The organism is Moorella naiadis (nom. illeg.) (assembly GCF_051020825.1).
Lineage (GTDB): Bacteria > Bacillota > DSM-521 > Neomoorellales > Neomoorellaceae > Neomoorella > Neomoorella naiadis.
The window spans coordinates 1-47,217 of record NZ_JAXGFQ010000025.1; the positions used below are offsets into that span (position 1 = coordinate 1).

Below are 47,217 nucleotides of genomic sequence, written 5' to 3' on the forward strand. Positions count from 1 at the left end.
AAACGCCGTGGCGAATATGCCCACGCCGGCGAGCCCCTGGCCGTCTTTCACGTCAACGACCGGACCAACCTGGAGGCGGCCCGGGAGAGATTCCAGGCGGCCTATACCCTGTCCGCCGCACCGCCCACCCCGCAGCCCCTGGTGTATGAAATAATCGGGGGGTAAGTCTGGCCGGCCGGAGGAGTCATTGTTTTACGTCGCCTCAGCAAGGTGGGCGATCTGCCGGGAATCTATGCCCATAGTTTCCCGGTAGCAGTTTTGCTAACACCGAAAAGAGCGGCAGGACGGTGGCCCCAGCCGCAAATTTGTCCCGACAGGCCGGTACTACCGGGGCTCCCAGCCGTGACCCGGGCTAGACTGCTGCCCGCCTCCTGGCAGCTAAAAACCGTCGCCGGGGGTAGCCCGCTGCCGCAGGCCGCCAACACGTGTTTTATTCGTCCGGGAAGGGCTAATGACCTTGAATGGCTTTACCACAACGTCGTAGCCACTGCATACAGGGCTGTGCCCAGCACCAGCAGGGGTACACCACGCTGAAATTGGGCCTGGGGGATAAGGGGAAACAAACGGCAGCCCAGCTGGCCACCCAGGATAGCGAAAGGGATTAAAGAAAGGGCTGTAAGGGTGATGCGCCCGTCAATGGCCCCCAGCAGGGCCAAAAGCAGGAGACTGGCCGGGTAGACCAGGGTGAAATAAGCTGCTGTGGTGGCCCGGAAGTGATCTTTCGGCAACTGTTGGTTGCTGAGAAAAAGTATAATAGGTGGTCCCGGCATACCGACACTACCAGTCAGGAAGCCGGAGATGCTGCCGGTAAAGCCCTCCCAGTAACGGCCGGTGGCCTTTTTTATGGTTACGCCGCTCAGGAGCAACAAACTGCAAAGGGCAGTAACAAGACCGATGCTCAGTTTTAGTTCCTGGAGGTTAAAATGTAAAAAAACATAGGCTCCCATGGGGATACCCAGGATACTACCCAGGAACAGATTTTTCACCAGCGGTCGCTGGATGGCTTTATGAACGCGTAGCGTCAGCAAGAAAAGGGAAACGAAGGAGATAATAATGTTAATGCCCACGACCATGTGGGGGTCGTAGACGATGAGTAATAAAGGTACAGAAATAAGGGCAAAACCAAAACCGGTTACTCCTTGTAAAGTGGCAGCCAGGCAGACTATGGCTGCCGCTATCAACCAGGGGCCAAAACTACCGGACATGAGGGGTCTCCTTTCTCACAGGGCTGCTTTCTATTTTTTCTTTGGTGCCAGTTTTACTGGAGCTCAGGCCGAAATTTATTTAGAAGCGCTATAAAAGTTTTTTCTGCGATCAGTATATTTAAGCCGCAGCCTCATTTTAACAAAGGGTACCACTAATAGCAATTAAATCTTCTATTTACTTTATCTCTTTATGAGGAGGTGTTACAACAGTTTGTTACCTGTAGTAAATAAAAAAATTTATGGCCAAAGCAGGAATATCAAAATTGATGTAGAATATATCATATATCATAGATGATAAATCGGGAGTGGGGTGAAAGACTTGATACAGCAAGAAACAAACCATTACCTTCTGGAGATAACCCAACCGGAAGCAGAAGCAATCCTTAGACGGTCACACCTGGTGATAATTCCCACCGGCAGTGTAGAGCAACATGGGCCCCACCTACCCTGTGGTACTGATCACTATGCCATTATGGCTATTGCCCGGAAAGTATCTGTTGGTTTAGACGGCCTCTTGCTTCCCTTTAGCCATACCGGCGTTACACCCTTCCATGCCACCATTGCCGGCACCTTAACCCTGCGCCAGGAAACTTATATTAATCTTTTGCTGGACACTGCTGCCAGCGTAATCAGGCATGGGGCTCAAAAAATTCTCGTGATCAACTGGCATGAAGGTAACACCGCCGCCATTAATTATGCCGCTTCTCAACTCCAGCAGGAATATGGCGTCCGCTGTGTTATCGCCCAGGCTTGCTATATAGCGGCGCAACTCTATCAAGATGAAGCAGAGTTAACCCATGCCGGCGCTTTAGAAGCCTTGCCGGTCCTGGCTTACCGTCCCGAACTGGTGAAGTTGGAGCGGGCCACCAATCCCTCCCCTTACGCGGCGGCCAAAGAAATGGATACTTTACGGCGTTCACGATCAGTGTATCCCTTGCTGGCCGATATCCGGCAGATAGCACCGACTGGATGGTACGGTGACCTGAGCATTGTTAATGATAAAAAGGCGCAGGAACTGGTAGAGCGCGTGAGTGCGGAAATTGTTCAGGCGGTGCAAAGGGTGTTTGCCCGTCTGGAAAAAAACATTTAAAAAGCGGGAGCTGGATGGATATGCTCACCAAGATCAATACTAAAGAAGCCGTTTTCCAGCAGGCAACCGGGCGCAGGGTGGCTGAACTGGTGTCGGCCAGGACGACCGGTGCTGCTGGCGTGACCTGCCGCCTTGTTGAGATCTTCCCTGAAACCCGGGGTGGTGCCCGGCCACCCCATGTTCATGATGACCTGGAAGAAGTAATCTTTGTACTGCAGGGGCAGGGTAAGGCTTGGGTTGATGGTGAGGAAATAGCTATCATGGAGGGGGATCTCCTGGTTATACCCATGAAATCCAGCCACCGGATTATTAACCCCGGGACGTCTGGCCTTTGCTTACTCTGCTTCTTCCCGGCGGCAACAGTGCGGATACCTTAATCACCCCGTGAGGGGTTTGAACCCAAAAGCATCAAAAGAAAGGAGTTAAAAACAATGTCTTATGAACCGGTACGCGTAGCTTCAATCGGCCTAGGGCGCTGGGCCAATATTATGGCCAATGGTATTGAACGCAGCGAGAAGTTAAAAATAGTCGCCTGCTATTCCCGTAGCGCCGGCAAGCGGGAGGCTTTTGCAGCCAAACACCATTGTGACATGGAGGAGAGCCTGGAGGCTTTGCTGAAACGGGATGATATTGAGGGAGTGATTGTCACTACCCCTAACGACCAGCATGCACCGGTTATTGAAGCCGCTGCTGCTGCCGGCAAGCATGTTTATGTTGATAAACCTATTGCCGTCGAACTCACCCATGCCAGGCGGATTGAAAAAGCCGTCCGCGATGCTGGTGTAGTCTTTACAGTCGGCCACAGTGCCCGCCGCCTGGCCGGTGTGCGCAAAATCAAGGAACTGATGGACAGCGGCCGGATCGGGGAAGTATCCATGATCGAAACTAATTTTTCCAATGAACGTGGCCTGGACTTGCAGCCAGGGAACTGGCGTGGCGATCGGTCCATGGCACCGGGCGGCCCCTTGACTCAACTCGCCGTCCATCACGTCGATAGCCTACAATACTTAATGGGACCGGTGACCCGTGTTTTTTCCTTTATGAAGTCCATATACACGAAGGTTGATCAGGATACGGCTACGATGACCATATGTGAATTTGCCAACGGCCGGCTGGCCTATGTTGGAGCCAACTGGGCCTCGCCGGGGGTATTCTTCATGAATGTTTACGCTACCAAAGCCACCCTCTTTTATGACCTGGATTTCGGCTGGTGGAGTAAAGCCAATGTTGTAGATGATCACAGCAAGCTTATCCTGAGGGAGTTTACCAGCAAGGGTGATGATCCCGATAATCGCTTTCTTCATGACGTACCAGTACCTTTGCAACGCGGTGATATGTTTCGTGAGCAGTTTGAAGACTTTGCTGACGCCATTCGAGGTCTACACCCGGCGCCGGAGATTGATGCCACACAGGCCATTCATAACATCGCCGTTGTTTTAGCGGCGGTAGAATCCGCTAAAACAGGAAAAGCGGTGGCCATCGCCGATATTTTAAACAGTTAACCCAATTTCCCATAAAGTAAAGCAGGTGGCTCGAAATAGGCCACCTGCTACCCTGGGGATGGTACGGTAAGCTCTAATTTACCGGGCCCAGGTTTTCTATTGCCAAAATAGGATCTTCAAGCACAATGGTACCAAAAACAGGAGGGACGGCCTTGAAACGCTATACGGTGTTATCTACTTCGCCCACTTTTACCAAATACTCCCACAAGGCCGCGCAAATTTTAGAGGAATCCAACTGTCGTCTGGTAATGATACCACCCAGTGAAATGCACCAGCGGGAAGATTTTAAAACAGTTTTAGCTGAGGCCGATGCCTGGGTGGTAGGAATTAATAAAGTCCTCGCGGCAGATTTAGAGCAGGCCCCCAGGCTCAAGGTGATTGTCAAGCATGGCACTGGTATTGACAGCATCGATTTGGCTGCGGCAGCCAGGCGGGGGATTATTGTCGCTAATGCTCCGGGTACTAACGCCAGCGCGGTAGCCGATCTGGCCATGGGACTCATCATTGCTGGGGCCCGGCAAATCGTTGCAGCGGACCAAAAAACCCGGCAGGGATTTTGGGGACCAGTGATGGGTTATGATGTCTTTGGAAAAACCCTGGGTGTCCTGGGCCTGGGGAAAATCGGCAGGGGAGTTATCCAGCGGGCACTAGGCTTTGCGATGAATATCCTGGGTTACGATGTAGTTCATGATGAAGAATTTGAAAAAGAATACCGCGTTCGTCCGGCTAGCCTGAAGGAGATCCTATCGGCTGCTGATTTTATTACCATTCATTTACCTTTAACTCCGGAAACTCGCCATATTATTGGGGCCTGCGAGTTAGAACAAATGAAACCAACGTCCTTTTTAATTAATACCTGCCGGGGCGGGGTAGTGGATGAAACAGCTCTTTATGATGCCTTGAGTCAGAAGAAAATCGCCGGCGCTGCCCTGGATGTTTATCAGGTAGAACCGCCGTTGAGTTCGGCCCTATTAAAACTGGATAATGTCATCCTCACACCTCATATGGGCGGCTATACTTATGGCGCCATGGCTTTAACCAGTGAGGTTGTAGCTCAGAGTGTAGTCAATGTTTTGCAAGGTAAACCGCCCTTATATGAAGTGAAAATCAACTAGGAGGCGCGAAAGAACATGCAGGAACCCTGGCATCAAGAGAAGTGGTGGGTGAGTGAATATAACTTTGCGGCACCGGTAAGGGAACAGCAACAGTTACCGGCACGGATTATAGTGCATGATGCTACCTTGCGTGACGGGGAACAAACGCCGGGTGTGGTGTTTCGCCTGGAAGAGAAGGTGGCTATAGCACGCATGCTCGATGAGTTGGGCATAGACAGGATTGAGGCCGGCATGCCGGCGGTAGCGGCAGAAGATGCCCAGGCCATCCGGGAGATTGCCCATGCAGGTTTGAGAGCCAAAGTTATGGCCTTTTCCCGGGCTATGGCTGCGGATATTGATCGAGCGGCGGATTGCGGTGTATGGGGCGTTGTGTTGGAAATACCGTCGGGATATCCCAAGCTGCAGTACCAGTTCCACTGGAGCGAAGATGAGATTATCAGCAAAAGTATAATGGCTATTAAACATGCCCATGACCGCGGGCTTTATGTCACCTATTTCCCCTTTGATACTACTCGTGCTAGAATGGACTTTCTTAAAAGATTATTTGCTGAGGTAATGGCTAAAGAGCCCCCGGACAGTATTGCAGTCGTTGATACCACCGGAACGGCAACCCCCATGGCCATGGGTTACCTGGTCCGGGAAATCAAAAAAATGGTTTCCGTACCCCTGGAAGTACACACCCACAATGACCTGGGTCTGGGAACGGCAACTACCCTGGCAGCAGTAGAGGCTGGTGCCGAAGTAGTCCATGGCTGCATCAACGGTTTGGGGGAACGGGCAGGGAATACTGCTCTGGAAGAAGTAATTCTTTGCTTGGAGGCCCTTTACGGATTTAAAATGAATGTTGATTTATCTAAACTGGGAGCGGTTTCCCAACAGGTAGTAGCGATGGCTGGCCAGCCCCTGGCAGGAAACAAACCGGTGGTCGGCACGTTGCCCTTCACCAGGGAAATTGGTTTGGGGATGGAGGTATTGCAGGAAGCCCCTCTGGCGATCTTCCCGTTCCTACCAGAAACGGTAGGGAAGCGGATGGAGATTGTTATGGGCAAAAAGACCGGTAAAGGCTCAGTGAAGGTCAAACTGGAGGAACAGGGAAGGACGGCTACCGATGAAGAGATCGACGCCATCGTCAAACGAGTTAAGGAGTTAGGAATTGCCAAAAAGGGAATTTTGACTCCCGCAGAATTTGAACAAATTGTAGCCGGGGTTTTAGGAAGGTAAATACCAGGGGGGTCAAGATCTTGTATCTATATGAGTACCAGGGTAAGGAGCTATTTGCCAGGCAAGGATTGTCTATCCCCCAGTGGGAAGTGGTAGCAACGCCGACGGCCGCCCGTGAGGCAGCAGGCCGCCTGGGGGGCAAAGTGGTAGTTAAGGCTCAGATAAGGGCCGGTGGTAGGGGTAAGGCGGGTCTGGTTCGTTTCGCTATTTCCCCTGAGGAGGCAGCTGCCGCGGTTGAAACAATCCTGGGGGTTACCCACAAAGGAGAAACGGTACAGAGGGTTCTTATAGAGGAACAGCTAGAGGTTGAACGGGAACTTTACCTCGGGGTAACGTTGGATTACAGCCAGGGTCACCCGGTGGTTTTGGTTTCCAACCAGGGTGGCATGGACATAGAGGAGGTGGCCAGACGAGACCCCAGCTCCTTGGTCAAAATGGCCTTAAATGCGTTTGCACCGCCGCCTCTGTATCAATTGACCGAGGTATGTCGCCAGGCCGGTTTACATGGTAAAGAGTTGTTACAGGCTAGGGATATGCTACGCCAATTAATCAAACTGTTTTACCACTTTGACGCTGTAACAATTGAGGTTAATCCGGCGGTTTTATGCCGGGATGGGCGACTGTTGGCCGCTGATGCCAAGGTAATCATTGATGACGCTGCCACGAGCCGCAACGGGGAATTGGATTGCTGGGCGGTAGTGCCGGCGGACCCCTGCCAGCGTAAGGCGCAAAGCCATAACCTTAGTTACATTAGTATTGATTCCGGTGGCGATATAGGGATTATAGCCGGCGGTGCGGGCCTTTGCCTGGCGACTATGGATAGGTTAATCGAGATGGGGGGTCGGCCGGCCAGTTTTCTTGATCTGGGTGGGGGTATTAATGCAGATCAGATGAGAGCTGCTTTGGAGATTACGTTAATGAAACCCGGGGTCAAAGGGATTATTGTTAATGTTTACGGTGGGATTAATAATTGTTATACCATGGCGCAGGGTATTGCAGCTTTTATAGATAAAGTACCGGCGGCGAAGGAGGTGTGTTTGGTAGTCAAGATGCGGGGACATTCCCAGGACGAGGGCTGGTCCCTGCTAGAACGGTATGGGTTGACGGTAGTCAAAAACGGGACGACGGAGCAGGCAGTGCGGCAGTTGCTGGGGCAACTAGCAGCCGGCGAAGGGGGATGGGAGAATGGCTATCCTGCTTGCGGCTGACAGCAAGGTAATAATCCAGGGTATTACCGGCAGTCAGGGGGCTTACCACGCGAGATTAATTAAGGAATATGGTACCAGGATTGTGGCCGGTGTGACCCCGGGACGGGGCGGTGAAGAGGTAGAGGGGATACCGGTATTTGATACAGTGAAGGAGGCCCGGGAAGCAGCAGGAACGGTCGATGCCAGTATGATTCTTGTACCGCCTTTCGCCGTGAAGGATGCGGCGGTTGAAGCCCTGGAGAATGGCATCTCCCTGGTTGCGATTATCACAGAGCATGTTCCTATTCATGACACCATGTATCTGCGTGCTCTGGCCCGCCAGCGGGGAGCCAGGCTGATCGGGCCCAACTCCATCGGCATCATCAGCCCGGGTAAAAGTAAGCTGGGGATTATGGCTTCCTTCCTTTATCCACCGGGAAATATCGGTTTGATCTCCAGGAGCGGTACTTTAAGCCATGAAACAGCTTCTAACTTGAAATATCGTGGCCTGGGGCTTTCGACAGTAGTAGGCATCGGTGGCGATGCGGTAGTGGGGACTGATTATGTTGATCTGCTGCCACTTTATGCCGCCGATCCCGAGACAAAAGCCTTAGTGATGATTGGCGAGATTGGCGGCAATAAAGAGGAAAGGGCGGCGGCTTATCTGCGAAATACAACTTATCCCAAGCCGGTCTTTGCCTATATTGCCGGGCGGACGGCTCCCCCGGGAAAGCAGATGGGTCATGCCGGGGCGATCATAGAAGGGGAATCCGGCCGGGCCGATAGTAAAGCTGCGGCGCTCGCTGATGCCGGTGTAAGGGTGGCAGGCAGCCTGGAAGAACTAGCAGATATGGTAAGTAAAATATACAAATGATCTTGAGGTTTACTATTTACCCCGCTGATATAATCTGGTTTTTTAGGAGTGATCATGGTGTCGGCGTTCGTGCACTTTCTATCTTTTACTCAAAACTATATCGATTGGACCCTGGTCTTTGTGCGCGTTGTATTGGCTATCGTCTTTGGTGCCCATGGTTGGTTTAAATCTTACGGTAAACAGGGTTTTCATGGCTCCGCTGCGAGATTTAAACAGCATGGTATTCCCTTTCCTCTATTTTTTTCCTATGTCACCTCTATTAGCCAGCTAATAGCGGTGCCGTTTTTACTGTTAGGGCTCTTAACACGCTGGGTAGCGTTAGTGTTATTAGTTGAAATGATTGTTGCTACGCGAGTCAAATACAAAGAAAATGGCATTTTTGATGGTGCTGACTTACCAATGAGTGATCTTGCGTTATGTCTTATGCTTATTGTGCTTGGTCCCGGTGCCTTTGCATTAGATTCCCTATTCTAATGGTTTTAATTTTAAGTAGGAGAAGGTGTTGTTTTCAGGATGGGAGGGAGTTAACATGTAGCAGTTTTCATGATGTAGAATTTTGTTAGATTAAAGGAATTAAATAATAAGGAGGGCAAAGTTTAACGATGTCAAACCCTACACTTGATGCAGCTGTTAAAGACAACAACAACCGGAAAAAGATATATGGACTAATTATAGCGGTGCTGGTAAGTATATTGGTATATTTATTACCAAGCGGCTTATCACCTCAAGGAAGAGGAGCATTAGCCCTGACGCTGTTTGCTATTATAATGTGGGTTTTAGAGGTTTACCCCGTCGAGGTAACTGCTATATTATTAAGTACATTTTACGTTGTCTTTAATGTAGCTTCACCAGCCGACGCATTTTCAGGTTATGGTAATGATATAGTATGGTTTATTTTCGCCGCCTTAATCTTTGGAATGGCTGTAGAACATTCCGGGATTGGCAAGAGATTAGCTTATAGTTTGATGCGTATTTCCGGCGGCTCTTTTAAATCAATGATGGCTATCATTGTAGTAGTTGGTTTTTTACTTTCCTTCCTGACCCCGGCCGGTGTGGAACGACTACTGATTCTTTATCCCATCGCTGTAGGTGTAGCTGCTGCCTTTGTAAAGGGACCGGTCCAGGGAACTAATGAGGGCAAACTCGCTATGGCAATTTGTTACCTGGCTGGAAATACTTTCGGATTTGGTATCCTTACCGGAATTGCCGTTAATATACTGGGCATTGGTATTATTAAACAGGTATTAGGAATTGATGTTTATTGGTCCCAATGGATTTATTGGTTTGGTGTGCCTACAATTATTATAACGCTAATATCTATCTTTTTAGCCTGGCGGCTTTTTCCGCCTGAAAAAGATGTTTTAAAGGCTCGTAAAAAAGAAGAAGTGAGTAAAGATTTTACAAAACTTGGCCCAATGAGCAGTACCGAAATAAGAGCGCTGTTCTATTTACTGATTACTCTGCTGTTATGGGCTACTGATCGATGGAATCACTTACCTTCCTGGGCGGTAGCCATATTTTCAGCGGCACTTTTCTGCGGGCCCGGTTTTGGTATTATAACCAGAAATGAATTAAAGAAATTGCAGTTCCCCATTGTGATTTTTTCTGGTGCCGCGGTGACTATAGGTACTGTATTAGGAAAGACCGGTGTTGCGACGTGGATCGGGAAGATAATGCTAGGGACCTTTATCAAGCCTGATATGAGCCCCCAAGCAATGGGTGCCATAACGTATTTGGTAGGAACTTTAGCACATATTCCCCTGGTAGAGAGTAAAACGGCTGCAGCTGGCTTTACTCCTGCTGTTGCTGCATTTTTCAAGTCTCTAGGTGTTCCCGGCTTAGGTCCGTCCCTTTTGTCAATTTTTAATGCTGATACTATTGCCTTCTTTCCCTATATGATGATGCCTTCTCTTGTTATTCTTGGGCTAGGATATCTTAGCTATAAGGATACTATTAAATTGCTTAGCATTTATAGCCTGGTAGCTATAATTATTAACTTGATTTCTTGTTTCACCTGGTACCATTGGGTAGGTTTATTATAATGGACTTCTGAGCTTCCCGGCGGTTTCTTGCCAGCCGTATGGGTATTTAGGTAGCGATTGCCTGTTTCAGCTATAGAGTTTTGACTGAATTTAATCCTATACGGCTGGCGTTCTTTGATTAAAAATGTAAAGCGGACATATAGTTGAAAAAGCTTGCCAAATAACGGGCTTGATATAATAACTAATTTAATTATAAAAGGTGGGATATTTAAATGGCTACCGTTAATACTGGCACATCGGCAAAGTCGCAAATGTCTATGAGTAGCGGCTGGAAGAGCTTCGATGAACTCAAGGAAAAATACAGCCCGACGGAGATTAGGTTTGAAAAGGGTCGTAGAACGGTGGGTTTGTGGTTGGGTCCCCTGCTTTTTATCCTTTTACTCTTAATGCCCACCCCGGCCGGCATGACCTTGAAGGCCAAGGAGGTCCTGGCCATCACGGTCTGGACTATTACCTGGTGGGTCTGTGAACCCATTCCTATCCCGGCTACCGGTTTACTTCCTTTTGTCCTGATCCCGGCCATGGGTATTATGAAGTACAGCGACGTTTTTTCTGTTTTGGGTCATGAAAACAACTGGTTGATGCTTGGAGCTTATATTTTTATCGGCGCCCTAGTGGAGCACGGGTTTACCCGGAGAACAGCCCTGTGGATCCTTTCGCGCCGGTTCGCCGCCACCAGTCCCTTTGCCCTGATTATCAGCTACACCGTCGCCGTAGCTATTGTTTCAGCTTTTCTTTCCAACATTGCCTGCACCATGCTCTTCCTGGTCATTGGCGCGGGTATTGCCGAAGCCCTGGCTATCAGCGAAGATCACCCTGTGTCGAAAGTCATGAAATTTGGGTCAGCCTATGGTTCCCAGGCAGGTGGTATTATAACGCCGATTGGCTCACCCAACACCAATTTCCTGGCTATGGGGTTAATTGCTTCATTAACGAAGTTTACCATCCGCTTTGGTGACTGGATGGCCTTCGGTATTCCTTTCGGGATTATCATGCTACTTGTTATGCTGGTGTATTTCCGGGGTATGTTTAAATTGGAAATAGCCAACCTGGAACGGGCCCGGGAATATGCCCAGCGAGAATTAGAGGCCATGGGGCCTCTCTCGGTAGGTGAACGCAACGGTTTGTTGGTCCTGGCAGTTGCCATTATTTTATGGCTGGTGCCCAGCCTGGTTTCGGCTTTTTTGGGCCGCGAAGCCGGCCTGACCAAGACCTTGGACGTAATATTAAATGGCTCGGTGGTGGCCCTGTTTGCAGCCGTCCTGGCCTTCCTGTTGCCGGTTAACTGGCAGGAACGGAAGTTTACGGTTAACTGGACCAGTTCCGAACGAGCGATTAACTGGGGAGCAATAATCATTGTCACCACCGGTTTTGCCCTGGGCAATGCCATGAATGCTAAGGATGTCGGCCTGGTGGCCTGGAGTGCCAAGCAGCTGGCAGTTGTATTTCAGGGGGCTTCCCCGTGGCTGATTGTGTTAGGTTTTACCTTCATTGGTGTCCTGTTAACCCAATTTATTCCCAACGTACCAGCTATCGGCATGCTGATCCCGGTAGCTGTACCGGCGGCGGTAGCAGTAGGCCTGAACCCTGTTGCCATGGGGTTGACTATCGCGGTTGCCTGCCAGCAATCCTATGCTATGCCTATCGCCGCCCCCCAGATGGCCCTGGTGTATGGCAGCGGCGGATTGAAGATTACTGAATTCGTTAAAGTGGGTTCGCTTTTAAGCCTGATTTCTATTCCCGTGACAGCCTTTTTTGTCTACTACTATGCTGCCTGGCTATTCCCTTACGTACCCAAGTAGAATGAGCTTAAACTTGTTTAATCAGCCGGGGCCGGGGAACCCGGCCCCTTCATAGGGGGTTAAAAGATGTCCGTCAACTTGCCTGATGTAACCGAGCGCCAGATTACTACCGATGTCCTGATCATTGGTGGCGGTTCGGCCGGCACCATGGCGGCCCTGGCCGCTCGCCGGCAGGGCCTGGAGGTAGCCCTGGTGGATAAGGCCGGCATTGACCGGAGTGGTTGCGGTTGCGCTGGTAATGACCATTTCCTGGCGGTCCTGGAGAGCGGCCCGGAATGGGATACCCATGAAGCCTTTTTAAAATGGTATCACCGCTTGACCCAGGGGCTGGTGGATATGGACATCCCCGGGAAAGTGTACCTGTCACGGATTAAACGGATGGTTGCTTACATGGAAGAACTGGGTATTCCTATGCGGTTGGATATGGCCCACAACGATTATATCCGCACCGGTTCTTTCGGCCAGCCGGGAGATTATTTTATCAATTTTGACGGCCGTAAGCTCAAACCGACGGTTAGCGCTGAGGCGGCCAGGGTCGGCGTCAAATTTTACCGCCGGATCAACATAACCGATCTGCTGTTAAACGATGGCACAGTCATCGGTGCGGTGGGCTTCGATGTCCGCAAGGGCGATTTCTATACCTTCCTGTCCCGGGCTACCATTGTGGCCACCGGCAATGTCAGCCGTCTTTATAACAATCAGGCAGGCATGCCCTATAACAGCTGGCATAGCCCCTATAACAACGGCGGCGCCCAGGCCATGGCCTTCCGCGCCGGCGCCGAGCTAAAAAATATGGAATTTGTTAACTATACCTTGACCCCGGTAAATTTCAGCGCCTCGGCCCTTAATGCCATTGTCGGCATGGGCGGTTATATCGTTAACGGCTTGGGCGAACGCTTCCTGTTCAAATACCACGAAAAGGGAGAGAAGGGTCCCCGCTGGGTCATGCCCTGGGGCGTTTATTGGGAATTGAAAGAAGGGCGCGGCCCCTGCTACTTCGATATGCGTCATTTGCCTGAAGAAGCTCTGGAACACCTGTTAAATCACCTGCTGCCCGTTGATAAAAACACCTTCCTGGATTATTGTCAACAAAAAGGTGTCGATGTGCGCAAAGATTTGCTGGAAGTACAGATATCCGAGGGACAGTTGCCGGCTTTCCTGGGTTCTGTAAGCGGCATTTATGTTACCCTTGAGTGTGCAACCACTGTACCCGGGCTTTTCGCCGCCGGCGCCTGCACGGTAACAGTAGGCAGTCTTTCCGGGTCCATGTGTGTCGGCGAGACAGCCGGGGAGGAAGCAGCAGCCTTCGCCAGTCGCGGCGGTGGCGGCAAGATGGCAATTACCGGGGAGGAGTTGCAGGAAAGGAAGGTAGCCATTTATCAACCCTTACAGCGCCGGGATGGCCTGCACTATAAAGAATTGGAAGATAAACTTCGCCAGGTGATGACCCTTTATGTAGGCATTGGCCGTACAGCCAGGGGGTTGCAGGCTGCTACCCAGGAACTGGCCAGGTTAGAGCAACTCTATGGCGATTTAAAAGCCGAAAACCTGCATGAACTAATGCGGGTTCACGAATTACGGGACCTTTTATTAGTAGCCCAAACAATTACCCGGGGAGCGCTGGCACGGGAAGAAAGCCGTTTTGGCCTTTCCCATTATCGGGGGGACTTTCCCGAGAGCCGCGAAGAATGGCACTGTTCCCTGCATCAACGCCGGCAAGGTACCGACGTGGTCTTGAAGCGCGTGCCACCAAGCACCCTTTAATACTGCAAGGGAAGGAGTAATGCTAGCGATGGCTGTCCTGATTGATGAAGAACGTTGCAATGGTTGTGGCCGGTGTGACCATAACTGCCCCGGCGACCTTATCCACATGGACGCAGCCTCCGGGAAACCCCGGATACTTTATCCGGATGAATGCTGGTACTGCGGTGCCTGCCGGATTGATTGCCCCCAGGACTGTATTAAGATAATTTTCCCGCTCACGGGCCTTTAATTAGTTCAGGAGGAGGAAACGAACAGTGATTATCGATGCCCATCATCATTACATGCCCCTTAAGGTTTACAAGGATTTTGCCGATCCCTCACTACCTGCTAAAAGGGTAATCGACAAAAACAACGATTTTACTTTTAATGCCCGCCTTTATCAAACCGATACTCACCTGCGCGATATGGACTTTGCCGGTGTAGACATGGCCGTCCTGACCCTTTCCCAGTGGAATGTAGGCGGGGCGGAGCTCTGCCGGCGGATTAACGATGCTGTGGCCGAAGACCTGGTGAAACATGGTGATCGCTTTCTGGCGGCAGGGTGCGTACCAGTCAATGATCCAGAAGCAGCGGTGGCGGAAGTTGAGCATATGATTAAGGACCTGCATTTTCATGGCATTGCCCTGCTGACTTCCCAGGGTCCGGATATTAACCTTAGCAACCGGGAGCTAATGTCGCCCATTTATCAAAAAGCCTGTGAGTTGGATGTGCCGATATTTCTGCATCCCCACTTGAAACCCTATGGCATTGAGCTGGAATGCACCATCAACCGTAGCATTGGCCGTGGCTTTGATACGGCCAAGGCAGCTTTAAGGATCATTTATGATGTCTACCCGGAATTTCCGGAAATAAAGTTTGTCCTGCCGCATTTTGGGGGAGCCCTTCTGGGGTTAAAGGGGCGCATTAACGCCTTTTTTGAACCGCGCCAGGATCTGGGTGTACCGGTACCGCCGGAGATCCAGCCCCTTCCCAAAACACCCCTGGAGCAGGAAGAGCTGGGCTATAAAGTAGCCTTTGAAGACCTCTTCGATCGTTTTTATTTTGACGGTGGGGGCTCGGGAGGATGGGACCCCATTACCCGCCTGGCCATGATGACTGTGCGCCATGACCGGCTGTTTTTTGGTTGTGATTACCCCTTTGAAATTCATACCGGCCGGGATATCAAATATTATATCGATAACGTGCACCGGCTGGATATTCCGGAAGAGGATAAGAGGGGCTTTTTAGGGGAAAACCTGGCACGGCTGTTAAAGCTGAAATAACCTGTGGGGGAAGGCCAGGGAGACGCCGCAAGCGTTTTTCTGGCCTTTCATATTAGCAAAGAATGGAGGCGGAGAGTTGGCTCGCAAATGGGCGATCCTCGCGACCATTTATTGCGGTAGCCTGGCAGCTACCCTCAATCAATTTAAAGTACCTCCCCTCATGGAGTTGTTGATGCAGAATTTGCATTTACCTGTAGGGGTGGCTGGCTGGTTGATGTCCAGCTTTGCCCTGGCCGGTTTTACGCTGGCGCTACCTGCAGGGATCTATTTACGCCCTGCCCGGTTAAAAATTGCTGGCATACTGGGTCTCGGTACCCTGACTCTGGGGGCTTTAATGGGGGCTCTGGCCCAGGGGGCGACGATCCTTCTAATAGGTAGAGTGGGTGAGGGTATCGGCTTACTAACAATGGGCGTGGTAGCTCCCACGTTGCTTAACCTATGGTTTGCGCCTGCGGAAAGGGGGTTGCCCATGGGCATCTGGGCTACCTGGGTCCCGGTGGGTAGTGTATTGATGCTTAACCTGGCTCAACCATTATGTAACCTGGGAGGATGGCGAGCAGTTTGGTGGTTTGGTTTTATGATAGCTTTGGTAGCACTTATAGCCTTTATCTTGATTATTGATTTGCCGCCTGAAATTAAAGGTTCTGGGGATCGCGCCCCAATTGATTGGTCGGAAATTATGGCTACCTGGCGCCACCGGGACCTGTGGCTGCTGGCTTTAATGTTTGCTACCTTTAATTTTACTATCGTTTCCTATAACTCCTGGGCTCCTACTTACCTCAAACAAACCTTTACCCTTAGCCCGGCTCGGGCGGCTTTTTATACCAGCCTGGTTCATGTAGGTGTCATACCGGCCAATATTATCTCCGGTTGGCTGGTTAATCGTTTAAAAAGTTACCGCCGGGTTTATCTGATGGGTTTTCTACTTTTCAGCCTGGCCTGGTCCCTGGCTTTTAGCCTGAGGATTTCGAACATTGTTCCTTTTATGCTGGCCCTGGGGTTGGTTGCCGGGTTGATCCCGACAGCCACCTTTGCTGCGGCACCGGAGACTATTGGCCGCCAAGGCCGGGTGGCCCTGGCCAATGGAGCCATCATGTGGGGCCAGAATCTAGGCGTACTCCTGGGACCGGTGACCCTGGGACAGGTGCTGGCTACCGGGAGGGGCTGGGTTGGATGTTCCCTGGTGCTGGTGCCGGTAGCCTTATGCGGTTTGCTTGCCAGCGGGCTGACACGTGTCAAATAGGAAGATAGGTAAAAGAGTATATAACCCCCATAGATTAAATTTTTATGTGATATATGATATAGTATAAAACTAAGAGGGACCAACTATCGCAAGGGGGTTTAACATGTCGAGTTTAACTACGCCCTTACAATGGAAAACCAAGACCGAGATGATCTATAACATGTTGCGGGAAGCCATAGTTTCTGGTGAATTACGACCTGGGGAAAGGATAGTTCTGCGTAAAGTTGCCAGCGATCTGGGCGTCAGTGCCATTCCGGTGCGTGAAGCCGTTAAGCAACTAGAAGCAGAGGGACTGGTAGAGGTATCAGCCCATAGCGAGGTAACGGTAAGCAAGCTATCGGAGAAAGACTTTCGCGAGCTGAGTTCTATCCGTGTGATACTTGAGGCTTACGCCACACGCTTGACAGCAGAAAGAATAACCCCGGAAATCTTAGCTGAACTACAACAGCAAATAAAAGAAATGGAAGCCTGCGTACGGGATAACGATTACCGGCGCTATGGCATCTTAAACCGTTGTTTTCACCAGACTATTTATGCCCATTGTGGCAACGAGCAGCTCAAAAAAATTATTGATGATTTAACAATCCGTACCGACCGAGCCCGGGCTTTATTTGCCTATAACCGCGGGAGGTTTAAAGAATCCTTGCGAGAACACCAGGCCATTGTTCAGGCCATGGCAGCAGGTAAGCCGGAAGTGGCCGAAAAGGTTATGGCCGAACAAAAGCGTATCGCCTTGGAGATGTTTATCAAATACTCCCAGGGCGAGCAAACCGGGATTGAAGCTCCCAATGATAATACCTAAATGAATTTTTAAGCATTTACTGTCCGGGGGTGTGTTGCGATGGATAAAAGCCTGGGAAAAATTCCAGGGCCGGAAACGGGAATTGAAGTAAAAAAGTCGATATGTTGTATTTGTGACCCCTTAACCCAATGTGGCCTCGATGTTTATCTTAAAGATGGTCGTATTATAAAAGTCGAAGGAACGAAAGAAAATCCCCACAATGCCGGCACCCTTTGTTCTAAAGGGGCGGCAACGCGTCAGTATGTGTACCATAAAGATCGCCTGCGCACCCCTTTACGGCGTACCGGGCCCCGCGGGTCGGGGGAGTTTAGTCCTATCTCCTGGGATGAAGCCCTGGATTATATTACTGATAAATTAAATAAGATTAAAAAAGAATCTGGCCCGGAAGCCGTCGTCTTTTATGCCGGTTACAGCAAATGGATGCGGCCCTATCTCCAGCGCCTGGCCCATGCCTTCGGTTCGCCCAATTACGCCAGCGAGTCAAGTGTCTGCGCCCGGGCGACAACGATGGCCTGGAAATTAACCTTCGGAGCCCAGGCCTTGGTTGACGTTCCCAACAGCCGCTGCCTGCTGGTTTGGAGTTCTAATCCCTTTCATTCAAATTCATGCCTCAGCCGGGGCATCCCCGACGCCCGGGAAAAGGGCTTAAAAATTATCTGCGTCGATCCCCGCTACACGCCGGTGGCCGCCCATACTGACATCCATTTGCAGTTAAAGCCCGGTACGGACGGCGCCCTGGCCCTGGCAATGGCCAACGTGATAATTAATGAGCAGCTCTATGACCAGGAATTTGTCCATAGTTATACCTACGGTTTTGAGGCTTATCGGGATTACGTGCAACAGTTTACGCCGGAACGGGGAGAAGCAATTACCGGCGTGCCGGCGGCTAAAATAAGGGAGGCGGCCCGCTTATACGCTACCACGAAACCTGGTGGTTTAATGACTAGTGCCTGCTCGGTGGTCCACCATACCAATGGTATTCAAAATTACCGGGCAGTTATGTGTTTAGTTGGCCTTACTGGTAACTATGATATTAAAGGCGGTAATTTAGCAAACCTGCCTAGTTATATTGGTGTGTCTGCCGGTTTTCCCACCAGGGAGAGTGAATATCCCCTGGCACGCAAGTGGGAAGAGATGCCCTCCCGTATAGGTGCGGAACAATTTCCGGTATGGTGTAAACTGATCAATGAAGCCCAGGCTATGGCGCTGCCCCAGCAGATTAATTCTGGTTTTCCCTATCCTATCAAAGGGATGTTAGCCTTTGGTCTCAACTATCACATGTGGCCGGATTCCAGCTTCATGGCCGCCAGTTTAAATAAACTGGACCTATTAGTTGATGTTGACCTTTTTATGACAGACAGTGCCAGGTTGGCCGATATCATCCTGCCGGCTTGCAGCTCTTTAGAACGGAGCGAGTTCAGGTGTTACCAGGAAGGGTACGCTATTTATACCCAGCCCGCCATTAAGCCCCTGTATGATTCCCGCCCGGATACGGAGATTATTTTTGAACTTGCCCGCAGGCTCGGCATAGACGATCCTTTATTGAATGGCGGCTATGAAGCGTCTTTAGATTGGATTCTCGCCCCGAGCGGTTTAAGCATCGCCGAGCTTAAGCAATACCCTGGCGGTATGTACGTTCCTAAACCGGCCGAAGTACGTGAAAGAAGGTACAAGGTAAAAGGGTTCGCCACGCCGACCGGTAAAATGGAATTTCAGTCGCAGGTCCTGGCGACCCTGGGCTATGAAAGTCTGCCGGTTTATCATCCCCCCCGCCTCAGCCAGGCAGAAACGCCGGAGATAGCTAAAGAATACCCGTTAATTTTAAATACGGGTTCCCGGCTGCCGATGTTTATCCATTCCCGGACCTTCCGCCTATCGTGGACCCGCAGTTTGCGCCCGCAACCGGCATTGGATATGAACCCGGTTGACGCTGCAGAACTGGGTATTCAACAGGGGGAAAAGGTCAGGTTATCCACTCCCCAGGGCTCAATTATAGTGTTTGCTAATCTAACGCCGGCAGTAAGGCCGGGGGTGATCCATATGTATCATGGCTATACAGAGGCAGATGTCAACTTACTAGTTGCTGCCGATTATCTCGATCCGTTGTCCGGTTATCCCGGTTATAAATCTCTTCTGTGCAAAGTTGAGAAGTTGGAGGCTTAAAGCAGGATAAGGTTAGGAGGGAGGCGGAACCAATAGCAGCAAAGGAGCCCGTGGTGATTATTGGCAACGGCGCAGCGGCAATCCATGCCATCATGGCGCTACGGGAAAGCGGTTGCGACGAGACGATCCATCTTTATAGCGACACCACCTGGCCGCCCTATAATCCTACGCTTACGACCTATTTTATCGCCGGTAAGATACCCCTGGAGAATTGTTTTCCCTTCGGCACGGGCCTGGCGTTTTATCAGCGATATGGAGTTTACGCCCATCTAGGTTCGCCCGTGGTCGAAGTAGATGCCGCCAGGCAGGAGATCCGGACGGGGAACGGCGTCCGGCAACGCTACAGCCGCTGTCTGGTGGCGTCGGGGGCTTCTCCTTATCTCCCGCCGGTTTGCGGGATAAAGGGCGAAGGTGTCTATACCATGCGTACCCTGGAAGACGCCCTCCGCCTCAAACAGGCGCTGAAGGATAACCCCAGGCGGGCCCTGGTGGTAGGCGCCTCCATGGTAGGTATCAAGCTGGTAGAAGCCTTTTATGAAGCCGGCATAGAGGTTTGTCTGGCCGACCTGGCACCCCAGGTATTTCCCCTGGCTGCCCATCCTGAATGTGCCAGGCTGATCGAAGGCTACCTGGAGGGTAAAGGCATAAAACTGCTCCTGGGGGCAGGCATTGCCGGGATCGAGCCCTCCAGGCACGGCCTGAAAGCCTACTTTAACGGCGGAAAAACAGCCGAAGTAGCCGACCTGGTGGTCATCGCCATCGGCGTCCGGCCCAATCTAGGTTTTCTCAGCCCGGACCAGGTAGCAATCGCTAAAGGCTTATTAGTAGACGACCATATGCGTACCAGCGTGCCCAACCTCTACGCTGCCGGAGATGTCGCCCAGGGAAATAATCTGCAGACCGGGGAGAAAGAGCTAATCGGCCTGTGGGCCAATGCCCGTTATCAGGGGCGGACTGCCGGCAGGAATATGGCCGGGATAGAGGATGTTTATCCGGGTAGTATCCCGCACAACATCACCCATTTTCTCGATATGACCTTTATAAGTATCGGCGATGTACGCAGGGGGGAGCGGGAGGAAAAGATCCATCGGGATGGCGGTTACTTGCAACTAATATGGGACGGCGATCGTCTGCAGGGTCTCAATTTGCTTAATTACTACAGGGGGGCGGGGATATGGAAGCAAGCCCTGCTCAACCAAGCCCTGGGGGTGGGGGACGGCCGGTGTCACGGGGTTATTCCCGGCTTGATTGACCGGGCACCCATTTATGCTAACTTCAACACCCTCCTGGAATATCCGGCCCCTCTTCGTTTCCTCCTTAAAAATGGCTAGGACCATTAAGGAAGCGACGACGAGGCTATGATAGCGTAGGGTTTTAGAAAATGAAGGGGTGAAAAAGATGCATTACGCCTTTTACCTGGACGTGAGCCGTTGCGTCGGCTGCCAGGCCTGCGCCGTGGCCTGCATGGACCAAAACGACCTGGAAGTAGAACATGGGCAGGACGCCTGGAGGCAGGTTTTTACCGTTGAAAGCGGCAGTTTTCCGGACGTAAAAGTGGACTATATTTCCCTGGCCTGCATGCACTGTGAAGACGCCCCCTGCCTTATGGCCTGCCCGACGGGAGCCATCTACCGGGAAGGGGAGACGGGAGCCGTGCTGGTCAATTCAGCCCTGTGCATCGGCTGCCACAGCTGTTCCCTGGCCTGCCCTTTCGGCATCCCGCGTTTCGGGCGGGACGGGAAAATGCAGAAGTGTCGCCTCTGTATAGAGCGTGTAGCTGCGGGCCTGGAGCCAGCCTGCGTGCGCACCTGCCCTACCCGGGCCTTAAAATTTGGCCCGGCGAATGAACTGGCCGGCCAGGTCGAAAGCCGGGCCGCCGCCAGGCTAATCCGGGCCTTGGGGTAGGGGGACTAAACCAGCAAGAAGCCCGCCTTGATGGGTAAGGCGGGCTTCTTGCTAGTATTATCAGGTTACGTTTCTATTGGCTTGATAGTTGCCATCACCTTAAAAAAATGTGATAATAATCAAAAACAGCATGAGGTAACGCCGATGGAACTGCAACCCATTAAAACCAAGAAGATCTACGAAGAAATTGTCGAGCAGGTCAAGAAATCCCTGAGTGAAGGCAAGCTCATGCCCGGAGAGCGCTTCTTCTCCGAAAGGGAGTTGTCGGAGAAGTTGGGCGTCAGCCGGGCCTCGGTGCGCGAGGCCATTCGTGCCCTGACTACCATGGGCATCCTGGAGGTGAAGGCCGGGGAGGGAACCTTTGTCCGCCAGGTCCGGGATAGCGATATCGTCCAGCCCCTGGTGATGGCCCTGCTCCTGGAGGAGCAGCAGAGCCTGTACCTGCTGGAGGCACGGCAAATCCTGGAGCGGGAAATAGTCCACCTGGCGGCGCGGCGGGCGACCACCGAGGAAAAGGAGAAGCTGGTGGGTATCGTCCAGGAGATGGCTAACGAACTTACCCGGGGCTTTCTTCAGGAGGATACTGACGTCAGGTTTCATCTGGCCATAGCCGGCATGACCCATAACCCCATTGTCTCCCGGCTGATGTACACCATCGCCGATACCATCGCCCAGACCCTGGCCAACAAGCGCCAGCAGCTCTACACCAACCAGGAAAACGCCAGGCTTCTTTATGAGCAGCATAGCGAGATCACCCAGGCCATTATCTCCGGGGCGGCCGATTCCGCCCGTCGGGCCATGACCAAGCACTTGCGCTTTGTCGCCCGGAAGTTGAAGCAGTAACAAAAAGAAGTTCTGGCGGCACCAGTAACGCCGGAAAAGCGAAAGCAGTGCCGCGGGATATATTAATGGGTGTTGGCCTCCCGGCAGTGGCAGCCTCTCGGCCCAAGCAGGGAGGTTTTTATTTATGGCAAACGATAACCGTAAATATAAATAAAAAGGATAACGTTTTCCGCGGGAGAGTATTGACATCCCTTCCCGCGTGTGGTAGACTTACAATTAAGGAAAACGTTTTCCGACCTTGCTCAAGTTACGTACCAACGAGGCGATAAAAAGCACAGCCTCAAGAACCTGGGTCAAAGGCCTATCAAAATGCGATGAACAGGGCGGATTAAGGAAGCGGGTATCTGGCTACCTAAAGGTACGTGTTAGGGTTAACAAAACGTGATGAACGAGTTGTAATCAGAAAGGTTAGCCAGAAAGAGCCGCAAAGCACCGGAGAAAGGGGGCGAAAGCCGTGGTCACTATCAAGGACGTCGCCAGACACGCCGGGGTTTCAGTTACAACCGTCTCACGGGTACTAAATAACAGCCAACACCCCATCAATCCCACTACTAGAGAACGCGTTTTAGCAGCCATTGAAGAACTCGGCTTTTGCCCCAATGCCGCCGCCCGCAGCCTGCAGCTCAATGAAACCCGGACCATCGGCCTTATCCTGCCGGACATCGCCAACCCCTATTACCCGGGTATTGTCCGGGGTGTCGAGGATGTGGCCCATGCCTCTGGCTACACGGTTATTCTTTGTAACACCGACCGTTCCCGGGAGCGCACCCAGGAGTACCTCAGGGTTTTACGGGAGAAGCGCGTCGACGGGATAATCTTTACCGGCGGCGGTGCTGTCGAGGATGCCAGCCAGAGTCACTTTTTTGAACAGGAAAATATTGCCACCGTTGTTATCGGCCGTCACCGGGGTAACCTGCCGGCGGTACAGGTCGACAATACTCAGGCTACCTGGGAGGCAGTCGAGCACCTGCTGTCCTTGGGCCACCGGCGCATTGCCACCATTACCGGCCCCGGGGCTTCGACTACCGCCAGGGATCGCCTGGCGGGTTACAAGCAAGCCCTGCAGGACCGGGGTATAGAAATAGATGCCCGGCTTATTGTCGAAGGCAATTTTGAATTTGATAGTGGTTACCAGGCCGTAGCCCGTTTACCCCTCAGGGGAGCCGGTGCCATAACCGCCATCTTTGCCCATAACGACCTGATGGCTATCGGGGCCATGAAGGCCCTGCAAGAAGAGGGCTTACAGCTCCCGCGGGATGTAGCGGTTATGGGCTTTGATAATGTCCCCCTTGCTTCTTATATTACCCCTCAACTCTCTACTGTTGCCGTTCCTGTCTATGACCTGGGAATGACCGCCATGAAGGTGCTGGCCGAGGTCCTCGCCGGCCGGGAGGTGCCGCCGGTTACCACGTTGGCGACCAGTCTTCAGGTCAGGGAATCAACTATAATCAAATAACTGGCAGGAGGTTTTCCCCATGAAAAGCTACAACCTTTTAGAATGTGCCTATGTCGACGCCCAGGAATGGTTCAAGGAAACCGATACCGTCATGGTGCCGGTGGGTAGCTGCGAGAAACACGGTGCCCACGTACCCCTTGGTACCGACAGCTTTACAACTATTTCCGTTACTGAGAGGGCTGCCAAAATTGCCAATGTACCTTATACTCCCCTGCTGCCCTTCGGCTATTCCGCCCACCACATGGGCCGGGTCGGCGAAGGCTGTGGTACCGTCACCCTTTCGGCTGAGACCTTCCGCCGGGTGCTTTACGATATCGCCCGCAGCTTGATTTTCCACGGCGCCAATAAAATCGTCTTTGTCACCCACCACGGTTCCAACACCAAGCCCATCGACGAACTCCTGCGCAAGCTCCGCTACCAGACCGGCGCCTTTGTCGCTTTCTACAAAACACCGACGGAACGGGAGTGCGAAGTTGTCAAGGGCATCCTGGAAGGGCCGCCGGAGGAAACCCCGGGCTGGCACGCCGGCGAAATGGAAACCGCTCAGATGATGGCCTATGACGAGAGGCTGGTGGATATGAGCCGGGCCGTCAACGACCGCGCCCACGCCCCGGCCTGGATGGGTCCCAACTTCTCCAAGAAGGACGGCACTGTTACCGTCAATTTCCGGGGTTCGGAAAACATCTTCGTGCCCATGGAGCACCATGAGTATTCCGATCACGCCACCATCGGCAACCCCTTCCGGGGCACCAAAGAGAAGGGTTTGAAGCTCTTCGAGAAGGAGGCCGAGCACCTGGCAGCCTTCCTGGAAGAGGTTAAGAAGTTCCCCTTCCAAGTAGAAAACCGTGATTTCCCCGAGAGGGCTTAAAGATAAGGCGCAAGTAATATGAAGACCCCTGGCTTACAGGTACAGGCCGGTGCTCCAGGCTAGGATATCTTTAATCGGGCTGGTCTGGCAAATCCTCTACCGGATGCAAGCTCTTCCCGACGTGGCTGGCAGCCAGGTAAACCATAGCTGCGGGGGAAAGCACTTTGACAGATTTAAGTGGTTCATACCATTGCCGGAAATTTGTTTGTCGAGGTACTCCAGACTCACAATGCTTCATCTGCGAGGGTGCGTGACGGCCAGGCGGGGCCGGTCTGTACCAGGGGCGGGGTAGGAGGATGAGAATATGCTTGAACTCGATGCTGTTACCGGATTACGCCGGGAAATGGCGGCTGTGAGCAAACAGATCTTTGCCCGCAACCTCACCTCGGCCACCAGCGGCAATATCAGCGCCCGGGTGCCCGGTCACCCGGAGCAGGTTTTGATTAAGGCTACCGGCAAGTCCTTTGGAGATGTCGAGGCGGAGGATTTTATCCTCGTCGACCTGGAGGGCAACATCCTGGCCGGTGCCGGAAAACCTTCCAAAGAGATCCGTTTCCACCTGGGGATCATGAAGGCCCGGCCGGAGGTGGGGGCGGTCTTTCACGGCCACTCGGCCTATGCTACGGCCTATGTAACAGCCCGGGGGGAACTACCGGTAGTCACGGCAGCAGCTGAGGGCGGCCTGGGTAAAATCGGCGTCATCGGTTTCGCCCCGGCAGGTTCGGTGGAGCTGGCGGCGATGGTCAATAAAGCCTTTCAGGACCCGGAGCTGAAGGCTGCCGTAATGACCCGCCACGGCTTTATCACCGTGGGACCGGACATTCACTGGGCTTTCTACCTGGCCGACGTTTTGGAGGATAACGCCCGAGTAGCCTTTTTGCTGGCTCAGTTGGGCTAAAAATTTTTCTTTCCGAACGCCTGAATTGATCCACACTTCGCCTAAATGGTTTAAATTAAGGAGGTGTTAAGGGGTGCAAGCCTCCATTTATGAGTATCTGAAGGTTGGGATTGTCCATTTCAAGGCCTTCCCCGAGGTCGTCAATGGTACCGGTCCTGTGGTGGAGACCCTGGAGCGCATCGCCGCAGATGATTTTTTCACGGCCGTGGAAGTCGGTTGGATTAAGGACGTCCAGCAGCGTATGCGGGCAGCCCGGCTGCTAAAGATTGCCCACCTGGAGGTATGTTACGCCTGCCAGCCGGCCATCTTTTCCCAGAAATTAAATTTAAACTCCCTGGACCTCGGGGAAAGGAAGCGGGCCGTGAAGCAGGTCTTTAACTGCCTGAAAGAGGCCTCCGATCTGGGGGCCGTCGCTGTGCGCATCCCGGCGGGGAAGGACCCGGGGCCGGAGCGGCGGGAGGAAGCCAAGAAACTGCTAGTGGATTCCCTGGCTCAAATCTGTGAGTACGCCCGGGAGATGGGGGACCCGGCCATTACCCTGAAGATCTTTGACCGGGATATTGACAAAGAATCCTTAATTGGCCATTTCTGTGATGCTTTTGATATTGCCAGAGAATTACGGTCAAGTTATCCTAAGTTCGGGCTCCTGGCGGACCTTTCCCACTTCCCCCTGCTGCGAGAAAAGCCGGAAGAGGCCCTGCCCCTGGTCCAGGATTACCTGATGGCCTTTCATATCGGCAACTGTGTCATGAAGGACCGGCGCCACCCCCTCTACGGCGACCTGCAGCCCCGCTTCGGGGTAGAAGACGGGGAGATCGATACCCCCCAGGTCAGCGCCTACTTCCGCCTGCTGGCCGATCTGGGCCTGATAGGTCCAGAGAAGCGGCCGATTCTAAGTGCCGAAGTGAGGCCCCTCCTGCCCGGCGAGACCTCGGAACTTATCCTGGCCAACGCCAAGCGGATCATCAAGGAAGCCTGGGCCCTGGCTTAATTGAGGAGGAGAAGCAGCGTGCCAGCAAAGGCCATTGCCCTTATCGCCACCGTAGATACCAAAGAGGCCGAAGCCCGCTTCCTGCAGGACTTCATCACCAGCCACGGCTGGCAGGCTCCGGTGCTGGATGTCAGCACCCGCCATCCCCACAGTTATCCGGCGGCCTACCCCCGGGAGGAGATCTGCCGCCGGGGTGGAGTGGAGTATAAGGATCTGGGCACCTTACGCCGGGACGCCATGATGGCCACCATGGGCCGGGGAGCAGCCGCGGTATTACAGGAACTCTACGAACGGGGCGAGCTGGCCGGGGTCCTGGGTATCGGCGGCAACCAGGGTACGGCCATAGCGGCCCTGGCCATGCGTGCTTTACCCATCGGCCTGCCAAAGATGATTGTCTCCACGGTGGCCTCCGGCAATGTCCGTCCTTATATAGAGTATAAAGATATTATCATGATGTTCTCGGTGGCCGACCTGCTGGGCGGCCCCAACACCGTCAGCAGGACCATTCTCAGCAATGCTGCCGGAGCGGTGATGGGCATGGCCGCTTACGGCCAGCCCCTGCAAGCCGGTACACAGCCGGTGATCGCCGTAACGGCCCTGGGCAATACCGACCCGGCGGTGACCGCCGCCCGGGGGCACCTGGTGGAGCTGGGGTATGAAGTCATAGCCTTCCACGCCTCCGGGGCCTGCGGCTCGGCTATGGAGGAACTAATCGAAGCCGGGGTAATCAACGGTGTGCTGGACCTCACCCCCCACGAACTCATAGGTGAAGTCCACGGCGACGATATTTATACCCCCCTGCGGCCGCGCCTGGAGGCGGCGAGCCGGCGGGGTATTCCCCAGGTAGTCTCCCTGGGGGGCCTGGATTACTTCTGCTTTGGCCCGGCGGATAGCATCCCGCCCCGCTTCCGGGGCCGGCAGACCCACTACCATAACCCCTACAACACCAATGTCCGGGCGACGGCAGCCGAACTAACCCGGGTGGGTGAGGTCATGGCCGCTAAATTGAACGCCGCCCGCGGGCCGGTAGCAGTGCTGGTTCCCCTTAAAGGCTGGTCGGAGAACGGCCGAGTCGGTGGCCCCCTTTACGACCCCAGGGCCGACGCCGCCCTGGTGGCGGCCCTGGAAGCCAACCTGGCTCCCAGGATCAAGTTGATGAAGATTGAGGCCCACATTAACGACCCGGTCTTCGCCACCAGCGCCGCTGCCGTGATGCACCAGCTGATGGAGGTTTCCTGCTGAACAATTTATAAGGAGGTCGACAATCATGACGGAAAAGATCCCGGAAAAAATGAAGGCCCTAGTCCTCTTCGGCCCCAATGACGTGCGCCTGGTGGAGAAGCCGGTGCCCAAGCCCGGCCCCGGCGAGGTGCTGGTCCGGGTGGCGGCTTGCGGTATCTGTGGCACGGACGTCAAGATTATCACCAAAGGTATGCCCAAAATGCCGCCCTACGGCGAGTTCACCTTTGGCCACGAATGGGCCGGGACCATCGTCGCCCTGGGGGAGACGGTGGACGAGTTCCAGGTGGGCGACCGGGTAGCCATCGAGGCCCATAAGGGTTGCGGCCGCTGCGAGAACTGTATTGACGGTAAGTATACCGCCTGCCTGAACTACGGCCGCCTGGATAAAGGCCACCGCGCCGCCGGGATGACCGTCGACGGCGGCTTTGCCGAGTACGCTGTCCAGCATATCAACTCAGTCTACAAGATCCCCGATAATATCACCTTTAACGAGGCTACCTATGTGACCACAGCCGGCTGCGCCCTCTATGCTATCGACAAGAGTGGCGGCTATATCGCCGGCGATACGGTCCTGGTCATCGGCCCCGGGCCTATCGGCCTGTCAGTGGTTCAGGGCGCCCGGGCCCTGGGGGCTGAAAGGATCATCCTTATGGGTACCAGGGAAGAGCGCCTGGCCAAGGGCCGCGAGCTGGGGGCCACCCATACCATTAATATCCGCGAGGTGGCCGATCCTGTGGCGGAGGTCATGGCCATTACCGGCGGCAAGGGCGCCGAAAGGGTCTTTGAATGCGCCGGCAATTCCCAGTCCTTCGAGTATGGCATTAAGTCGGCTAAAAAAGGTGGCGTCATGGTTCTGGTCTCCTTCTATAAGGAGCCGGTGACGGCCAACCTGGATTATGTCGTTTTAAACCAGATCAGCCTCTTAACGGTACGCGGCGAGGGCAACCAGAACTGCAAGCGCGCCCTGTCCCTGATGGCCCAGGGCAAGATCGACGCTAAACCCATCATGACCCACGCCTTCCCCCTGGAGGAGTTCCAGAAGGGCCTGGATTACTTCGTCAATCGTAAGGACGGGGCTATGAAAGTGGTTATTAACCCCTAGAATGGAACTAACGGCCCGGAAAGGGCCGTTAGCGGCGGGGGCAGCCTGAAGCCCGGCAGCTTCTCAGGGGCTGCTCCCCCAACCTTTTATAATATTAATCGTTTAATTTCCCCATGACAATACAATCTTGAAGTAAAGGCGGGGATAAATAATGGCTACTGCCAGTCAAGCCGGCACGACCGGCCAGCAGCCGGTTGCGGCTGCGAAAAATTCCGGCATCAAATGGGTTTACTTTATTATCGGCCTGGCCATCCTGGGGCTTTTCTCCATTTTACCGGTGCCGGCTGATATGAAACCCCAGGCCATGCGCACCCTGGGGGTCATGGTGACGACAGTTTTCTGGTGGCTGACGGAGACCCTACCCATCCCGGTGACGGCCCTCATGGTCCCGGTGATGCTCCACTTTACGGGAATTCTCAGCCTTGATAAATCCATCGCCCAGAGTTTCGGCGACAGCTTTGTCCCCTTCCTGGTGGGCGTGCTGGCCCTGTCGGTGGCCTTTACCATGTCCGGCCTGGGCAAGCGCATCACCTACTTGTTACTCGCCCTTTCCGGTACCAAAGTTAATCGGGTAATCGGTATTTACTTCCTGGTATCCTTCGTTATCTCCATGTTTGTCACCGACGTGGCCGTAGTGGCCATGATGCTGCCTATCGTTGTCGGCCTGCTGCAATCGGTGGATGCCAAACCGGGGGAGAGTAACCTGGGACGGGGATTGATGATGGCCATCATGTTCGGTTCGACCCTGGGCGGCATTTGTACCCCCTCGGGGGTGGCTTCTAACGTGATTACCATGAGTTTTCTTACCAAGGCTAAAATAGCGGTCTCCTTCCTGGACTGGGTGGCCATAGCCACGCCAATATTCCTGGTGGTCGGCCTTATTTCCTGGTGGCTGATTCTCAAAATTTTTCCTCCAGAAATTAAAGAATTGCCTTACGGGAAAGAGGTTATCCGCAAGGAATTGAGAAGTATGGGTTCCTGGTCCGTGGAGGAGATTACCACCCTGGTCGTCTTCCTCCTGGCAGTAGTCCTATGGCTTACCGGGTCCTGGAATAAGATGCCCATCGCCCTGGTGTCGCTAATTATTTTGGGCCTCCTGTCCATGCCGGGCTTTGGTGTTTTTAAAAAATGGAGCGATGTGGAAAAACGTCTGGAATGGGGCGCGCTGATGCTGGTGGTGGGCGGCTTCGCCTTGGGCCTGGGGGCCAGCCAGAGCGGCCTGGCCCAGTGGGTGGCCCAGCATGCCCTGAAACCCATGGCCGTCCTGCCCCATGCCCTCCAGCCCCTGGCGGTTACCCTGCTGGTAGCGGTGGATTCCCTGGGCTTCTCCAGTTTTACGGCGGCGGCCTCGGTCAATGTACCCTTTATCATTGCCTATGCCCAGCAAAACGCCCTGCCGGTGTTATCCCTGGCCATTGCCGCTGGCTTTGCCTCTTCTACCCACTTTATCCTGGTGACTGAGAGTCCCTCCTTTGTTTTGCCCTACGCCTATGGTTATTTTAGCTTTAAAGACCTCTTCAAGATCGGTGTGATTATGACCCTGATTAGCGCCGTGGCTATTGCCGCCGGCCTGGTTATCGCCGGGATGCCGGCGGGGGTGCCGTTACCTTAGAGGGGCGGGTACAGGGCCGGTGGGCATCTCCGTAGACGCCTGTATGGCGGGTGCTGTTATCTTAGAAGTGCCGATTACCCGGTGACGCCGGCAAAGCCCTTATGGCCGGGGACAAATTAGCAAAGGCTAAATATCTCGTGTTCCATGCCATCTTGTCTGCTCTTCAATCACATCCTATTTTATCCCGTCATTCTGGGGTCCGCTCAGGCCCCTTATTTTTTTATCCAAAAAACATATTACAAAAGAAGGAATATGCTATTCTATATCGAATATGATGGCATATAGTATAACACAATTACTTTTAATTTGGGTAAGGAGGCTATGCTACTTTGGGTGAAAGGATTACCTTGAGCGTTATTAAGGCTGATATTGGCGGTTATGTTGGTCACTCCAGCGTCCACCCGCGCCTGCTGGAGACAGCGGAACGCTCCCTGGCCGGAAGCAAACTTCTCATTGACTACCGGGTGGCCCATGTCGGTGATGACATTGACCTCATCATGACCCATAAATATGGCGTCGATTGCCCGGAAATTCATCATTTAGCCTGGAATGTTTTTCTCCAGTGTACGGAGGTGGCCCGGGAGCTGAAGCTCTACGGCGCCGGCCAGGACCTCTTGTCGGATGCCTTTTCCGGCAATATCAAGGGCATGGGACCCGGCGTGGCGGAAATGGAGTTTGAGGAACGCAGGAGCGAGCCGGTGATCGTTTTTGCCGCCGATAAAACCGAGCCCGGAGCATGGAATCTCCCCCTGTATAAAATGTTCGCCGATCCCTTTAATACCATCGGCCTGGTCATTGACCCCAAGATGCACCAGGGCTTTCGCTTTGAGGTTTATGACCTGATCAAGAACGAGCGGGTGGAGTTCTCTTTACCCGAAGAACTTTACGATCTCCTGGTCTTTATCGGCGCTCCAGGCCGTTACTGCATCAAGAGCGTTCACTCAAAAACTACAGGCGAAATCGCTGCCGTGTCCAGCACCCAGCGTCTAAACCTCATGGCCGGGCGCTACGTGGGGAAAGACGACCCGGTCTGTATCGTCCGCTGCCAGAGCGGCCTGCCAGCTGTGGGTGAAGCCCTGGAGCCCTTCGCCAACCCCCACCTGGTGGCCGGCTGGATGCGCGGTTCCCATGTTGGCCCCCTGATGCCGGTAGGGATGAACCAGTCAGCGCCGACGCGTTTTGACGGGCCGCCGCGGGTGGTGGCCATGGGCTTCCAGCTGGCTGGGGGACGCTTGGTTGGTCCCCAGGACTTCTTCGGCGATGTGGCCTTTGATAAGGCCCGCCAGACGGCTAACGAGATCGCCAACTACCTGCGTTCCCTGGGTCCCTTTGAGCCCCACCGCCTGCCCTTGGAGGATATGGAGTATACCACCATGCCAGAGGTCATGGCCAAACTGCAGGACCGCTTTGTCAAAGTCGGCCGCCGCGACGACCTGGAGCAGGAAGCCGAGGAATTAGGAGCTAAATAGCAAAGGAGCCGCTCGTGGGGGGCTAGTGCCCCCCACAACGAAAGCATGAAAACAGCTGATACAGCAGTGGCTGGCGGTACAGGCTCGGGCTCCGGTGGTTTTCGGCTAGCAAACTTGGCGCTCAGCCTTCCGCGGCGGCGGGGGTGGCTGGGTATTATCCCTTTAATCACTCGTAACGGAGTGTGCTACTTTTCGCTTCTAAAGCCACGTTACGATCCCCATCCCGTTCACCGCCGCCGCGGTTCGGCTTCGCTGAGTTTGCTGACGCCTCAAACCAAAGTCGCCTTTCGCCTGTAACCGCCGGCCCCGTGACAGGCTGGGCTAGCTTTAATCAGGAACCGGCGTAGCCCGTTTCTACCAGCCTCCCACTTCTCACCTCCCACCTCGCACATCTGTTTTCAAAGGAGCCATTCTGATAGCTCCTTTTTTGATTCAGAGTCACTGAATCCGGCCGCAACCCATAAAAATATAGGGAAAAAACTTCTTGCATCTCAACCAGGTTTATGTTGTAATAATTTCTGTTGCAAAAGATACATGGGGGCGATGGCCGTGCTGGACCAGACCCGGACGCCGGTTTTTACAGCGGTAAAGCAATATATCGATGCAGGCATTATACCTTTCCATGTGCCTGGCCATAAACAGGGCCGGGCCCTGCCCGAGTTTAAAGAATACGTGGGTGAGAAGGTCCTGGCCATGGACCTCACCTGCGTGCCGGGACTGGATAATATCTGCAATCCCCGGGATGTCATCCGGGAGGCAGAGGAACTGACGGCGGCGGCCTATGGAGCAGAACAGGCCTTTTTTCTGGTCAACGGTACCACCTCCGGTATCCAGGCCATGATCCTGGCCGTCTGCCAGCCGGGGGATAAGATTATCATCCCCCGTAACGCCCACCGCTCGGCCCTGGGAGGGTTGATTCTGAGCGGTGCCCGGCCGGTCTATATCGAACCGGCCATCAATGCGGACTTTGGCATCTCCATGGGCATTACCCCGGAACAGGTAGAAGGGGCGTTAAGGGAACACCCGGATACAAAGGCCGTTTTCGTTATCAGCCCCAATTATTACGGCACCGTACCCCCTTTAAAGGAGATTGTCGTCGTCGCCCACAGGTATAACGTGCCGGTCCTGGTGGATGAGGCCCACGGTGCCCACCTGAAGTTTCATGACGCCCTGCCTGACTCGGCCATGGAGGCAGGAGCCGACCTGGCGGCCAGCAGCGCCCATAAACTGGCCGGTTCTATGACCCAGAGTTCTTTTCTTCTCCTCCAGGGCGGGAGATTGGACCCCAAGCATATTAAAGCTGTCCTGAACCTCTCTCAGACCACCAGTCCCTCATATATCCTGCTGGCCTCCCTGGATGTGGCCCGGAAGCAGATGGCCCTTCGGGGTCGGGAACTCCTGGATCGCACCCTGGCCCTGGCCCGGTGGATTCGCGGAGAGCTGGCTCGCATTGAGGGTCTAGCCATTATGGGCGATGAGGTGACTCACCTGCCGGGGTGCAGCTACCTGGATCCCACCAAGATTACCGTTAACGTCCAGGGCCTGGGGATGTCGGGTTATGAAATGGAAAACCTGCTGCGGCAGGAATACAAGATCCAGGTAGAACTCTCTGACCTTTATAACGTCCTGCTCCTGGTCTCCATCGGCGACAACGAAGAGACCGCCGGCCGGCTGGTAGCCGCCTTTAAAGCCATCGCCGAGGAACGCTCTCGGAAAAACATAATTCGCTTTTGCCCGCCCCTGCCGGCCATCCCCCGGATGGCGGCCTTACCCCGGGAGGCGTTCTATAGCCAGACCCGCAGCCTGGAACTGGAGCAGGCCGAGGGCGAGATTAGCGCCGAGGCGATCACGGCCTACCCACCGGGCATCCCCCTGGTGTGCCCGGGCGAGGTCATTACCAGGGAGATTATCGATTACGTCACCCTGCTCAAAAATGAACACGCCGACTTGCAGGGGCCGGAGGATCCGGAAATAAAGTATATCCGCGTCCTGAAGGATACAGTGAGCCTGCACGAACACGGGTTGGTCGGCCGGGTCGGCCTGGCGTGAATTTTGTTTTGCTGCGTCAATCTGTCGCCAGGTTCAAACCTTGACACTCCGGTTACTACCCCCTATACTAAGAAATGTAGGTAAGGTCAATAAGAGCTTTGTTAATAAACGGGTACCAGCCGATTTATGGGGGTGCAGGCATTGATTTATGGCATTGTTATTCTAGCCGGAGCGGTTCTGGCCCTAGGGTATTACCTCTACCGCCAGCAAAGGGATCCCGGTTACAGCATTTTCCCCCACAACCAGCATTCAAAATAAGAAAAACCACCCAGTCAGGGTGGTTTTTTTGATAGCGTCCTTTTGGAAGGGTTAACTCCCCTTTAATAACACGGAAGCTCAGAAGTACGACTGGGCTAAAATGAATTACTGGTTGACAACCTCCATCAACTGGACATGGCGGAAAAAGTTACACTCATCGTGTTTGCCGGCGCAGGGGTTCAAGGGGCAACCATGGTCCGTCTCCCAGCAGTTTTTACCCTGCTTCAGCAGGCAGCCCTCCTGGCCGCTGAAGGAGCAACCGCGGACGGTGGCGCAGGTCAGGGTGTCCTCGGAACTCAAGACGTTCTTAATGGTATAGCTATCCCGGGATAGATCTTGGATAACGATATAGATCTCCTTCGGGTCCAGGCCCCCGTATTTGATCATGGCCGCGCGGAAGGCTTCGATGAGTTTCTGCTTGCTGGCCCGGTCGACACCTTCCCAGATTTGGACGGTAGCCAGGGGCATAAGTATCATCTCCCTGCAAACCTGTTTAATAAAAAGTTCGCTACCAGCAGTTGTTTTTCCTGCCGCCCTGCCCCCGGGGGCTCTTTGCCGGGAAGGATTTTTTTCCCCGGTGTCGAAATAAAGGCGTGGCGGGAAGAGGAGTGGCCGTTAGTGCGTAAAATGCCAGTTGATGCCTTGCAGCCGGGGATGGTGGTGGCCCGGGCTATTTACAATGCCGAGGGCCGGGTTTTACTAAATGAAGGGATGACCCTGAAGCCCAGCTACCTGATTCGCTTAAGGGAACTAGGCATACCGGCAGTATATGTCCGGGATGGGATTCTTGACGATCTGGAAATAGAAGACGTCGTCAGCGAGAAAACCCGGCTGCAGGCTATCAAGGTCATGAAAGACCTCTTCGGCTCCTGGCATGAGGGGGAAAGGGACCATACGCCCTTGCTGGCTGATTACACCCGTCTTGAACGGGTGATCAACAGCCTCCTGGAGGATCTCCTGGATCGGAAAGAATTGATGCTTAATTTGACCGACATCCGTACCCTGGACGATTATACCTTCGCCCACTCGGTGAATGTCTGCATCCTGGCCCTGGTTACAGGTCTGACCCTGCATTACACCCGCTCCGCCCTTCTGCACCTGGGGATGGGCGCCCTGCTCCATGATATCGGTAAGACCTGTATACCCTTACATATTTTGAATAAACCCGGCCGGCTGACGGTGGAGGAATACGAGCTGGTTTGCCATCATGCCCAGTACGGTTTCGATATCCTGCGGCTGCAGAAGGAAGTAAGCCTGGTCTCGGCCCGGGTGGCCCTGGAACACCACGAACGCTATAACGGCAGCGGTTACCCCCGGGGATTGAAAGGGGAAGAGATCCATGAATTCGCCCGGATTACTGGTGTCGTCGACGTTTACGATGCCCTGACGGCAGACCGGGTTTACCGGCGAGCTTACCCGCCCTATGAAGCCTACGAAATGCTGGCCGGAGCAGGGAATTTTACCCATGACTACCGGATAATCAAGGCCTTTTTGCTCAATGTAGCTGCCTACCCCGTGGGAACTATGGTGAAATTGAATAACGGCGAGGTCGGGGTGGTTACCGGCACTGCCCGGGGGCATTCCCACCAGCCGCGGGTACGTCTTATTTACCATGCCGATGGAAAGCCCTATACCGTACCCTCTTCCCTGGACCTGACGGTGGACCCGGATCACTTTGTTTGTCGCGTCCTGCCACCGGAGGCTGTACCGCCGGCAGGCGGGGAGGGTTCGGTTGCCGGTGCTGGCAGAGAAGGGCGCGAGGTGTTATAATCACCAAGGAAGGGAGATGACATCATGCCGACCTATGATTTCAAATGCGATGAGTGCGGTCATCTTTTTAGCAAGTTTGCGGCGATTAAGGATAGGGATAAGGTCCGTTGCCCGGAGTGTGGCGGTAAAGTGAGCCAGAGGTTTACTGGTTTCCTCTACGCCCGCAAGGGTGAACCCGGGCTTAGTTCTACGGGGAGCAGTTGCAGTGGCGGTAGCTGCAGCAGCTGCAGCGGTTGCCATTAAAGATAATATAAAAAGCCCCACTTATGGGGGCTGTAAGCCCGGGAACAAGAGTTTTCCGGGCTTTCTTTTTAAGCCGGTATCCTGGGGAGCGGGGCTGGTACTTAGGATGTCGCTGCCTGAGCGGCTGGATAATCTCAAGATGCCGGCGGTTGTTGCTGCTGTTCGTCTTCAAAGAGTTCCCGGAAGGCCTTGACCGGCATGGTCGCCAGGCCTTCACCCAGGCCGACGGCACGGTGGATAACCTGGCGTATAAGGCCATTAAGGGACATTTTCCTTCACCTTACTTTTTCTTCAAAGCCAGCAGGTAGATATCCTGATTACCGGCGGCATTAATTAGTTTCTCCGTTTCCTGCAAGCGCTTGCTTTGCTCATCACTTAAATGGGCGATTTCCAATTCCTCCAATTTGGCCATAGATAGAGCTCCTTTCCTGTGGTTTATCCTTAGCATCTACCGGGGGCCGGAATTTATACGCCGCAAAGCATGTTATATATATCACAAGTTTGTAATCAAAAGAAAATTTTTAGACCATTTAGCAGGAGAATCTGGTCTTTTGTTGAATATATAAAATTACCTGGTCTGGCCACCAGGTGGCTGCCATTTAACTAGAAAGGGCATGCCGTCCGGCCAGGGGGCATATGATCCAAGAAGAGGGGGGTGGGAATGTTCCAAGGGGATAGTTTTATAAGGTTTACTATAGTAGCAACGGAGTCACTATTTCTTCTTTGGGTCCATCCTTTAACACTGCTGTCCGTTCGGTAACTCGAGCACTGATTTACCTTATTTTCTTTACGAGGAGGGATTCTTTTGCCCTACTATCAAAATTATAACCCCCTGGGCAATGTCTTCCTGTCGACTGTCTTTGCCGCCCTACCCATCGTCGTCCTCCTGTACCTGCTGGCCATCCATCCCTGGACGGATAAGTATGGCCACAAACATCGGGGCATCTTTGCTCCTTATGCGGCCATCAGCGCGGCCGTGGTCGGCATCTTGGTGTCAGTATTGATGATGAGAATGCCGGTGCCGACGGCTATTAGCGCCTTCGTCATGGGTGCCTTTAACGGGCTCCTGCCCATTGGCTGGATTGTCTTTTCAGCTATCTTCCTTTATACCATGACCCTGGTGACCGGTAAATTTGAGATCGTTAAAAACACGGTGGCCGGCATTACCCCGGACCGGCGCTTACAGGCACTGCTGGTGGCTTTTAGCTTCGGCGCCTTCATGGAGGGTGCCGCCGGCTTTGGCACCCCGGTGGCTGTGGCCGGAGCCATGATGGTCGGCCTGGGCTTCCGTCCCCTCCAGGCAGCCGTAATCTGCTTGATTGCCAATACAGCACCGGTAGCCTGGGGAGCCATTGGCACACCGATCATTATGCTGGGTAAGGTTAGTGGCATTCCCGAGCACTTGATAACCATGATGGCCGGTCGCCAGTTGCCCTTCTTCTCCATCATCGTCCCCTTCTGGCTGGTGGCGACCCTGGTCTTTATGGATAAAGGCAAGTGGAAGGATATCTGGGAGGTCTGGCCGGCGACCCTGGTCTGCGGCGCCTCTTTCGCCCTGACCCAGTTACTAATGTCCCAGGCGGGCAACGTCATGCTGGTAGATATTATGAGCGGTATTGTCAGCATGATCATAACCGCCCTGTTCCTCAAAGTCTGGCAACCAAAACACATTGTTTTTTCGGAAGATGAATTCACCAATCCCGAAGCGGCGGCTGCCAGTGCTGTAGCGGTTAAAAAAATGCAGGGCCCCAAGTATACTACCGGGGAGATTATCCAGGCCTGGTTGCCCTGGGTCCTCCTGGCGGCGGCCGTTTTCCTCTGGGGTATGGACTTCTGGAAAAGCTTTCTTAATAGTATCTCTGCACCTAAGCTCGCCATGCCCTTCTTGCATGGGGTAGTTTTCCGTACACCGCCGGTGGTCCACGGGACCAAGCCTGAATTGGAGGGCGCCATTTATGTCTTTAACTGGCTGTCGGCCGCCGGCACGGGCATTATGATTGCTGCTTTAATTTCCGGGTTCTTCGTCCTGCGGTTGACGCCGGCCCAATGGTCAGAGGCCTTCCGCCGTACAGTTACCAGGATGAAGGTGCCCATTACGGTGATCACCACGGTTGTCGGTCTAGGCTTTACCACCCGCTATGCTGGCACCGACGCCATCCTAGGCCTGGCCTTCACCCGCACCGGGGCGGCCTATCCCTTCTTTGCCTCCATGCTCGGCTGGTTGGGGGTCTTCCTCACCGGCAGCGACACCTCCTCCAACGCCATGTTCGGCAGCCTGCAGCGGATTACGGCGGAACAGTTGGGGTTGAATCCGGTCCTCATCGTTACGGCCAACAGTACCGGCGGTGTTATGGGTAAGATGATTGACGCCCAGAGTATCGTCGTTTCCACGGTAGCCTGTTATGAAAACCATGAAGAGGGTATGCAGGCCGTTGGCCCCATCTTCCGTAACGTCGTCTGGCACAGCCTGGCCCTGGCCATCCTCCTGAGCACCCTGGTCTGGCTCCAGGCCTACGTCTTTACTGGTATGCAGGTACCCTTCACGCCGTAAGCTGCAGCACAGGAGAATAAAAAAGTAAGGGTTGCCTTTCGTGGCAGCCCTTATTTTTTGCTTAACCAATACTTAATCTTTACCATCGGCGAAAAATCCTTGACACCTGGTATACGGTTCTTTATACTGAAACATAAACATATTTTGCGGCTTTTGTCGCGCCGGCCCCGGCGCCCACCACCGACCGGTATATGAGGAGGAGAAATCGTGGGGCTGACTATCTATCTTGACGGTGAGTATGTCGACGAAGAAGAGGCGAAGTTGTCTGTCTTTGATCATGGCCTGCTCTATGGCGACGGTGTCTTTGAGGGGATCCGCGCCTACTACGGTCGGGTTTTTCGTTTAAAAGAGCATATCAACAGGCTGTATGATTCCGCCCGGTCGATCAACCTGGACCCTGGCCTGAGCAAAGAGGAAATGATCGCAGTGGTGCTGGAGACCTGCCGGCGCAATAACCTGCAGGATGCCTATATCCGCCTGGTCATTACCCGGGGTAAGGGCGACCTGGGCCTCGATCCCCGCAAGTGCCCCCGGCCGTCCATCTTTTGCATCGCGGCGGCCATTGAACTCTATCCGGCGGAACTCTACGAAAAGGGCCTGGAACTGGTGACCCTGGGGACCCGGCGTAACGCTCCTGATGCCCTGGACCCGCGCATCAAGTCCCTGAACTACCTGAATAACATCATCGCTAAAATGGAGGCCACCCGGGCTGGCGCTCCGGAAGGGCTTTTCCTGAATAAAGAGGGTTACGTGGCTGAGGCCACCGGCGATAACATCTTCATTGTTAAGAACGGGCAGTTAATTACCCCGCCGCCCTTTGTCGGCCTCCTGGAAGGTATTACCCGTAACGCCGTCATGGAACTGGCGGCCCAAGCCGGCATTCCGGTTTACGAGAAGGTCTTTACCCGCCACGACGTTTATGTGGCCGACGAATGCTTCCTCACCGGCACGGCGGCGGAGGCCATTCCGGTAGTTAAAGTCGACGGCCGGCCCATTGGTAACGGCCAGCCAGGCCCCATAACCAGGGATCTAATTGCCCGTTACCGGGAGTTAACCAAAACCGACGGCCCGGAAATCTTTTAAAAAGATAGGAGAGGAAAGGCATGCGCAGTGACGCTATGAAAACGGGGCTGGCCAAGGCCCCCCACCGCTCCCTGCTCAAGGCCATGGGCCTGACGGACGCGGAGATCGCGCAGCCCATTATCGGCATTGTCAACGCCCATAACGAATTGATCCCTGGCCATTTTCATTTAAATACCCTGGCTGAGGCTGTCAAGGCGGGGGTGCGCCTGGCCGGTGGTACGCCCCTGGAGTTTCCCACCATTGGCGTCTGTGACGGCCTGGCTATGAACCATGTGGGTATGAAGTACTCCCTGGCCAGCCGGGAACTAATCGCCGATATGGTGGAGGTGATGGCCATTGCCCATCCCTTTGACGCGCTGGTGTTTATTACTAACTGCGATAAAATCGTGCCTGGTATGTTAATGGCGGCGGCCCGGTTGAATATCCCGGCCATCTTTGTCAGTGGCGGTCCCATGCTGGCCGGCCGTTACCAGGGCCGGGATGTTGACTTAAACACCATGTTTGAAGCGGTAGGCGCCACCCAGGCCGGTAAAATGACGGTAACCGAGGTGGCGGAGTTGGAGAACTGCGCTTGCCCGGGCTGCGGTTCCTGTGCCGGCATGTTTACCGCCAACACTATGAACTGCATGGTGGAAGCCTTAGGTCTGGGCCTACCCGGTAACGGCACCATCCCGGCCGTCAGCGGCGCCCGGGTGCGCCTGGCTAAGGAAGCCGGCATGCAGGTGATGCAGCTCTTGCAGAAGAATATCCGGCCCCTGGACATCATGACGGCTGCGGCCTTCCGTAATGCCGTAACCGTAGATATGGCCCTGGGAGGTTCCACCAACACCTGCCTGCACCTGCCGGCCATTGCCCACGAAGCCGGGGTCGAGCTGGATCTCACGATTTTCGGGAAGATTAACCGCCGTACGCCCCAGATCTGCAAGCTCAGCCCGGCCGGCAGCCAGCACATCCAAGACCTGGACGAAGCCGGGGGCATCCCGGCGGTAATGAATGAACTCTACCGCCACGGCCTGATTGACGGCAGCCTCCTGACGGTAACCGGCCGGACGGTGGCGGAAAACATCGGCGGCCGGGAGGTCAGCCGGCGGGAGGTTATCCGGCCCGTCGAAGACCCCTACAGCGCCGAGGGCGGCCTGGCTGTCCTGTACGGCAACCTGGCTCCCGAGGGCGCCGTGGTCAAGAAGGGCGCCGTCCTGCCGCAGATGATGCAGCATGAAGGGCCGGCCCGGGTCTTTAACAGCGAGGAAGAGGCCTTTGCCGCCATCATGGGTCAGAGAATTAAACCCGGGGATGTCATTGTCATCCGTTATGAGGGACCGCGGGGTGGCCCGGGGATGCAGGAGATGCTCAGCCCCACGGCGGCCCTGGCCGGTATGGGCCTGGATAGTTCCGTGGCCCTCATCACCGACGGGCGTTTCTCAGGAGCCAGCCGGGGTGCTTCCATCGGCCACGTCTCGCCGGAGGCGGCGGCTGGGGGCCTTATCGCCCTGGTCGAAGAGGGCGATACCATCGCCATTGATATTGAAGCTGGTAAATTAGAATTAAAGGTAGCCGAAGAGGAAATCGCCCGGCGCCGGCATAACTGGCAGGCGCCGCCGCCGAAGATCACCAGCGGTTACCTGGCCCGCTACGCGCGCATGGTTACTTCCGGGGCTAAGGGCGCGGTGCTGGCATAAAGACTGCGGCGCCAGGCGGGAACCCATCTTGTCAAAATATCTTAAGCGCAAAGGGGTGCTTTTTACCATTGGGGATCGAGCTGAAGCGAAAAAACTAACCGGGGCGGAGATTATCATTAAAGCCCTCCAGGCCGAGGGCGTGGATACCGTATTCGGTATCCCGGGCGGTTCCGTCCTCCCCCTCTATCACGAACTGGCGGTTTCCAGTATCCGCCATATCCTGACGCGGCATGAGCAGGGTGCTGCCCATGCCGCCGAGGGTTACGCCCGCGCCAGCGGCAGACCCGGCGTCTGTATTGCCACATCCGGCCCGGGAGCTACCAACCTGGTGACGGGTATTACCAACGCCTATATGGACTCCATTCCCCTGGTAGCCCTCACCGGCCAGGTCAGTGTCGAGATGATCGGCCACGATTCCTTCCAGGAAGCCGACATTACGGGCATTACCCTGCCCGTAACCAAGGCCAATTACCTGGTAAAGAACGTCCACGACCTGGCAGCTACCATCCACGAGGCTTTTTATATTGCCACCACCGGCCGGCCAGGACCGGTCTTGATTGATATTCCCAAGGATCTTACTACCCAGCGGGCGGTCTTTCGCTACCCGCCTAAACTGCACCTGCCCGGTTACCGGAGCAAGGTGTTACCCCATGCCCTGCAGGTAAACCAGGCGGCCGCCGCCATAGCCGCTGCCGCAAGGCCCCTCCTCTTTATCGGGGGCGGGGTAATTACCTCCGGGGCCCATGAAGAGGTGCGGCAGCTGGCCGAGGGTCAGGATATCCCGGTGGTCATGAGCATGATGGGTAAGGGGGGCTTCCCGGAAACCAGTCCCCTCTTTGTCGGCATGGTCGGTATGCACGGCACGGCAGCGGCCAACTACGCCATGTGTGAGACGGACCTCATCATCGGGGTCGGCGTCCGCTTCGACGATCGGGTGACGGGAAAAATTGAAGCTTTCGCTCCGCAAGCGAAAATTATTCATATTGATATTGACGCCGCCGAGATCGGCAAGGTCGTCACGGCCCATATCCCCATTGTCAGCGATGCCCGCCAGGGCCTGGCAGCCTTGTTGGAGAAACTGCCGGAAAAAGGGGAACACCCGGCCTGGCGCCAGCAGATCCGGCGCTGGCAGGACGAAAACCCCCTGCGTTATGAAAGGTGCGGTCTGAAGCCCCAATATGTCCTGGAGGAATTATACAATCTTACTAAAGGGCAGGCCCTGATCGCCACCGACGTCGGCCAGCACCAGATGTGGGCCGTCCACTACTACCCCCTGGAACGGCCCCGGGCTTTCTTTTCATCCTGCGGCCTGGGCACCATGGGCTTTGGCGTGCCGGCGGCCATGGGTGCCGCCATAGCCCGGCCGGGGGAGATGGTAGTGGCCATCACCGGTGACGGCAGTTTCCAGATGAATATCCAGGAGCTGGCCACCATCAGCCACTACCAGCTGCCGGTAAAAATCATCATTATGAACAACGGTTACCTGGGAATGGTACGCCAGTGGCAGGAGTTCTTCTTTGACCGGCGTTACGCCTACTCGGAGATGCTCGGCAACCCGGATTTTGTCAAGGTAGCCGCAGCCTACCGCATCCCGGGGCGGCTGGTATTGACCAGCGAGGAAGTCGTCCCGGCCTTGACTGAAGCCCTGGCGACCCCGGGTCCCTTCCTGCTGGACGTGAAGATCGACCGGGAGGAGAACGTCTTCCCCATGGTGCCGCCGGGGGGCACCCTCAATAAGATGGTGACGGGAGGTAGGGGAGCATGAAGCGTACCCTTTCAGTCCTGGTAGAAAACCGCCCCGGTGTCCTGACCCGGGTGGCGGGCCTCTTCAGCCGCCGGGGTTACAATATTGACAGCTTGGCTGTAGGCCGGACCGAAAACCCTTCTATTTCCCGCATGACCATCGTCGTCGACGGCGACGAGCAGATCATCGAACAGGTCGGCAAGCAGCTCAATAAACTTATTGATGTGATTAAAATTAGCGATATCACCGCCGATCCTTACGTAGGGCGGGAGTTAATCCTCATTAAAGTCAACGCCGAACCCGCTGTGCGGGGGGAGATCATGCAGATTGTCGATATCTTCCGGGCGCGGATTGTCGATATCGCCCGTAACAGCTTGATTATTGAGGCTACCGGCGATGCCGATAAGATCGACGCCATCGAGAATTCCCTGCGGCCCTTCGGTATCCGGGAGGTAGTGCGGACAGGTAAGATCGCCATGCTCCGGGGGGCGAAGACCAGGGGAATGGAGGGCAGCGGCAATGACACAGGGGAGTAAGGAGCGCACCGGGGCCCGGGCCGTTATAGAGACCTTTCAGGCCGAAGGGGTAGAACTGATCTTTGGCTATCCCGGTGGCGCGGTACTACCCCTCTACGCCGAGCTGGCCCGTACTTCCATCCGCCACATCCTGGTCCGCCAGGAGCAAAATGCCGTCCATGCCGCCAGCGGTTACGCCCGGATCAGCGGTAAGACCGGGGTCTGCCTGGCCACTTCAGGGCCGGGGGCGACCAACCTGGTCACCGGCATCGCCGCCGCTTATATGGATTCGGTGCCGGTGGTTATTTTTACCGGCCAGGTACCGACGCGGATGGTGGGCAGCGACGCCTTCCAGGAGACGGACATTACCGGCATCACCATTCCCATTACCAAGCATAACTACCTGGTCAAGGACGTCGAGGAATTACCCCGTATTGCTAAAGAAGCCTTTTATATCGCCAGTACCGGCCGGCCGGGGCCGGTACTGGTGGATATACCCAAGGATGTGGCCCTGGCTCCCTGCCGGGCGCCGCTGCCGGAGAGGGTGGAGCTGCGCGGGTATAAACCTACCTACCAGGGCCATCCGGGCCAGCTGCGCGCCCTGGCGCGGCTCCTGGGCGAGGCGGAGCGGCCGCTAATCTTCGCCGGGGGTGGGGTCCTGGCTTCCCGGGCCGAGGATTATTTGCGCCAGTTGGTCGAAAAACTCCAGGTACCGGTCGTGACTTCCCTGACCGGCCTGGGAGCCTTCCCCGAGGATAATCCCCTGGCCCTGGGCATGGTGGGCCTCCACGGCAAGCCCTGTGCCAACCATGCCCTCATGGAATGCGACCTCCTGGTGGGGCTAGGGGTACGTTTTGACGACCGGGTGACGGGGGCCCTGGAGAAATTCGCCCCCCGGGCCCGGATTGCCCACCTGGATATTGACCCGGCGGAGATAGGCAAAAACGTCCGCGTGGATCTACCCCTGGTGGGGGATATTAGCTGCATTTTGCAGGAACTCCTGCCCCTGGTGGAGCCGGCCAGCCACCCTTCCTGGCTGCAGCGGATCAAGGAGTTGCGGAACCTTTATCCCCTGACCTACGGCCGGGGCGGCGAGGTGCGGCCCCAGTGGGTAATGGAACGCCTGGGGGAAATGACCCGCGGCCAGGCTATTATCGTCACCGACGTCGGCCAGCACCAGATGTGGGCCGCTCTCTTTTACGGCTATACGGAACCCCGCAGCTTCGTCTCCTCCTGCGGCCTGGGGACCATGGGTTACGGCCTGCCGGCGGCCGTAGGCGTCGCCCTGGCCCGGCGGGATAAACAGGTGTGGCTGATCACCGGCGATGGCAGCTTCCAGATGAGCATGGCGGAGATGGGTACGGCCATGGAGCAGGGTTTACCCTTGAAAATCCTGCTTTTTAATAACCAGAGCCTGGCCATGGTGCGCCAGCTGCAGCACTTCTATTACGACCGCCAGTATACAGCCGTCGAGTTTACTGCTAATCCTGACTTTGTCCGCCTGGCGGAGTGCTACGGCGCCGAGGGCCTGCGGATTACTAAGCAGGAAGAAGTAGTGCCCGTTCTGGCCCGGGCCATGGGTAACGACCGGCTGACCCTCATCGAATGTATCATCAGCCCGGAAGAGATGGTTTACCCCATGGTCCCAGAGGGCGCCGGCCTGGATGAGATGCTGCTGCCGGAAAATGTAGGCTAAGAAAAGGCTAGCGGGTACAGGCGGAAGGCAACTTGGTTCGAGGTGTCAGCAAACTCAGCGAAGCCGCGGCGAGGCGACGGTGAACGGGATGGGGATCATAACGTGACTTCAGGAACGATAAGTAGCACGCCCCGTCATGAATGTTCAAAGGGATAAAGTCCAGCCACCCCCGTCGCTGAGCAAGGCTGAGCGCTAAGTTTGCTAGCCGAGAACCATGGAGCCTGGAGTCTGTACCCGCCAGCCTCGCAGCGGTTATTGGCAGAGGCCTATTTTAGAAGCCAGTTTCCGATCACCACGCTACGGTGCAGATTATTGGCGAAAGAGGGTTGATACCTTGGCAGATAGCGCGAAGCGGATTTATATTTTCGATACCACCCTGCGCGACGGCGAACAATCACCAGGGGTAAGCTTGAACATCCAGGAAAAGCTGGAGATCGCCCGCCAGCTGGCCCGGCTCAGGGTTGATGTCATCGAAGCCGGCTTCCCCATTGCCTCCCCCGGCGACTTTGAGGCCGTCCGGGCTGTGGCCCGGGAAGTCGAGGGACCGGTCATTGCCGGCCTGGCCCGGATCAACGACCGCGACATCGACCGCGCCTGGGAGGCCCTGCAGGAGGCCCAACGACCGCGCATCCACGTCTTTATTGCCACCTCAGATATTCATTTACAGTATAAACTACGCCTGACCAGGGAAGAGGTCCTGGCGGCCGTCCGGCGAGGCGTGGCTCGAGCCAAAAGCTACTGCCAGGATATCGAGTTTTCGCCGGAGGACGCCTCCCGGAGCGACCTGGATTTCCTCTGCCAGGTGCTAGTCGCTGCCATCGAGGCCGGGGCTACTGTCCTTAATATTCCGGACACCGTGGGCTATGCCACCCCGGCGGAGTTCGGCCGTCTGATCAGCCAGATCCGGCAGCGGGTGGCGGGTATTGATCAAGTGCAGATCAGCGTGCACTGCCATAACGACCTGGGAATGGCGGTGGCCAATTCCCTGGCGGCCATCGAGAACGGCGCCCTGCAGGTGGAAGGGGCCATCAACGGCATCGGTGAACGGGCCGGCAACACCGCCCTGGAGGAACTGATTATGGCTCTTTACACCCGGCGGGATTACTACGGCTGCCGGACGGGCATCGTCACTGAGGAGATCTACCGCACCAGTAAACTGGTCAGCAGCCTTACCGGTATGCCCGTCCAGTACAACAAGGCCATTGTCGGCAAAAACGCCTTCACCCATGAGGCCGGCATTCACCAGGACGGGGTCCTGAAAGAGCGGACTACCTACGAAATCATGAATCCGGCCATGATCGGCCTGGTCCAGAATAATATTTTCCTGGGTAAGCACTCCGGTCGCCACGCCCTGCGCAGCCGCCTGGAGGAACTGGGCTTTAAACTCAGCGAGGCCGAGCTGGATAAGGCTTTCGCCCGCTTCAAAGAACTGGCCGATCGCAAGAAGGAGATCAGCGACCGCGACCTGGAGGCCATTGTCGAGCACGAAGTCAAGCACATCCCGGAGAAATTCGTCCTGGAGCATATCCACATCTCCACCGGCAACCGGGTGGTGCCCACGGCCACCATCGGCATCCGGGTAGGCGAGGAATTAAAAGAAGAGGCCGCCTGCGGCGAAGGGCCGGTGGACGCCGCCTTCAAGGCCATCGATAAACTGACCCAGATCCCGGTCTGCCTTAAATCTTATACCCTCAATGCCGTTACTGGCGGCAAGGACGCCGTCGGTGAGGTAACGGTAAAGATCGAGTATGCCAACCGGGTCTTTATCGGCCGCGGCATCAGCACCGACGTCCTGGAAGCCAGCGCCCGCGCCTACCTGAACGCCATCAACAAGGTGGTTTACGAGGTAGGGGAGGAGAACATAGCTGCTCAATCTGCAAGCCAATTATAATGGGGAAGAAGGGATAACACCAGATGGGCATGACCATAACGGAAAAGATCCTGGCCGCCCACGCCGGGTTAGAGGCGGTG

The 47,217-nt window shown here is 54.8% G+C and carries 41 protein-coding genes; 37 read left to right on the forward strand and 4 right to left on the reverse strand.

Features of this window, described 5'->3' with window-relative positions; all coding sequences use genetic code 11:
* Window positions 1-467 precede the first annotated feature (467 nt).
* Complete coding sequence (locus SDD30_RS13500) at window positions 468-1,205, reverse strand: sulfite exporter TauE/SafE family protein (RefSeq protein WP_434075453.1); 738 nt, start codon at window positions 1,203-1,205, stop codon at window positions 468-470.
* A 319-nt stretch (window positions 1,206-1,524) separates the two neighbouring features.
* Between SDD30_RS13500 and SDD30_RS13505 the strand changes: the two genes are divergently transcribed.
* The 28 genes from SDD30_RS13505 to SDD30_RS13640 all read left to right on the forward strand — a co-directional run bounded on the left by SDD30_RS13505 (window position 1,525) and on the right by SDD30_RS13640 (window position 33,707).
* Entirely contained in the window at window positions 1,525-2,295 is a 771-nt protein-coding gene (locus SDD30_RS13505; RefSeq protein ID WP_434075454.1) for a creatininase family protein, read from the forward strand.
* A gap of 20 nt (window positions 2,296-2,315) precedes the next feature.
* Window positions 2,316-2,672 (forward strand): cupin domain-containing protein, encoded by a 357-nt coding sequence (locus SDD30_RS13510; protein WP_434075455.1) that lies wholly within the window; start codon window positions 2,316-2,318, stop codon window positions 2,670-2,672.
* A gap of 54 nt (window positions 2,673-2,726) precedes the next feature.
* The gene (locus SDD30_RS13515; RefSeq protein ID WP_434075456.1) at window positions 2,727-3,797 is read left to right on the forward strand and encodes a Gfo/Idh/MocA family protein; all 1,071 of its coding nucleotides are present in this window, start codon (window positions 2,727-2,729) and stop codon (window positions 3,795-3,797) included.
* A gap of 152 nt (window positions 3,798-3,949) precedes the next feature.
* On the forward strand, window positions 3,950-4,912 hold the full coding sequence (locus SDD30_RS13520; RefSeq protein WP_434075457.1) for a phosphoglycerate dehydrogenase: 963 nt from the start codon (window positions 3,950-3,952) through the stop codon (window positions 4,910-4,912).
* 15 nt (window positions 4,913-4,927) lie between these two features.
* Window positions 4,928-6,133, forward strand: a complete 1,206-nt coding sequence (locus SDD30_RS13525) for a LeuA family protein (protein ID WP_434075458.1) — start codon at window positions 4,928-4,930, stop codon at window positions 6,131-6,133.
* A gap of 20 nt (window positions 6,134-6,153) precedes the next feature.
* Window positions 6,154-7,341 carry an ATP-grasp domain-containing protein gene (locus SDD30_RS13530; protein ID WP_434075459.1) on the forward strand — a complete coding sequence of 396 codons (1,188 nt, stop codon included), beginning with the start codon at window positions 6,154-6,156 and terminating at the stop codon, window positions 7,339-7,341.
* A complete protein-coding gene (gene sucD / locus SDD30_RS13535; protein WP_434075460.1) occupies window positions 7,319-8,194 on the forward strand; it encodes a succinate--CoA ligase subunit alpha in 876 nt (291 codons plus the stop codon). Before SDD30_RS13530 ends, sucD begins: the two co-directional genes overlap by 23 nt.
* 54 nt (window positions 8,195-8,248) lie before the next feature.
* The gene (locus tag SDD30_RS13540; RefSeq protein ID WP_434075461.1) at window positions 8,249-8,668 is read left to right on the forward strand and encodes a DoxX family protein; all 420 of its coding nucleotides are present in this window, start codon (window positions 8,249-8,251) and stop codon (window positions 8,666-8,668) included.
* Window positions 8,669-8,796: 128 nt separating this feature from the next.
* Window positions 8,797-10,236 (forward strand): SLC13 family permease, encoded by a 1,440-nt coding sequence (locus SDD30_RS13545; RefSeq protein WP_434075462.1) that lies wholly within the window; start codon window positions 8,797-8,799, stop codon window positions 10,234-10,236.
* A 212-nt stretch (window positions 10,237-10,448) separates the two neighbouring features.
* Entirely contained in the window at window positions 10,449-12,038 is a 1,590-nt protein-coding gene (locus tag SDD30_RS13550) for an SLC13 family permease (RefSeq protein ID WP_434075463.1), read from the forward strand.
* Between the two features lie 66 nt (window positions 12,039-12,104).
* The gene (locus SDD30_RS13555) at window positions 12,105-13,802 is read left to right on the forward strand and encodes an FAD-dependent oxidoreductase (RefSeq protein WP_434075464.1); all 1,698 of its coding nucleotides are present in this window, start codon (window positions 12,105-12,107) and stop codon (window positions 13,800-13,802) included.
* A 28-nt stretch (window positions 13,803-13,830) separates the two neighbouring features.
* Window positions 13,831-14,031: a 4Fe-4S dicluster domain-containing protein gene (locus tag SDD30_RS13560; RefSeq protein WP_434075465.1), complete on the forward strand. Its 201-nt coding sequence runs from the start codon at window positions 13,831-13,833 to the stop codon at window positions 14,029-14,031.
* A gap of 25 nt (window positions 14,032-14,056) precedes the next feature.
* On the forward strand, window positions 14,057-15,064 hold the full coding sequence (locus tag SDD30_RS13565) for an amidohydrolase family protein (protein ID WP_434075466.1): 1,008 nt from the start codon (window positions 14,057-14,059) through the stop codon (window positions 15,062-15,064).
* Window positions 15,065-15,140: 76 nt separating this feature from the next.
* Entirely contained in the window at window positions 15,141-16,307 is a 1,167-nt protein-coding gene (locus SDD30_RS13570) for an MFS transporter (RefSeq protein WP_434075467.1), read from the forward strand.
* 103 nt (window positions 16,308-16,410) lie between these two features.
* Window positions 16,411-17,109: a GntR family transcriptional regulator gene (locus SDD30_RS13575; RefSeq protein WP_434075468.1), complete on the forward strand. Its 699-nt coding sequence runs from the start codon at window positions 16,411-16,413 to the stop codon at window positions 17,107-17,109.
* Between the two features lie 39 nt (window positions 17,110-17,148).
* Entirely contained in the window at window positions 17,149-19,272 is a 2,124-nt protein-coding gene (locus SDD30_RS13580; RefSeq protein WP_434075469.1) for a molybdopterin-containing oxidoreductase family protein, read from the forward strand.
* A gap of 53 nt (window positions 19,273-19,325) precedes the next feature.
* Window positions 19,326-20,603 (forward strand): NAD(P)/FAD-dependent oxidoreductase, encoded by a 1,278-nt coding sequence (locus SDD30_RS13585; RefSeq protein WP_434075470.1) that lies wholly within the window; start codon window positions 19,326-19,328, stop codon window positions 20,601-20,603.
* A gap of 67 nt (window positions 20,604-20,670) precedes the next feature.
* On the forward strand, window positions 20,671-21,177 hold the full coding sequence (locus SDD30_RS13590) for a 4Fe-4S dicluster domain-containing protein (protein WP_434075471.1): 507 nt from the start codon (window positions 20,671-20,673) through the stop codon (window positions 21,175-21,177).
* 144 nt (window positions 21,178-21,321) lie between these two features.
* Entirely contained in the window at window positions 21,322-22,020 is a 699-nt protein-coding gene (locus SDD30_RS13595; protein WP_434075472.1) for a FadR/GntR family transcriptional regulator, read from the forward strand.
* A 454-nt stretch (window positions 22,021-22,474) separates the two neighbouring features.
* Window positions 22,475-23,476, forward strand: a complete 1,002-nt coding sequence (locus SDD30_RS13600; RefSeq protein WP_434075473.1) for a LacI family DNA-binding transcriptional regulator — start codon at window positions 22,475-22,477, stop codon at window positions 23,474-23,476.
* 19 nt (window positions 23,477-23,495) lie between these two features.
* Complete coding sequence (locus SDD30_RS13605) at window positions 23,496-24,344, forward strand: creatininase family protein (RefSeq protein ID WP_109208014.1); 849 nt, start codon at window positions 23,496-23,498, stop codon at window positions 24,342-24,344.
* 304 nt (window positions 24,345-24,648) lie between these two features.
* Window positions 24,649-25,242, forward strand: coding sequence for a class II aldolase/adducin family protein (locus SDD30_RS13610; protein WP_434075474.1), 594 nt, complete (start codon window positions 24,649-24,651; stop codon window positions 25,240-25,242).
* A gap of 73 nt (window positions 25,243-25,315) precedes the next feature.
* Window positions 25,316-26,233 carry a sugar phosphate isomerase/epimerase family protein gene (locus SDD30_RS13615; protein ID WP_434075475.1) on the forward strand — a complete coding sequence of 306 codons (918 nt, stop codon included), beginning with the start codon at window positions 25,316-25,318 and terminating at the stop codon, window positions 26,231-26,233.
* An 18-nt stretch (window positions 26,234-26,251) separates the two neighbouring features.
* Complete coding sequence (locus SDD30_RS13620) at window positions 26,252-27,475, forward strand: Tm-1-like ATP-binding domain-containing protein (RefSeq protein ID WP_434075476.1); 1,224 nt, start codon at window positions 26,252-26,254, stop codon at window positions 27,473-27,475.
* Between the two features lie 25 nt (window positions 27,476-27,500).
* Window positions 27,501-28,577, forward strand: a complete 1,077-nt coding sequence (locus SDD30_RS13625) for a zinc-dependent alcohol dehydrogenase (RefSeq protein ID WP_434075477.1) — start codon at window positions 27,501-27,503, stop codon at window positions 28,575-28,577.
* A gap of 151 nt (window positions 28,578-28,728) precedes the next feature.
* Window positions 28,729-30,189 (forward strand): SLC13 family permease, encoded by a 1,461-nt coding sequence (locus SDD30_RS13630; RefSeq protein ID WP_434075478.1) that lies wholly within the window; start codon window positions 28,729-28,731, stop codon window positions 30,187-30,189.
* A 329-nt stretch (window positions 30,190-30,518) separates the two neighbouring features.
* A complete protein-coding gene (gene fbp / locus SDD30_RS13635) occupies window positions 30,519-31,658 on the forward strand; it encodes a fructose-1,6-bisphosphate aldolase/phosphatase (RefSeq protein WP_434075479.1) in 1,140 nt (379 codons plus the stop codon).
* A gap of 543 nt (window positions 31,659-32,201) precedes the next feature.
* Window positions 32,202-33,707, forward strand: coding sequence for an aminotransferase class I/II-fold pyridoxal phosphate-dependent enzyme (locus tag SDD30_RS13640; RefSeq protein ID WP_434075480.1), 1,506 nt, complete (start codon window positions 32,202-32,204; stop codon window positions 33,705-33,707).
* Window positions 33,708-34,070: 363 nt separating this feature from the next.
* Here SDD30_RS13640 and SDD30_RS13645 read toward each other — a convergent pair whose 3' ends face one another.
* Window positions 34,071-34,433, reverse strand: coding sequence for a tautomerase family protein (locus SDD30_RS13645; protein ID WP_434075481.1), 363 nt, complete (start codon window positions 34,431-34,433; stop codon window positions 34,071-34,073).
* Between the two features lie 159 nt (window positions 34,434-34,592).
* On the opposite strand from SDD30_RS13645, the gene SDD30_RS13650 reads away from it, so the two are divergent.
* Both SDD30_RS13650 and SDD30_RS13655 read left to right on the forward strand, forming a co-directional pair.
* Window positions 34,593-35,735, forward strand: coding sequence for an HD-GYP domain-containing protein (locus SDD30_RS13650; RefSeq protein ID WP_434075491.1), 1,143 nt, complete (start codon window positions 34,593-34,595; stop codon window positions 35,733-35,735).
* A gap of 24 nt (window positions 35,736-35,759) precedes the next feature.
* Window positions 35,760-35,978, forward strand: coding sequence for an FmdB family zinc ribbon protein (locus SDD30_RS13655; RefSeq protein WP_434075482.1), 219 nt, complete (start codon window positions 35,760-35,762; stop codon window positions 35,976-35,978).
* Window positions 35,979-36,112: 134 nt separating this feature from the next.
* On the opposite strand, the gene SDD30_RS13660 is transcribed toward SDD30_RS13655, so the two are convergent.
* Together SDD30_RS13660 and SDD30_RS13665 are read right to left on the reverse strand one after the other, a co-directional pair.
* Window positions 36,113-36,247 (reverse strand): hypothetical protein, encoded by a 135-nt coding sequence (locus SDD30_RS13660; protein WP_434075483.1) that lies wholly within the window; start codon window positions 36,245-36,247, stop codon window positions 36,113-36,115.
* An 11-nt stretch (window positions 36,248-36,258) separates the two neighbouring features.
* Window positions 36,259-36,390 carry a hypothetical protein gene (locus SDD30_RS13665; protein WP_434075484.1) on the reverse strand — a complete coding sequence of 44 codons (132 nt, stop codon included), beginning with the start codon at window positions 36,388-36,390 and terminating at the stop codon, window positions 36,259-36,261.
* Between the two features lie 393 nt (window positions 36,391-36,783).
* Here SDD30_RS13665 and SDD30_RS13670 point away from each other — a divergent pair, with 393 nt between their 5' ends.
* The 7 genes from SDD30_RS13670 to SDD30_RS13700 all read left to right on the forward strand — a co-directional run bounded on the left by SDD30_RS13670 (window position 36,784) and on the right by SDD30_RS13700 (window position 47,137).
* Window positions 36,784-38,529 carry an L-lactate permease gene (locus tag SDD30_RS13670; protein WP_434075485.1) on the forward strand — a complete coding sequence of 582 codons (1,746 nt, stop codon included), beginning with the start codon at window positions 36,784-36,786 and terminating at the stop codon, window positions 38,527-38,529.
* Window positions 38,530-38,736: 207 nt separating this feature from the next.
* Entirely contained in the window at window positions 38,737-39,612 is an 876-nt protein-coding gene (gene ilvE / locus SDD30_RS13675) for a branched-chain-amino-acid transaminase (protein WP_434075486.1), read from the forward strand.
* 20 nt (window positions 39,613-39,632) lie between these two features.
* Complete coding sequence (gene ilvD / locus SDD30_RS13680; protein WP_434075487.1) at window positions 39,633-41,291, forward strand: dihydroxy-acid dehydratase; 1,659 nt, start codon at window positions 39,633-39,635, stop codon at window positions 41,289-41,291.
* A 55-nt stretch (window positions 41,292-41,346) separates the two neighbouring features.
* Window positions 41,347-43,056 (forward strand): biosynthetic-type acetolactate synthase large subunit, encoded by a 1,710-nt coding sequence (gene ilvB / locus SDD30_RS13685; protein ID WP_434075492.1) that lies wholly within the window; start codon window positions 41,347-41,349, stop codon window positions 43,054-43,056.
* On the forward strand, window positions 43,053-43,571 hold the full coding sequence (gene ilvN, locus SDD30_RS13690; protein ID WP_434075488.1) for an acetolactate synthase small subunit: 519 nt from the start codon (window positions 43,053-43,055) through the stop codon (window positions 43,569-43,571). The genes ilvB (SDD30_RS13685) and ilvN overlap by 4 nt, the downstream gene beginning before the upstream one ends.
* The gene (ilvB, locus tag SDD30_RS13695; RefSeq protein WP_434075489.1) at window positions 43,555-45,246 is read left to right on the forward strand and encodes a biosynthetic-type acetolactate synthase large subunit; all 1,692 of its coding nucleotides are present in this window, start codon (window positions 43,555-43,557) and stop codon (window positions 45,244-45,246) included. The genes ilvN and ilvB (SDD30_RS13695) overlap by 17 nt, the downstream gene beginning before the upstream one ends.
* Before the next feature lie 334 nt (window positions 45,247-45,580).
* A complete protein-coding gene (locus tag SDD30_RS13700) occupies window positions 45,581-47,137 on the forward strand; it encodes a 2-isopropylmalate synthase (protein WP_434075490.1) in 1,557 nt (518 codons plus the stop codon).
* The last annotated feature ends 80 nt before the right edge of the window (window positions 47,138-47,217 follow it).

What these genes read in the sequence shown, in the direction of transcription:
- SDD30_RS13540 (WP_434075461.1), top strand. Translation starts at nt 8,249, where the DNA reads ATGGTGTCGGCGTTCGTGCACTTTCTATCTTTTACTCAAAACTATATC.
- SDD30_RS13510 (WP_434075455.1), top strand. Translation starts at nt 2,316, where the DNA reads ATGCTCACCAAGATCAATACTAAAGAAGCCGTTTTCCAGCAGGCAACC.
- SDD30_RS13555 (WP_434075464.1), top strand. Translation starts at nt 12,105, where the DNA reads ATGTCCGTCAACTTGCCTGATGTAACCGAGCGCCAGATTACTACCGAT.
- SDD30_RS13650 (WP_434075491.1), top strand. Translation starts at nt 34,593, where the DNA reads ATGCCAGTTGATGCCTTGCAGCCGGGGATGGTGGTGGCCCGGGCTATT.
- SDD30_RS13625 (WP_434075477.1), top strand. Translation starts at nt 27,501, where the DNA reads ATGACGGAAAAGATCCCGGAAAAAATGAAGGCCCTAGTCCTCTTCGGC.
- SDD30_RS13575 (WP_434075468.1), top strand. Translation starts at nt 16,411, where the DNA reads ATGTCGAGTTTAACTACGCCCTTACAATGGAAAACCAAGACCGAGATG.
- SDD30_RS13605 (WP_109208014.1), top strand. Translation starts at nt 23,496, where the DNA reads ATGAAAAGCTACAACCTTTTAGAATGTGCCTATGTCGACGCCCAGGAA.
- ilvD (WP_434075487.1), top strand. Translation starts at nt 39,633, where the DNA reads ATGCGCAGTGACGCTATGAAAACGGGGCTGGCCAAGGCCCCCCACCGC.
- SDD30_RS13560 (WP_434075465.1), top strand. Translation starts at nt 13,831, where the DNA reads ATGGCTGTCCTGATTGATGAAGAACGTTGCAATGGTTGTGGCCGGTGT.
- SDD30_RS13610 (WP_434075474.1), top strand. Translation starts at nt 24,649, where the DNA reads ATGCTTGAACTCGATGCTGTTACCGGATTACGCCGGGAAATGGCGGCT.
- SDD30_RS13545 (WP_434075462.1), top strand. Translation starts at nt 8,797, where the DNA reads ATGTCAAACCCTACACTTGATGCAGCTGTTAAAGACAACAACAACCGG.
- SDD30_RS13550 (WP_434075463.1), top strand. Translation starts at nt 10,449, where the DNA reads ATGGCTACCGTTAATACTGGCACATCGGCAAAGTCGCAAATGTCTATG.
- SDD30_RS13595 (WP_434075472.1), top strand. Translation starts at nt 21,322, where the DNA reads ATGGAACTGCAACCCATTAAAACCAAGAAGATCTACGAAGAAATTGTC.
- SDD30_RS13525 (WP_434075458.1), top strand. Translation starts at nt 4,928, where the DNA reads ATGCAGGAACCCTGGCATCAAGAGAAGTGGTGGGTGAGTGAATATAAC.
- ilvN (WP_434075488.1), top strand. Translation starts at nt 43,053, where the DNA reads ATGAAGCGTACCCTTTCAGTCCTGGTAGAAAACCGCCCCGGTGTCCTG.
- SDD30_RS13630 (WP_434075478.1), top strand. Translation starts at nt 28,729, where the DNA reads ATGGCTACTGCCAGTCAAGCCGGCACGACCGGCCAGCAGCCGGTTGCG.
- SDD30_RS13665 (WP_434075484.1), bottom strand. Translation starts at nt 36,390, where the DNA reads ATGGCCAAATTGGAGGAATTGGAAATCGCCCATTTAAGTGATGAGCAA.
- ilvB (WP_434075489.1), top strand. Translation starts at nt 43,555, where the DNA reads ATGACACAGGGGAGTAAGGAGCGCACCGGGGCCCGGGCCGTTATAGAG.
- SDD30_RS13655 (WP_434075482.1), top strand. Translation starts at nt 35,760, where the DNA reads ATGCCGACCTATGATTTCAAATGCGATGAGTGCGGTCATCTTTTTAGC.
- sucD (WP_434075460.1), top strand. Translation starts at nt 7,319, where the DNA reads ATGGCTATCCTGCTTGCGGCTGACAGCAAGGTAATAATCCAGGGTATT.
- SDD30_RS13660 (WP_434075483.1), bottom strand. Translation starts at nt 36,247, where the DNA reads ATGTCCCTTAATGGCCTTATACGCCAGGTTATCCACCGTGCCGTCGGC.
- SDD30_RS13500 (WP_434075453.1), bottom strand. Translation starts at nt 1,205, where the DNA reads ATGTCCGGTAGTTTTGGCCCCTGGTTGATAGCGGCAGCCATAGTCTGC.
- SDD30_RS13580 (WP_434075469.1), top strand. Translation starts at nt 17,149, where the DNA reads ATGGATAAAAGCCTGGGAAAAATTCCAGGGCCGGAAACGGGAATTGAA.
- SDD30_RS13515 (WP_434075456.1), top strand. Translation starts at nt 2,727, where the DNA reads ATGTCTTATGAACCGGTACGCGTAGCTTCAATCGGCCTAGGGCGCTGG.
- SDD30_RS13590 (WP_434075471.1), top strand. Translation starts at nt 20,671, where the DNA reads ATGCATTACGCCTTTTACCTGGACGTGAGCCGTTGCGTCGGCTGCCAG.
- SDD30_RS13640 (WP_434075480.1), top strand. Translation starts at nt 32,202, where the DNA reads ATGGCCGTGCTGGACCAGACCCGGACGCCGGTTTTTACAGCGGTAAAG.
- SDD30_RS13645 (WP_434075481.1), bottom strand. Translation starts at nt 34,433, where the DNA reads ATGCCCCTGGCTACCGTCCAAATCTGGGAAGGTGTCGACCGGGCCAGC.